At 42.5% G+C, this 55,303-nt stretch carries 67 protein-coding genes; 43 read left to right on the top strand and 24 right to left on the bottom strand.

The genetic code is table 11. The annotated features are described in order from the left end of the window. From FHS45_RS18155 to FHS45_RS18090, 14 genes are all read left to right on the top strand, one after another. Complete coding sequence (locus FHS45_RS18155) at positions 1-264, top strand: hypothetical protein (protein WP_181949514.1); 264 nt, start codon at positions 1-3, stop codon at positions 262-264. A 285-nt stretch (positions 265-549) separates the two neighbouring features. Further along, positions 550-1,404, top strand: coding sequence for a pyrroline-5-carboxylate reductase (gene proC / locus FHS45_RS18150; protein WP_062439321.1), 855 nt, complete (start codon positions 550-552; stop codon positions 1,402-1,404). A 97-nt stretch (positions 1,405-1,501) separates the two neighbouring features. After that, entirely contained in the window at positions 1,502-2,635 is a 1,134-nt protein-coding gene (gene proB / locus FHS45_RS18145) for a glutamate 5-kinase (RefSeq protein WP_243847195.1), read from the top strand. A gap of 18 nt (positions 2,636-2,653) precedes the next feature. Continuing rightward, a complete protein-coding gene (locus tag FHS45_RS18140; protein ID WP_062439315.1) occupies positions 2,654-3,916 on the top strand; it encodes a glutamate-5-semialdehyde dehydrogenase in 1,263 nt (420 codons plus the stop codon). Positions 3,917-4,075: 159 nt separating this feature from the next. Then, positions 4,076-4,675, top strand: a complete 600-nt coding sequence (locus FHS45_RS18135) for a biotin transporter BioY (RefSeq protein WP_062439312.1) — start codon at positions 4,076-4,078, stop codon at positions 4,673-4,675. Between the two features lie 14 nt (positions 4,676-4,689). Then, positions 4,690-5,682 carry a biotin synthase BioB gene (bioB, locus tag FHS45_RS18130; protein WP_062439307.1) on the top strand — a complete coding sequence of 331 codons (993 nt, stop codon included), beginning with the start codon at positions 4,690-4,692 and terminating at the stop codon, positions 5,680-5,682. A 105-nt stretch (positions 5,683-5,787) separates the two neighbouring features. Next, entirely contained in the window at positions 5,788-6,720 is a 933-nt protein-coding gene (gene glsA / locus FHS45_RS18125; protein ID WP_062439303.1) for a glutaminase A, read from the top strand. A gap of 240 nt (positions 6,721-6,960) precedes the next feature. Next, positions 6,961-7,896 carry a glucose-1-phosphate thymidylyltransferase RfbA gene (gene rfbA, locus FHS45_RS18120; protein ID WP_062439300.1) on the top strand — a complete coding sequence of 312 codons (936 nt, stop codon included), beginning with the start codon at positions 6,961-6,963 and terminating at the stop codon, positions 7,894-7,896. Further along, on the top strand, positions 7,889-8,923 hold the full coding sequence (rfbB, locus tag FHS45_RS18115) for a dTDP-glucose 4,6-dehydratase (RefSeq protein ID WP_062439298.1): 1,035 nt from the start codon (positions 7,889-7,891) through the stop codon (positions 8,921-8,923). Before rfbA ends, rfbB begins: the two co-directional genes overlap by 8 nt. Further along, the gene (locus FHS45_RS18110; RefSeq protein ID WP_062439296.1) at positions 8,902-9,852 is read left to right on the top strand and encodes a glycosyltransferase family 2 protein; all 951 of its coding nucleotides are present in this window, start codon (positions 8,902-8,904) and stop codon (positions 9,850-9,852) included. The genes rfbB and FHS45_RS18110 overlap by 22 nt, the downstream gene beginning before the upstream one ends. A 5-nt stretch (positions 9,853-9,857) precedes the next feature. Further along, positions 9,858-10,544, top strand: a complete 687-nt coding sequence (locus tag FHS45_RS18105) for a GNAT family N-acetyltransferase (RefSeq protein WP_148349967.1) — start codon at positions 9,858-9,860, stop codon at positions 10,542-10,544. A 2-nt stretch (positions 10,545-10,546) separates the two neighbouring features. Next, positions 10,547-10,912, top strand: a complete 366-nt coding sequence (locus FHS45_RS18100; RefSeq protein WP_062440589.1) for an EamA family transporter — start codon at positions 10,547-10,549, stop codon at positions 10,910-10,912. A 10-nt stretch (positions 10,913-10,922) separates the two neighbouring features. Further along, positions 10,923-12,053 (top strand): dTDP-4-amino-4,6-dideoxygalactose transaminase, encoded by a 1,131-nt coding sequence (gene rffA, locus FHS45_RS18095; RefSeq protein ID WP_062439290.1) that lies wholly within the window; start codon positions 10,923-10,925, stop codon positions 12,051-12,053. Beyond that, the gene (locus FHS45_RS18090; RefSeq protein ID WP_243847193.1) at positions 12,043-13,719 is read left to right on the top strand and encodes a DUF6044 family protein; all 1,677 of its coding nucleotides are present in this window, start codon (positions 12,043-12,045) and stop codon (positions 13,717-13,719) included. Before rffA ends, FHS45_RS18090 begins: the two co-directional genes overlap by 11 nt. Before the next feature lie 52 nt (positions 13,720-13,771). Here the strand turns inward: FHS45_RS18090 and FHS45_RS18085 are convergent, their stop codons facing one another. Beyond that, positions 13,772-14,125, bottom strand: coding sequence for a response regulator (locus FHS45_RS18085; RefSeq protein WP_062439283.1), 354 nt, complete (start codon positions 14,123-14,125; stop codon positions 13,772-13,774). 179 nt (positions 14,126-14,304) lie between these two features. Beyond that, positions 14,305-15,387, bottom strand: coding sequence for an FAD-dependent oxidoreductase (locus tag FHS45_RS18080; RefSeq protein WP_062439280.1), 1,083 nt, complete (start codon positions 15,385-15,387; stop codon positions 14,305-14,307). Positions 15,388-15,492: 105 nt separating this feature from the next. Between FHS45_RS18080 and FHS45_RS18075 the strand changes: the two genes are divergently transcribed. After that, on the top strand, positions 15,493-15,702 hold the full coding sequence (locus FHS45_RS18075; RefSeq protein WP_062439276.1) for a YozQ family protein: 210 nt from the start codon (positions 15,493-15,495) through the stop codon (positions 15,700-15,702). After that, complete coding sequence (locus tag FHS45_RS18070) at positions 15,686-15,952, top strand: alpha/beta-type small acid-soluble spore protein (protein WP_062439273.1); 267 nt, start codon at positions 15,686-15,688, stop codon at positions 15,950-15,952. The genes FHS45_RS18075 and FHS45_RS18070 overlap by 17 nt, the downstream gene beginning before the upstream one ends. 27 nt (positions 15,953-15,979) lie before the next feature. On the opposite strand, the gene FHS45_RS18065 is transcribed toward FHS45_RS18070, so the two are convergent. Continuing rightward, positions 15,980-16,996, bottom strand: a complete 1,017-nt coding sequence (locus tag FHS45_RS18065) for a S8 family peptidase (RefSeq protein WP_062439270.1) — start codon at positions 16,994-16,996, stop codon at positions 15,980-15,982. A 220-nt stretch (positions 16,997-17,216) separates the two neighbouring features. On the opposite strand from FHS45_RS18065, the gene FHS45_RS18060 reads away from it, so the two are divergent. The 3 genes from FHS45_RS18060 (at position 17,217) to FHS45_RS18050 (ending at position 18,711) form a co-directional block, all read left to right on the top strand. After that, entirely contained in the window at positions 17,217-17,933 is a 717-nt protein-coding gene (locus tag FHS45_RS18060; protein ID WP_062440586.1) for a Na-translocating system protein MpsC family protein, read from the top strand. 81 nt (positions 17,934-18,014) lie between these two features. Then, the gene (locus FHS45_RS18055) at positions 18,015-18,224 is read left to right on the top strand and encodes a hypothetical protein (RefSeq protein WP_062439266.1); all 210 of its coding nucleotides are present in this window, start codon (positions 18,015-18,017) and stop codon (positions 18,222-18,224) included. A 121-nt stretch (positions 18,225-18,345) separates the two neighbouring features. Then, complete coding sequence (locus tag FHS45_RS18050) at positions 18,346-18,711, top strand: thiol-disulfide oxidoreductase DCC family protein (protein WP_062439263.1); 366 nt, start codon at positions 18,346-18,348, stop codon at positions 18,709-18,711. A 173-nt stretch (positions 18,712-18,884) separates the two neighbouring features. Here the strand turns inward: FHS45_RS18050 and thpD are convergent, their stop codons facing one another. Then, entirely contained in the window at positions 18,885-19,784 is a 900-nt protein-coding gene (gene thpD / locus FHS45_RS18045; protein WP_062439258.1) for an ectoine hydroxylase, read from the bottom strand. Positions 19,785-20,171: 387 nt separating this feature from the next. On the opposite strand from thpD, the gene FHS45_RS18040 reads away from it, so the two are divergent. The 5 genes from FHS45_RS18040 to FHS45_RS18020 all read left to right on the top strand — a co-directional run bounded on the left by FHS45_RS18040 (position 20,172) and on the right by FHS45_RS18020 (position 23,938). Beyond that, complete coding sequence (locus tag FHS45_RS18040) at positions 20,172-20,423, top strand: hypothetical protein (protein WP_062439254.1); 252 nt, start codon at positions 20,172-20,174, stop codon at positions 20,421-20,423. Between the two features lie 184 nt (positions 20,424-20,607). After that, positions 20,608-21,387, top strand: coding sequence for an ABC transporter ATP-binding protein (locus tag FHS45_RS18035; RefSeq protein ID WP_062439251.1), 780 nt, complete (start codon positions 20,608-20,610; stop codon positions 21,385-21,387). Further along, the gene (locus tag FHS45_RS18030) at positions 21,365-22,126 is read left to right on the top strand and encodes an ABC transporter permease (protein ID WP_062439248.1); all 762 of its coding nucleotides are present in this window, start codon (positions 21,365-21,367) and stop codon (positions 22,124-22,126) included. The genes FHS45_RS18035 and FHS45_RS18030 overlap by 23 nt, the downstream gene beginning before the upstream one ends. A gap of 19 nt (positions 22,127-22,145) precedes the next feature. After that, positions 22,146-23,150, top strand: coding sequence for an aliphatic sulfonate ABC transporter substrate-binding protein (locus FHS45_RS18025; protein WP_062439245.1), 1,005 nt, complete (start codon positions 22,146-22,148; stop codon positions 23,148-23,150). A gap of 152 nt (positions 23,151-23,302) precedes the next feature. Further along, the gene (locus FHS45_RS18020) at positions 23,303-23,938 is read left to right on the top strand and encodes a DUF3298 and DUF4163 domain-containing protein (RefSeq protein WP_062439242.1); all 636 of its coding nucleotides are present in this window, start codon (positions 23,303-23,305) and stop codon (positions 23,936-23,938) included. A 345-nt stretch (positions 23,939-24,283) separates the two neighbouring features. Here the strand turns inward: FHS45_RS18020 and FHS45_RS18015 are convergent, their stop codons facing one another. Both FHS45_RS18015 and FHS45_RS18010 read right to left on the bottom strand, forming a co-directional pair. Beyond that, entirely contained in the window at positions 24,284-24,406 is a 123-nt protein-coding gene (locus FHS45_RS18015) for a YfhE family protein (protein ID WP_139823728.1), read from the bottom strand. An 82-nt stretch (positions 24,407-24,488) separates the two neighbouring features. Further along, positions 24,489-25,037 (bottom strand): GNAT family N-acetyltransferase, encoded by a 549-nt coding sequence (locus FHS45_RS18010; RefSeq protein WP_062439238.1) that lies wholly within the window; start codon positions 25,035-25,037, stop codon positions 24,489-24,491. Positions 25,038-25,095: 58 nt separating this feature from the next. On the opposite strand from FHS45_RS18010, the gene FHS45_RS18005 reads away from it, so the two are divergent. Continuing rightward, positions 25,096-25,281, top strand: coding sequence for a hypothetical protein (locus FHS45_RS18005; protein ID WP_062439235.1), 186 nt, complete (start codon positions 25,096-25,098; stop codon positions 25,279-25,281). A 124-nt stretch (positions 25,282-25,405) separates the two neighbouring features. Here the strand turns inward: FHS45_RS18005 and FHS45_RS18000 are convergent, their stop codons facing one another. Next, complete coding sequence (locus FHS45_RS18000; protein WP_062439231.1) at positions 25,406-26,530, bottom strand: amidohydrolase; 1,125 nt, start codon at positions 26,528-26,530, stop codon at positions 25,406-25,408. Positions 26,531-26,676: 146 nt separating this feature from the next. Next, positions 26,677-27,582, bottom strand: a complete 906-nt coding sequence (locus tag FHS45_RS17995; RefSeq protein ID WP_062439228.1) for a TIGR01777 family oxidoreductase — start codon at positions 27,580-27,582, stop codon at positions 26,677-26,679. A 121-nt stretch (positions 27,583-27,703) separates the two neighbouring features. On the opposite strand from FHS45_RS17995, the gene recX reads away from it, so the two are divergent. Next, positions 27,704-28,519 (top strand): recombination regulator RecX, encoded by an 816-nt coding sequence (gene recX, locus FHS45_RS17990; RefSeq protein ID WP_062439224.1) that lies wholly within the window; start codon positions 27,704-27,706, stop codon positions 28,517-28,519. A 126-nt stretch (positions 28,520-28,645) separates the two neighbouring features. On the opposite strand, the gene FHS45_RS17985 is transcribed toward recX, so the two are convergent. Next, positions 28,646-29,437, bottom strand: coding sequence for a Cof-type HAD-IIB family hydrolase (locus FHS45_RS17985; protein ID WP_062439222.1), 792 nt, complete (start codon positions 29,435-29,437; stop codon positions 28,646-28,648). Positions 29,438-29,560: 123 nt separating this feature from the next. Between FHS45_RS17985 and glcT the strand changes: the two genes are divergently transcribed. The 3 genes from glcT to FHS45_RS17970 all read left to right on the top strand — a co-directional run bounded on the left by glcT (position 29,561) and on the right by FHS45_RS17970 (position 32,993). Beyond that, positions 29,561-30,406 carry a glucose PTS transporter transcription antiterminator GlcT gene (glcT, locus tag FHS45_RS17980; RefSeq protein ID WP_062439219.1) on the top strand — a complete coding sequence of 282 codons (846 nt, stop codon included), beginning with the start codon at positions 29,561-29,563 and terminating at the stop codon, positions 30,404-30,406. Between the two features lie 251 nt (positions 30,407-30,657). Beyond that, on the top strand, positions 30,658-32,697 hold the full coding sequence (gene ptsG / locus FHS45_RS17975) for a glucose-specific PTS transporter subunit IIBC (RefSeq protein WP_062439216.1): 2,040 nt from the start codon (positions 30,658-30,660) through the stop codon (positions 32,695-32,697). Positions 32,698-32,726: 29 nt separating this feature from the next. Further along, on the top strand, positions 32,727-32,993 hold the full coding sequence (locus FHS45_RS17970; protein ID WP_062439213.1) for a phosphocarrier protein HPr: 267 nt from the start codon (positions 32,727-32,729) through the stop codon (positions 32,991-32,993). Positions 32,994-33,068: 75 nt separating this feature from the next. Here FHS45_RS17970 and FHS45_RS17965 read toward each other — a convergent pair whose 3' ends face one another. Next, positions 33,069-33,728: an SDR family oxidoreductase gene (locus FHS45_RS17965; RefSeq protein ID WP_148349963.1), complete on the bottom strand. Its 660-nt coding sequence runs from the start codon at positions 33,726-33,728 to the stop codon at positions 33,069-33,071. 87 nt (positions 33,729-33,815) lie between these two features. Between FHS45_RS17965 and FHS45_RS17960 the strand changes: the two genes are divergently transcribed. Continuing rightward, positions 33,816-34,154 (top strand): YfhH family protein, encoded by a 339-nt coding sequence (locus FHS45_RS17960; protein ID WP_062439210.1) that lies wholly within the window; start codon positions 33,816-33,818, stop codon positions 34,152-34,154. A 45-nt stretch (positions 34,155-34,199) separates the two neighbouring features. On the opposite strand, the gene FHS45_RS17955 is transcribed toward FHS45_RS17960, so the two are convergent. Beyond that, positions 34,200-34,373: a YpzG family protein gene (locus FHS45_RS17955; protein ID WP_082411891.1), complete on the bottom strand. Its 174-nt coding sequence runs from the start codon at positions 34,371-34,373 to the stop codon at positions 34,200-34,202. Next, on the bottom strand, positions 34,373-34,537 hold the full coding sequence (gene sspK, locus FHS45_RS17950) for a small, acid-soluble spore protein K (RefSeq protein ID WP_062439207.1): 165 nt from the start codon (positions 34,535-34,537) through the stop codon (positions 34,373-34,375). Before sspK ends, FHS45_RS17955 begins: the two co-directional genes overlap by 1 nt. 113 nt (positions 34,538-34,650) lie before the next feature. Here sspK and FHS45_RS17945 point away from each other — a divergent pair, with 113 nt between their 5' ends. Further along, a complete protein-coding gene (locus tag FHS45_RS17945; RefSeq protein ID WP_062440577.1) occupies positions 34,651-34,917 on the top strand; it encodes a YfhJ family protein in 267 nt (88 codons plus the stop codon). 76 nt (positions 34,918-34,993) lie between these two features. Here the strand turns inward: FHS45_RS17945 and FHS45_RS17940 are convergent, their stop codons facing one another. Further along, entirely contained in the window at positions 34,994-35,986 is a 993-nt protein-coding gene (locus FHS45_RS17940; protein WP_062439204.1) for a metal-dependent hydrolase, read from the bottom strand. 121 nt (positions 35,987-36,107) lie between these two features. Between FHS45_RS17940 and mutY the strand changes: the two genes are divergently transcribed. Next, positions 36,108-37,196 (top strand): A/G-specific adenine glycosylase, encoded by a 1,089-nt coding sequence (mutY, locus tag FHS45_RS17935; protein WP_062439201.1) that lies wholly within the window; start codon positions 36,108-36,110, stop codon positions 37,194-37,196. Positions 37,197-37,286: 90 nt separating this feature from the next. Here the strand turns inward: mutY and FHS45_RS17930 are convergent, their stop codons facing one another. Next, positions 37,287-37,529: a hypothetical protein gene (locus tag FHS45_RS17930; RefSeq protein ID WP_062439197.1), complete on the bottom strand. Its 243-nt coding sequence runs from the start codon at positions 37,527-37,529 to the stop codon at positions 37,287-37,289. Positions 37,530-37,662: 133 nt separating this feature from the next. Between FHS45_RS17930 and FHS45_RS17925 the strand changes: the two genes are divergently transcribed. The 5 genes from FHS45_RS17925 (at position 37,663) to FHS45_RS17905 (ending at position 41,759) form a co-directional block, all read left to right on the top strand. Continuing rightward, positions 37,663-37,848, top strand: coding sequence for a gamma-type small acid-soluble spore protein (locus FHS45_RS17925; protein WP_062439194.1), 186 nt, complete (start codon positions 37,663-37,665; stop codon positions 37,846-37,848). 230 nt (positions 37,849-38,078) lie between these two features. Beyond that, the gene (ntdP, locus tag FHS45_RS17920; RefSeq protein WP_062439191.1) at positions 38,079-38,606 is read left to right on the top strand and encodes a nucleoside tri-diphosphate phosphatase; all 528 of its coding nucleotides are present in this window, start codon (positions 38,079-38,081) and stop codon (positions 38,604-38,606) included. A 90-nt stretch (positions 38,607-38,696) separates the two neighbouring features. Further along, a complete protein-coding gene (locus FHS45_RS17915) occupies positions 38,697-40,466 on the top strand; it encodes an ABC transporter ATP-binding protein (protein WP_062439189.1) in 1,770 nt (589 codons plus the stop codon). Positions 40,467-40,521: 55 nt separating this feature from the next. Further along, positions 40,522-41,013 (top strand): metallophosphoesterase family protein, encoded by a 492-nt coding sequence (locus FHS45_RS17910; RefSeq protein ID WP_208416531.1) that lies wholly within the window; start codon positions 40,522-40,524, stop codon positions 41,011-41,013. A 473-nt stretch (positions 41,014-41,486) separates the two neighbouring features. Then, positions 41,487-41,759, top strand: coding sequence for a hypothetical protein (locus FHS45_RS17905; protein ID WP_062439186.1), 273 nt, complete (start codon positions 41,487-41,489; stop codon positions 41,757-41,759). Between the two features lie 47 nt (positions 41,760-41,806). On the opposite strand, the gene FHS45_RS17900 is transcribed toward FHS45_RS17905, so the two are convergent. From FHS45_RS17900 to FHS45_RS20505, 9 genes are all read right to left on the bottom strand, one after another. Continuing rightward, positions 41,807-42,025 (bottom strand): cytochrome C oxidase subunit IV family protein, encoded by a 219-nt coding sequence (locus tag FHS45_RS17900; protein ID WP_062439183.1) that lies wholly within the window; start codon positions 42,023-42,025, stop codon positions 41,807-41,809. 19 nt (positions 42,026-42,044) lie between these two features. Further along, complete coding sequence (qoxD, locus tag FHS45_RS17895) at positions 42,045-42,410, bottom strand: cytochrome aa3 quinol oxidase subunit IV (RefSeq protein WP_062439180.1); 366 nt, start codon at positions 42,408-42,410, stop codon at positions 42,045-42,047. A 1-nt stretch (position 42,411) separates the two neighbouring features. Further along, positions 42,412-43,017, bottom strand: a complete 606-nt coding sequence (gene qoxC, locus FHS45_RS17890; protein ID WP_062439177.1) for a cytochrome aa3 quinol oxidase subunit III — start codon at positions 43,015-43,017, stop codon at positions 42,412-42,414. A gap of 1 nt (position 43,018) precedes the next feature. Beyond that, on the bottom strand, positions 43,019-44,953 hold the full coding sequence (gene qoxB / locus FHS45_RS17885) for a cytochrome aa3 quinol oxidase subunit I (RefSeq protein WP_062439174.1): 1,935 nt from the start codon (positions 44,951-44,953) through the stop codon (positions 43,019-43,021). Positions 44,954-44,979: 26 nt separating this feature from the next. Then, positions 44,980-45,918 (bottom strand): cytochrome aa3 quinol oxidase subunit II, encoded by a 939-nt coding sequence (gene qoxA / locus FHS45_RS17880; RefSeq protein WP_062439172.1) that lies wholly within the window; start codon positions 45,916-45,918, stop codon positions 44,980-44,982. Positions 45,919-46,253: 335 nt separating this feature from the next. After that, a complete protein-coding gene (locus tag FHS45_RS17875) occupies positions 46,254-47,339 on the bottom strand; it encodes an FUSC family protein (protein WP_308789096.1) in 1,086 nt (361 codons plus the stop codon). Between the two features lie 389 nt (positions 47,340-47,728). Continuing rightward, positions 47,729-49,024: a glutamate-1-semialdehyde 2,1-aminomutase gene (locus tag FHS45_RS17870; RefSeq protein WP_062439170.1), complete on the bottom strand. Its 1,296-nt coding sequence runs from the start codon at positions 49,022-49,024 to the stop codon at positions 47,729-47,731. A gap of 146 nt (positions 49,025-49,170) precedes the next feature. Next, positions 49,171-49,260 carry a YjcZ family sporulation protein gene (locus FHS45_RS17865; RefSeq protein WP_082411890.1) on the bottom strand — a complete coding sequence of 30 codons (90 nt, stop codon included), beginning with the start codon at positions 49,258-49,260 and terminating at the stop codon, positions 49,171-49,173. A gap of 93 nt (positions 49,261-49,353) precedes the next feature. Then, the gene (locus FHS45_RS20505) at positions 49,354-50,007 is read right to left on the bottom strand and encodes a response regulator transcription factor (protein ID WP_062439167.1); all 654 of its coding nucleotides are present in this window, start codon (positions 50,005-50,007) and stop codon (positions 49,354-49,356) included. A gap of 224 nt (positions 50,008-50,231) precedes the next feature. On the opposite strand from FHS45_RS20505, the gene FHS45_RS17855 reads away from it, so the two are divergent. The 5 genes from FHS45_RS17855 (at position 50,232) to perR (ending at position 53,518) form a co-directional block, all read left to right on the top strand. After that, positions 50,232-50,642: a potassium channel family protein gene (locus tag FHS45_RS17855; protein WP_062439165.1), complete on the top strand. Its 411-nt coding sequence runs from the start codon at positions 50,232-50,234 to the stop codon at positions 50,640-50,642. A gap of 73 nt (positions 50,643-50,715) precedes the next feature. Further along, positions 50,716-51,186: a thioredoxin-dependent thiol peroxidase gene (gene bcp, locus FHS45_RS17850; protein ID WP_062439163.1), complete on the top strand. Its 471-nt coding sequence runs from the start codon at positions 50,716-50,718 to the stop codon at positions 51,184-51,186. Between the two features lie 258 nt (positions 51,187-51,444). Then, on the top strand, positions 51,445-52,398 hold the full coding sequence (locus tag FHS45_RS17845) for a D-2-hydroxyacid dehydrogenase (protein ID WP_062439161.1): 954 nt from the start codon (positions 51,445-51,447) through the stop codon (positions 52,396-52,398). A gap of 2 nt (positions 52,399-52,400) precedes the next feature. Next, positions 52,401-52,958: a cob(I)yrinic acid a,c-diamide adenosyltransferase gene (locus tag FHS45_RS17840; protein ID WP_062439159.1), complete on the top strand. Its 558-nt coding sequence runs from the start codon at positions 52,401-52,403 to the stop codon at positions 52,956-52,958. 122 nt (positions 52,959-53,080) lie between these two features. Next, positions 53,081-53,518, top strand: coding sequence for a peroxide-responsive transcriptional repressor PerR (perR, locus tag FHS45_RS17835; protein ID WP_176223913.1), 438 nt, complete (start codon positions 53,081-53,083; stop codon positions 53,516-53,518). A 113-nt stretch (positions 53,519-53,631) separates the two neighbouring features. Here the strand turns inward: perR and FHS45_RS17830 are convergent, their stop codons facing one another. Next, complete coding sequence (locus FHS45_RS17830) at positions 53,632-54,003, bottom strand: YgzB family protein (RefSeq protein ID WP_062439154.1); 372 nt, start codon at positions 54,001-54,003, stop codon at positions 53,632-53,634. A gap of 140 nt (positions 54,004-54,143) precedes the next feature. Here FHS45_RS17830 and FHS45_RS17825 point away from each other — a divergent pair, with 140 nt between their 5' ends. Next, the gene (locus tag FHS45_RS17825) at positions 54,144-55,013 is read left to right on the top strand and encodes a nucleotidyltransferase-like protein (protein ID WP_062439151.1); all 870 of its coding nucleotides are present in this window, start codon (positions 54,144-54,146) and stop codon (positions 55,011-55,013) included. Positions 55,014-55,303 lie beyond the last annotated feature (290 nt).

The raw sequence follows: 55,303 nt of genomic DNA, 5'->3' as shown, positions 1-55,303 counted from the left end.
ATGGATCACGAATATTATCCGTATCCTGCTCCAGAACTTGTGGCTTCTTATCCACCAATGGAGATGGATTACGATATGAGGAATTATGACGATGAAAGGAACTATCCGTTTATCGGAAGTTTTGCGACTGGCCTGGCCGGAGGATTGCTTGGCGGGCTGCTCGTTCCGGGCTTGTATGGTGGCTATTATGGTTATCCTTATGCGCCGTATGGGGGTTACTACCCATACGGTGGGTATTATCCGTACGGAGGTCCGTGGTGGTAGGGCATAGAAAAAAACGCTTGTTACCGGGTTTTTTCCGGCAACAGGCGTTTTTTTACTTTTTCACTAAATATTAGGACTATTTATAAACTCGCAAATATTCGTTTGAGCAGCTATATAGCGACTTCTCTTCGGTCAGGAATGAGATAAATAGAAATGGGAGCGTTTTCACGGACTATCTCGCGTATATACATATAAATTACAAAAAACCCCTTGAATAATCACCTCAGCGTGTTACTATGAAAAACATTGAATTCACACACACGACAACTGCGAAAAAAAGGAGAGATGTCATTGTTTAATAAAACAATCGCTTTTTTAGGAGCCGGATCGATGGCTGAAGCTATGATCAGTGGAATTGTGGAAGCCGATACGATTCCGGTCAATCAGGTGATCGTAACTAACCGGAGTAATCAGGACCGGTTGAATCATATACAAACGAAATATGGAGTACGTACGACTCCCCTGCAACAATTGAATTACAATGAAGTGGACATTTTCATTCTGGCAATGAAGCCGAAAGATATTGATCGTGTCCTTGAATCGTTAAAAGATAAACTTACTGCCGATCAAGTGCTTCTATCTGTATTGGCTGGTATTTCTACTAGTCATATGGAAGAAAACATGAACGACGGCCAGCAAGTCATCCGTGCGATGCCAAACACATCCAGCATGGTAGGTGAATCAGCTACGGCGATTTCACCAGGACAATATACAGGCATCGATAATGTTGTTGCAGCTAAAGAGCTACTAAAATGTATCGGGAATGTATTTGTCATCGACGAAAAACAGATGGATATTTTTACAGGAATCGCTGGAAGCGGACCGGCTTACTTCTATTATTTAATGGAACACATCGAGAAAGCAGGCCAGGAAGGTGGCCTTGACCGCGACACAGCCAGAGAAATCGGTGCCCAGACAATTCTTGGTGCAGCCAGAATGCTTCAGGAACAGGACGACACATCAGCAGAGTTGCGGGAAAAAGTCACTTCCCCGAATGGCACGACTGCTGCAGGACTTGATGCATTAAATGAACATGGCGGCGGAAATGCCATCGCTCAGGCAGTAAAAGGAGCGGCAGCTCGCTCCAATGAAATGAGTAAAGCGAGCCGCGCAAAAGAAAAAGAACTTGTCACAAAATAAATGTAGCATAAAAATACACAAACGTGTATAATAATTTAAAAATAATTCATTAAATTGTATAAATATAATGGTCAAACGAGAGGATAGGAGTGATAGATTGACACAACAATCACAGAAAAAACGCGTAGTCATTAAAATCGGAAGTAGTTCACTAACCAGCTTACATGGAGAAATCAGCCGCAGAAAACTAGAAAAGATCGTAGATGAAGTCGTTCGTTTGAAAGATGACGGACATGAAGTATTGCTCGTATCCTCAGGAGCAGTAGCTGCAGGCTACCGCAAGCTTGGCTGTCTTTCAAGACCAAGCACATTGCCGGAGAAGCAAGCAGCAGCATCCATCGGGCAAGGATTACTAATCGAATCTTATTCAGACCTCTTTTTATCCCACGGGTATGTTGCTTCACAAATCCTGATTACACGCAGCGATTTTTCAGACGAAAATCGTTACGAGAATGCTAGAAATACCATTAATGTCTTATTGGAGAGAGGAATCATCCCGATCATCAACGAGAATGATACGATTACCATCGACCGATTGAAGTTCGGTGATAACGATACTCTTTCTGCTAAAGTCAGTGCCCTTGTCGATGCAGATAAACTCATAATTCTTTCTGACATTGACGGGTTGTACAATGCAGACCCTCGCAAAAACAAAGATGCAAAACTACTAGAAAAAGTCCATGAAATCACACCAGAAATTGAAGCAGCTGCAGGAGATCCTGGAAGTGCGGTCGGCACCGGTGGCATGAAATCAAAGATTGATGCATTCAAAATCACGATGGCATCTGGAATTGCAGCGTTTCTAGGAAAAGCGAACGCTGCGGATATCATCTATGACGCCGTCTATCAAAAAGCACGCGGCACCTATTTTGAATCGAAGCCGGAAACGTTGAATCTTGACCATAAGAAACAATGGATTGCTTTCAATTCCGGTCCAGAAGGGGAAGTAGTCATTGATAAGGAAGGTAAGAGCTTGATTGTGGAAAGCAAAGAAGGGCTTCTTCCAGGCAACATTCATCATGTCAAAGGCCGCTTTAAAGAAGGAGCGGTTGTCCGGATCAAGGATGTCCATGGAGAGGATATCGGGCTTGGCGTTGTCAATTATTCTTCTAAACAAATCAGTCAGATTGTCAGCATGACGGAAGAAGAGATTGCCGAATACAAGCAAGCTGCTGTAGAAAAGAAACATCTTGTCTGCCATCTGGAAGTTTCCGTTCCAGTCGGCGTGTAAATAAAAAGGAGGTAAATGATGACAACCATCAAACCAACAGTGAATGTGGAAGCGCAGGCGATTGAAGCGAAGAAAGCTGCCAAAAAGATAGCGATGTTGACGACAGAGGAAAAGAATCAGACACTCAACCTTCTAGCAGATAAGCTGGAAGCAGAGTATGAAGCCATACTTGAAGCCAACGAAAAGGACTTGGAAAACGGCCGCGAGCAAGGCTTTGAAGATGCTTTTATGGATCGTCTCGCTCTTTCAAAGGAACGTATTTATGATTTTGCCAATGGACTTCGTGAAGTTGCAGAACTGGAAGATCCAACGGGGCACGTTTTGTCTGACTGGACGCTGGAAAACGGTCTTGGAGTAGAAAAAGTAACGGTTCCTCTAGGTGTTATCGGAATGATTTACGAGGCTCGTCCGAATGTGACGGTCGATTCCACCGGTCTTGCTTTGAAATCCGGAAATGCGATTGTCTTGAAAGGTGGCTCATCTGCTATCAATTCCAATCGTGCAATTGTAGAAGTTCTGCATCGTGGCCTTGAGGAGACGAAAGTACCGAAAGAAGCAGTACAATTCATTGACAGCACAGCACGTGAAGCGACACAGCAGCTGTTCACCATGAAAGAACACGTCGATGTTTTAATTCCACGCGGAGGCGGATCCTTAATCAGTGCTGTTGTAAATAATGCGACTGTACCAGTACTGGAAACAGGCGTCGGTAACTGTCACGTGTATATTGATAAGGATGCAGAAGTTGAAAAAGCATTAAACATTCTGGTCAATGCAAAAACAGACCGTCCTGCCGTTTGTAATGCTGCGGAGACACTGATCGTCCACAAAGACTGGTTGAATGAAAATCTTGATGCTTTGACGAAGGCATTGAAAGATAATGATATCAACGTCCATGGCGATGAAGAAATTGTTAACGTCATGCCGGATGCTGTTGAAGCTGGTGAGTCCGATTGGGCGAATGAATACTTGAGCAAGGATATCGCTATTAAAACGGTCAACGATGCTGCCGAAGCAATCAATCACATTGAAACTTACGGCACGAAGCACTCAGAAGCGATTGTTACTGAGAATGCAGAGACAGCAAACATGTTTAAGAGTCTGGTAGACGCTGCTGCAATCTATCATAACGCATCTACACGTTTTACCGATGGTGGAGCACTCGGTTTCGGCGCGGAAATCGGAATCTCTACTCAGAAATTGCATGCTCGTGGACCTATGGGCTTGCCTGCACTGACAACAGTTAAATATATCATGTCCGGAAACGGTCAAGTACGCTAATTGTTTGTTATACCCCGGGGCCTCCAGTAAATGGAAGCTCTGGGGTTTTTCTATGCAATAAAAAAAATCTATGAATAATTATGTCTTTTATGTTAATCTATTGTTAACCATTAAATAATGCAGGTTAACGTTAACGAAAAAGACAGGAGGATATTACATATGAAGAAGAAAAAGTTCACGGCACTTGATCTGACGATGGGGAGCTTGTTTGTTGCTTTGACAGCAGTCGGAGCTAACATTACGTCTATCGCTCCTTTCATGGTGATCGGAGGAGTTCCGATTACATTGCAGACGTTTATAGCCATTCTGGCAGGTATCGTTCTGGGAAGCCGCCTTGGTGCGTTTTCCATGTTTGTGTATATGGTTCTGGGTTTAGCGGGTGCACCGATATTTGCTCAATTCAAAGGCGGGGCAGGGGTTATGTTATCGCCGACTTTCGGATTTATCGTATCTTTTATTCTATTAGCTTATGTTGCCGGTAAAATGGTAGAAGCGAAAAGAAGCTTTCCAATGTACGTCAGCGCTGCTCTTGTCGGGATGGTCATCAATTATATCGTAGGAACCAATTGGATGTATGCGGCTTATCTATTCTGGTTTGAGGCACCAGAAGGACTAACCTATCAAATGGTATGGGCCTGGATGGCAGTTCCACTTCCAAAGGATATCATCCTATCCGTACTTGCCGGGTATGTTGGCTATCGTTTAGAAACAGGAGCACTGGCACATACGAAATTCCGTAAACAACAACAGGCAGTTTAAGAAGGGGGATTTGCATGAACTGGAATCTACTTGCTGAACAAGTACTCGCAGGGCATGAACTTTCAGATGAAGAGGGCCTTGCCATTTTAGAAAGTGATGATGATCATATTTTAGAGTTACTTCATAGTGCCTATCAAATTCGCAAACACTACTATGGAAATAAAGTAAAATTAAATATGATCGTAAACACTAAGTCAGGTTTCTGTCCGGAAAATTGTGGCTACTGTGCCCAGTCCATCGACTCGGAAGCGCCAATCCAAAAATACAGGATGATGGATAAGGATACGATTGTCCAAGGAGCTGAGCAGGCCCATCGGCTTCGTTCGGGAACCTACTGTATTGTAGCCAGTGGTCGCGGGCCGACGAACAGGGAACTGAACGAAGTGACAGCAGCTGTGCAGGAAATTAAAGCAAAATATGACATGAAAGTCTGTGCATGCCTTGGTCTTCTCCGCCCAGAGCAGGCGGACAAGCTGAAAGAAGCAGGCGTTGATCGTTATAACCATAATATAAACACTTCCAAAAACCATCATGATGCTATTACCACTACGCATACATACGATGATCGAGTGGAAACTGTCAATTATGCAAAGCAGGCTGGCATATCTCCTTGCTCTGGTGTCATCGTCGGGATGAAAGAGTCCAGGCTGGATGTGGTTCATATGGCTAAGGCCTTAAAAGAACTGGATGCAGATTCGATTCCCGTCAACTTTCTTCACGCCATCGATGGCACCGCATTAGAAGGTACCAATGAGCTGACTCCGATGTATTGTTTAAAAGTACTCGCTTTGTTCCGATTTATTAATCCCATGAAAGAGATAAGGGTTTCCGGAGGCAGGGAAGTCAATTTAAGAAGCCTGCAGCCTTTGAGTTTATATGCGGCCAACTCCATTTTTGTCGGGGATTACCTGACTACTGCCGGGCAGGAAGGTACGAAAGACCATCAGATGCTGAAAGACCTTGGTTTTGAAATTGAATACCCAGCGCCTCAGACTTTAGCTGAATAAAAAGCATGGACCCCAGGGTTCATGCTTTTTAATATGTTAGAGTTTAACATCCAGCGATAAGGTAAATGATGAATAGAAAAGTACAGGAGACGGAGGAATGGGGTTATGACAAAACTATCAAATGACTATATACAGGAAATCGTAAAGGAGTGCCGGCCATTTGCTTCTTCCGGTAGTGTTATCGATCATATTCCTGGTAAGGATCAATCGCACCTTACCAAGCTGGGAATAACGGTCATATCAAACGACGGAGAAGTTTATTCTGCAGGCGATGATGATTATGTCTTTTCCTTGCAGAGTATTTCGAAAGTAATCAACCTTTTGATTGCTCTCGAAGATTTCGGCGAAGACACGGTTTTTCAAAAAGTAGATAAAGAACCAACCGATGATTTTTTTAATTCCATTTCGAATTTGGAAGACTACGAACATCAGAAACCATATAATCCGATGTTGAACTCAGGGGCTATTGCCGTGGCGAGCCTTATCAAAGGCACAACAGTAGATGAGAGGTTTCACCGTGTATTGGAATTTGTCCGAACCATTACCGGCAATGAGAAAGTCGATATGGATGAAGGTGTTTATAAAGCCGAAGTGAAAAATGGAGCACGCAACCGCTCTTTAGCCTATTTCATGGAGAGTCTCGGAATCTTGCCTCATCAGGAACTGGAAGCTGCGCTCGACCTTTACTTCCGTGTTAATTCCATTATGGTCACAAGTCATGAGCTGGCCGAAATCGGATGTTTCCTCGCTCGCCAAGGGAAGAAGGAAGGAAAACAAATGATCGATCCTCGTCATGTTGGGACAACCCTGGCGATCATGATGACTTCAGGTATGTACAATGAATCAGGTTCTTATGCCGTAGACGTAGGGTTCCCGATGAAAAGCGGTGTATCTGGTGGTATAACTGGTGTCGTAACAGGAAGAATGGGCATTGGTCTTATCGGTCCGGCAATCAATAAAAAAGGAAACAGTATCGCTGGGGGAAAAGCATTAAGGAAACTATCACAGGATTTGAACCTGACTCTCTTCCACACCTGACGACCCGACATCCGAGGACCATTTTTATCCTTTAAGAAAGTTTAACTTTATTAAAAGATTAAAGTATAAGAAAAACCTAGGCTTTCGGCATAAGGACTTGGCGATAAGCCAAGTTTTTCTTATACCTTTGCTTCCTTGTAAGAAATTTGTAACGAAAATGTAAGTTTAAGCAAGCAGGCTAAAAGGTATAAGGAAAAGAATCTAACCTATGTGACTGTTGATTATCAGGAGGGCGATTTTATGAAGGGAATCATTTTGGCTGGAGGCAGTGGTACAAGGCTGTCCCCTAGTACGGATAGCATTAATAAACATTTGCTTCCTGTCTACGACAAGCCGATGATCTACTATCCTTTATCAATTTTGATGCTTGCTGGCATCAAAGAAATTTTGATTATCAGTACTGAAGAAGATACACCACGATTTGAAAAAATGCTTGGCGACGGCTCATCGTTGGGCATCGATATATCTTATTTAGCGCAGCAAGAGCCGAACGGTATCCCGGAAGCATTTATTGTCGGGGAAGACTTTATTGGCGATGATGATGTGACCTTGATTCTCGGTGATAACATCTTTTATGGGCAAGGTTTGACGGATATGCTCCGCAAAGCGATCAGAAATCATCAAGGAGCGACTGTGTTCGGCTATCGTGTCGGAAATCCCCAGCGTTTTGGTGTTGTCGAGTTCGATAAAAATAAAAAAGTTGTATCGATTGAAGAAAAGCCGGAGGAGCCAAAATCTGACTTTGCTGTAACCGGATTATATATTTACGACAACCGCGTAATCCAGATGTCCAAACAGCTGGATTATTCAGATCGGGGAGAACTGGAAATCACGGATATCAATAAACTGTATTTGGAAGCAGGAGACCTGGATGTCCAGTTATTAGGCAGAGGTTTCGCCTGGCTGGATGCAGGTACGCATGATTCCCTGTTTGAATCTTCCCAGTTCATCAAAAACATCGAACAGCGGCAAGGGTTCAAGGTTGCCTGTATCGAAGAGATAGCTTATTATATGGGCTACATTTCCCGTGAAGAATTATATGAAAAAGGGAAGCAGATGGAAAAGAATGATTATGGAAAATATCTTATGGATATTGCTAACCGAAAACACGTCCAGCAATATTGGGAGGACGTTGTCGATCAAAACCCTATGATAGGATCGGTGAACAATGAGTAGAGATAATAGGACGTTATTGATTACAGGGGGAGCTGGGTTCATCGGCTCCAATTTTATCACTTATTTTTTGAAGGCGCATGATGACTACGAGATTGTCAACTTAGATAAGCTTACGTATGCAGGTTCATTGGAAAATCTGCGCGAGGCAGAAACCTTTGCCAACTATCATTTCATTGAAGGTGACATTGCAGATGAAGCAGTGGTCGAGCAGGTGTTTACTGATTATGATATCGGTGGCATCATTCATTTTGCTGCCGAGTCCCATGTCGATAAATCCATCGCGGATACGAAGCCGTTCATTACAACCAATGTGGTAGGCACTGTCAACCTGCTCCAAACAGCTAAACGCGATTGGGAAGAGAAGGGTGTCCTGTCGGAACGACGCTTTCACCATATATCAACTGACGAAGTATATGGCTCATTGGAGGAAGATGGAGCGTTCACGGAGGAGACACCGTACGACCCACGGAACCCATATAGCGCATCAAAAGCAAGTGCTAATATGCTGGTCAACAGTTACCACAATACCTATGGGATGAATGTGGTCATTTCCAGCAGTTCCAACAATTACGGGCCGAGACAGCATGATGAAAAACTGATTCCTACCATTATCAGGAAAGCGCTGGCCGGAGAATCAATTCCGATCTATGGTGATGGTCAGAATATTCGGGACTGGCTCTATGTAACGGATCATTGCAAGGCGCTGGATAAGGTCTTCCACGAAGGGAAGGAAGGGGACACCTATAATATCGGCGGCAGAAATGAACGGACGAATATGGAAATGACGAATCGGATCTGCGAGCTTCTTGATGAACATCAACAAGAAAGAAAACAGGAACTTGCTCTTTCCAGTTTTAAGGATTTGATTACATTTGTAGAGGATAGACCAGGCCATGACCGAAGATATGCCGTAGATGATACGAAAATCAGCCAGACGCTAGGATGGAAGCCCGTGGTGGAATTGGAACAAGGTCTTGCTGAAACCGTAGCATGGTACATGGATAAATGGAGGAAACAAGCGCAGTGATCTCCGTTGTCGTACCCATCTACGGTTGTGAGGCATGCCTGGAAGAATTATATACGCGTATCAAAGACACGATGAGTTCGATTCCGATGAACTTTGAACTGATTCTTGTCAATGACGCCAGCCCTGATGATGCCTGGCCGACTATCCAAAAACTCCACCACCAGGACCCGAGAGTAAAAGGTATCAATTTATCGCGGAACTTCGGACAGCATCATGCAATTACGGCAGGTCTCGACCACACCAACGGGGATTGGGTAGTAGTCATGGATTGTGATTTACAGGATCAGCCGGAAGATATAGCGAAATTATATGAAAAAGCTCAGGAAGGTTATGATGTCGTCTTCGGTTCCCGGGAAGACCGGCAGGACCACGCATTGAAACGGATGTCTTCAAAACTTTTTTATAAAGTATATGATTACCTGACGGAGCGATCTTCCGACCATACGATCGCTAATTTCAGCATCAGTCATAAAAAAGTAATAACAAGTTTTCGCCAAATGCGCGAGCAGAACCGATTGTTTCCACTGTTCATTCAATGGATGGGGTATAAGTCCACGAGGATAGTCGTCAACCATAATAAACGGGAGCATGGAAAGTCTTCGTATAACCTTCGAAAACTAATCAGTTTGGCGACAGACGTTATCATTTCCCAGTCGAACAAACCGCTCCGGTTATCGATTCAGTTCGGTTTCTTCATATCACTCATCTCCTTCCTGTATGGGTTATATTTGATCTTTAAATACTTTGTCATGGAGTATCATGTGGCAGGCTGGACGAGTGTGATGGTTTCGATTTATTTTATCGGCGGTTTGGTATTCTTCAATTTCGGGGTGCTCGGGCTATATATCGGAAAAGTATTCAATGAAACAAAAGGACGACCATTATACATTATCAGTGAAACAACAGAAGACGAAGAAGGCATGAGGTGATTGCAATGACAAACTACTTACGAGAAGCGCCATGGGATCGACGGAATTTCGGGATGGATACCTATGAAGTGACGTCTCCTGAGGAAGAAGCGTTAAAAGAAACAGATGAGACTCCAGGACACTTCACATTGAAGGTCGATCCAATGGTTAACAAGGAGCCAATTTTGGAGCATGGTTTCTTTTATGCTGACACCCTGATCACACCCGTCTGTAAAAAAGACCAGCTGGTAACCTTCTCTGAAAATCAATTCGGCATTACACGTGATGGCAGTTTTGATACGATCGTCTCGTTTTCCGAGGGTGCTTTCAAAATGGGGCGTTATCATCGCGACTTCCACGTGAAGACAGAAACAGCTGAACAGCGGTACATTAACTGGCTGCGTGATCTATATGAGGCGGGCCAGGTGATGTTCCTTACGTATGAAGGGGAAATTGCTGCCTACTACGCTTATCAGGACAACTCGATTTTACTGATCGGAATGGATGAAAAATTACGTGGAAAAGGGCTTGCTAAACCATTGGTAAGTAAAGCGTGTGAAGTATTATTTTCCTATGGCCATGAAGAACTGAAGACTTCGGTCTCAGCCATCAACTTCCCTTCGATGCAAATGTTCTATTCCCTCGGTTTCAAAATGAAGCGGGCAGTGGATGTCTATCATAAGTGGAATGCGGATGTGTCTGACGGCGTATGATGATGGGCTATTTTTATATTTTTTCCACCATCCTATTTACGGTATATGGCCAGCTGATCCTGAAATGGCGGATTGAAAAGTATGGCAGTCTGCCCGAAGAGCTTAAAGATAAAATTATATTTTTGTTTCAGCTGCTGCTCGATCCATTGATTCTTTCGGGGTTTTTGTCGGCGTTCGTCGCATCGATTTTCTGGATGGCGGCGATGACCAAATTTAACATTAGCTATGCGTACCCGTTCATGAGTCTATCGTTTGTCCTGGTCTTCCTTTTATCTGTCGTGATGTTCGGGGAACCAGTCACCCCTCAGAAAGTAATAGGACTGGGCTTAATTGTGCTAGGTATTATCGTAACGAGTCAATCCATTTGAGGTGTTAGCAATGATTCCATTCAATAAACCATGTGTAACAGGAAAAGAAAATGAATATATTCAAGATGCCATCAACAACGTGAAACTATCCGGAAACGGTCCGTACGGGAAGAAATGTTGCGAATGGCTGGAGTCCTATTTGAAGGCAGAGAAGGTGCTATTGACGCCATCCTGTACCCATGCCCTGGAGATGACAGCCCTGCTTATCGACATTCAGGAAGGGGATGAAGTGATCATGCCTTCCTACACTTTCGTTTCGACAGCGAATGCGTTCGCCCTTCGCGGCGCTCATATCAAATTCGTCGACGTTGAACCAGAGACAATGAATATCGATGCTTCACGGGTAGAGGACGCAATCACCGACCGGACGACGGCAATTGTTGTGGTCCATTACGCAGGAGTAGCCTGTGATATGGATGCCATTATGGCAGTTTCTGAAAAGTATAACCTTTATGTCATCGAGGATGCTGCTCAAGGGCTGGTCAGTTCCTATAACGGAAGAGCGCTGGGTACCATAGGACATTTGGGGGCGTTCAGTTTCCATGAAACGAAAAACTATACGTGTGGCGAAGGCGGGGCGTTGATCATCAATGATCAACGTTTCATTGACCGTGCTGAAATCATTCAGGAAAAAGGGACGAACCGCTCCCAGTTTATCCAGGGCAGGGTGGATAAATACACATGGCGAGACATCGGTTCTTCCTACCTGTTAAGTGACTTGAATGCAGCGTACTTATATGCCCAGCTCCAGGAAGCAGAATCAATCAATGACGACCGGCTTGCTACGTGGCGGGCTTACCGGGAAGGTTTGAAGCCACTTGCACAGCAGAGAAAAATTGAACTTCCAACGGTTCCGGAAAACAGGGAACACAATGCCCATATGTTTTATATCAAGACGAAGGATGAGCCGGAACGAAAGCGGCTCATCGAACACTTGAAGGAACACGACGTCATGGCTGTCCCTCACTATGTTCCGCTTCATTCCTCTCATGCCGGGGAAAGGTTTGGAGAAATGAGCGGCCCGGATGTCTACACGACTAAGGATAGCGAGCGTCTGCTCCGTCTACCACTTTATTACGAAATGGCGAAAGAGGATGTCGGTCATGTTGTCGAACAAATTCGAGCTTTTTATGAAGCATAAACTATTAGTGATCGCCTCTTTGATTTTGGCAGCATACTTGCTGCCTTATTATCTTTTAGGCGAAGATTCCCACATTAGAGTACATGATAATCTGGATTCTAATATCGTCTGGTTCAAGCTGGTAGTAGAAAATAATTTGATTTTTGCTTCACCTAATGAAATGCTGCCTAGTATCATCAATGGACTTCCCAGAAGTGCGCTGCCATCAGGGCTTGATGCAATGGTCTGGATGTATGCTTTGTTTGAGCCTTTTACGGCTTATACACTCAACCAGACCATTATGCGCGTTGTAGCACTGTTTGGGATGTATTTTCTGCTGGCTTATTATTTTGAAAAACAGACAGGCACATGGACAAATTACCAGTTGCCGATTACGGGAGCTGCCTTGACGTTTGCGCTGCTTCCATTTTGGCCGTCCGGTGCTCTTTCTATGGCGGGGATGCCGCTTGCTTTGCTTGCATTCATGAAAATTCGTGATTTCGGCAGACATGCAAAGAAAAGATACTGGCTCATGCTTGCCCTTATCCCGTTCCATGCCAATTTCATTCTCGCATTTTCTTTTTTTATCTCAATCATTGGTGTCATATGGCTGTTAGATTGGATTCGCTATAAACAATTGAACTGGCCTTTTTTCCATTCGATTGTATTGATGACCAGTATTTTTCTGATTAAAAATTATATGGTCATCTATTCGATGTTTCTGGACAGTGCGTATGTACCTCACCGGGAAGAATTTGAATTGGGAGATAAAGATGCAGTTGGTGCTTTCCAGCTGGGAATTGAAAATTTTCTCTTTGCACATACCCATGATGAAACTTTCCATTATCGGTTCATCTTTCCAGCGGCAATGGCTGCGATTCTTCTTGCTGTATGGAAGAGGATGGTGCCAAAGCTGCTCATATCCCTGTTGGCAGCCAATTTAATTCTGTCTATCTGGTATGGCTACTGGTACTGGGAAGGCTGGCGTGTACCAAAAGATACGATTTCTCTGTTGAACAATTTCAACTTCAGCCGCTACCACTTTCTGCATCCATTACTTTGGTATCTTGTTTTTGGGCTTGCTATGGGAATCATCCAAAAAAGAGTGTTTTTAGGTAAATTTATTGTACTTATGCTAATCCTTAGCCAGGTTGCTATATTATTTCCCCTTGGCGAAGAATCGAAGTACAGCGAGTTTGATTCTTTTACTTATAAAGAGTTTTACTCAGAAGCGCTCTTTGATGATATTAAAGAATATATCGGAGAGGATCCTTCTGATTATCGGGTCGTGTCGATCGGGATGCATCCGACGATTGCCCAATACAATGGCTTATGGACGTTGGACACGTACAATACGACCATTCCCCTATCTTATAAGCATTCCTGGCGGGAAGTAATTGCTCCGGAATTGGAAAAGAACGGATCCCTCGAGCATTATTTCGATACATGGGGAAGCAGGCTGTACTTGTATGTCGATGAGTTGGGAAAAAACTATGATTTTACAAAAGAAAGCGACAAGCAGATTGAACAGCTCGATATTAACACGGAGCATCTCGCTAGCATGGGCGGTAAGTATATTCTATCTGCAGTTCCGATCCAAAATTATGAAGAAAATGATCTCACGTTTGAACGTGTGTTTGAAAGTCCCTCCTCACCATGGAAAATTTATTTATATAAAATTGGATAACAAAAGAGCTGTATTAGGCCATCTGGATGGTCAAAATACAGCTCTTTTGATGTTATGAATTTTCCTCGAGGACATTATAAATCGTGGGGATGAGGTTATAGTAGCGGGGCTTTAAGAGGAAATGATCCACCTTATATTCCATCGATAATTTGATTGTATCTTCATCATGCTGATGCAATAAAATGATGACGCTTGCATTTTGGGCAATACTATTTATCTTAGGCAAAATTGAGAAGCAGGATTCATCCAGTAGAATCACGTTAATGTTATGTTCATGCAGTAAGGATTTCAAATTGGAAGTGCTCTGGCCCTCACAATGGCTGAATATACCTTCCTCAGTAAAAACATTCTGAAGGTGTTCGAGGTCTGACGGATGTTTGGAAAGTAATAAAATGCGTGGTTCCATTGAAGCTCCTCCTTTCAAGGGCCCGTCCCATATAACGGTTAAAGTAGAATGACTCAGAAAAATGGAGGAAAAGCACACTTAAGAGCAATTGCAACATTTACGTTGCCATAAGATTTCCTACGACCCTTCCTCCATGCTAACAGACATAAGACCTCAATTAAACTGCCATTTCAAACCAGCTATCTGCGGGACGGATGTGTGAGTGTGCTAATCACTCTCAATAAATTGATGTTTGATCCTGTAAGCAGCTTTCGTACCGGCTTGTATTGCAAAGATTTTGTAATTAAATCCAGCTGGTCATTATTTAATGATTCCAACTTTCTTCGTAATGAGAGCGAATCATGATAATTTTTATATAGGATTTGGACATCTTCTTCATAATTGCTGATGCCGCAAAGGTCTTGTGCGGCGTATATACCGGTCAGGATCGAAGTGAACTGACCAAATCCAAGAAAAGGATCGATGGCTCCAAAACAGTTGCCCACAAAGAAAGTATTCCCTATCCGTGGGTATTTACTTTTACCGATGACGTAATTATCGAGGTCGAATTGCTGAGAAACTTTTAATTTCTGTTTTAGCGTTTGTTCCGCTTTTTTAAGTATAGCTTTCCAAAGCTTACCTTTGTCGATAGTCAGGTTTTCCTTATATTTCGGATATACCAGAACGAGGTGGCCTTCGGTATTGGAAAAAGGGAGGAAGTATCCCAATCCTTTTGGGACAAGCTCACTGTCATACCAGGTATGCACTTCATTATGCACAAATTCCCCTTTAACTATTGCTCCTGCAAACGTAGCTTTAAACGCCGTATCGAAGGATTGGAGGCTCTGCGTATCCAGTGGATCACCAGTAGCCAGAACCACATGGGTGTATTGTTTCGAGATCTCCTCGTATTGAACTTGCTTTTTCAAGTGAATTGGGCTCTTTACTTGTTCTGCCAGCTGCTTTTCATAGGAAGTTTTATCTTTACCACGCTTATTCGTATGACCTAAATGACCTTCAATAAAGGAAGTTTCATTCGGGGAATGGACGAATATTCTTTGAATATTGGTAGTGGGCTTCAAGTGAATATCATGATATTCCGATAAGTATTTAATAGCATCATCAATAGGCCTGTGTAAAAGCGGGGACATTACTTCCCCAACGACAGGACGGTCTCCAACTTTTTTTCTCTTTTCAAAAATATCAGCGGAATATCCGTGCTTTTCAAGCGTTAGGGCACACGATAATCCTGCCAGGCCAGCACCGATAATTGCAATATTCATACACCTGTCCTCCTCCCTTACATTTTTTGCGGTAAGGATTGGTTTTATACGTTAGTTATAATTGCCGGCCATGTGCAGAAACTAAGGGAGAAGGAGGTTTGTCGTATGAACAGACAATCTAAAAATAATAAATATCAAAACCAAAAAACGGAACAATTCACAGATGGTGCAGCCATAACCCATGAACAAGTATCAGATACGATGACAGAGGGTACAATCGATGGTCAAATCGATCAGGTCGACGAAAATGGAAAGCTTATCAGCCATGACGGTGAAGCATTGAAAAGAGGGAACCCCGATGGGAAGAAGAAATAAGATTCTTGTTCCGGAAGCGCGGGAAGGTCTGGATCAAATGAAAGAAAAGTTGTTGAATGAACGTTACGGCACGAATGATAAATACGAAATGGCAAAAGAACAGGGGATACCGTTATCAGAAGGATATAATGGGGAAATTAAAGCTAAAGATGCTGGAAGAATGGGTGGAGCCATCGGTGGCAGTATGGTCAGAGAACTGGTTAAAATGGCAGAACAGCAGCTGGGACAAAACAAAGAACAGCACAAGTAATTCCTGTGCTGTTCTTTCCTTTCGTCTTTAAGGCTGCATCGATTTGATTTTGGCTTCGTTTCTGGCAATGGTCGCTTGCCAATCCTGAGTATAAATACTGAGAATATCATTGATTTTATCAATCAGACCAAGGCGAATCAGCCCATTGCCTTCTGCTTGTTTAGAATATCCAAGCGGCATCGTACGCTTGATGAGTTGAGCGTAGATTTCTGACTCGGTAAGCCTTCGCTGGAATTGTGATTCTGCTAAATTGATCAACAGCGCAAGCGCTCCGGATACATGAGGAGTGGCCATAGACGTACCGCTCAGCCGAGCATATTCTCCATTGAGGTAAGTTGATAGGATATTTACTCCAGGGGCTACTAAATCAATTTCATTGTTTGTATTCGTAAAGTCGGCTATCTTCCTGTCAAAGTCGATCGCACCGACCTGTATCACTTCATTATAGGCACCAGGATAGCCGAACTCATCCGTATCTTCCCGGCCATCACCCGCATTCCCCGCTGCACAGACAACGGCAATATCCTGATTGACTGCATACTTGATAGCCTCATGAAGTTCTGGAATATCACGTGGACCGCCGAGGGACATGGACATGACTCGTACACGTTCACCATCGGGTCCTTCCCAGTTTGCTGCATATTCAATCGCGTCAATGATCCAATCCATTCTTCCGCTACCGTTTCCGGATAATACTTTTAAAATGAGAAGGTCTGCCTGGGGAGCGACTCCAACGACACCAGTTCCATTTTCTGTTGCAGCAATGGTGCCGGCTACATGTGTCCCATGCCCATTGTTATCTTCAAAGTTGTTTTCATCGCCGTCATAATCGGTCGTGAAGTTTCTTCCAGCAATTACTCTATCTTTCAGTTCAGGATGATCGGTTTGGCAACCCGTATCGATTACCGCAATGACATTTCCCTTACCTTGTTCGGTCTGTTCCCACAATAACGGCGCCTCGATCATTTCTACACCTTCCGGAACGTTAGACGATAAGGGCAGGATTTCCTCAACTTGAAAGGGAATCAGTTTAAGCTCGTCCATTTGTCATCCTCCTTTTGATTACAAGTTTAGAATATTCTAACAATTAAATTGTATCAAAGTTGAGAAAAGTTTTGTATGGGTCAAACCTCACTCGTCGTAGGTAATAACACATGTAAAAAAATAAAATTACTGCGTTTGACTTTCGTTCGAAAGAGGAAGGATTTATACTAGACTAGGAGTCGGGAATAAAATGTCCTGACTTAAAAAAGGAATGAATGAAATGGATAAGCAATCCGTACAGGCTGATATAGCCAGCTATACAGGTAAACTGTTGAGAGATAACTTCGGTAAAGGGCCTTCCTCCGTATATGTTTCCATCGAAGAGCCCTATATCACGATCTATCTTCGTGAGTTTTTAGCACCGATGGAGCGTGTGCTTGTCAAACAACAGAATGATATGAAAGTTGAAGAAACAAGGGATTTACTAATGGATGAGCTGATCCCTGATATTCGCGCAACGCTTCGAATGATGAGCGGATATGAGATTGATGATGTCTTTTATGACTGGTCTCTGACCAATCGTTCCGGAATGTTCCTTGGGGTTATAGCCAAAAAGGATGAGAATGAAGAAATCCATCTTTCTGATTACCCCGACAAGGAAAAAATTCATGAGGAAATCATCCGGGTCAGTGAGCAGGCTGAAAAAGCTCCAACAAAAGTTGATTCTTTCATGCTCAACGACCGTACTTTAATGGTCGTGCGTGATGGCATTTTAGTCCGAATTGAGAAAGAATTGATTCGTTCAGGTTTTGGCGAAACGTTAAAACTCACAAAAAGACAGTTAGAAAAAGGTCTGTTAAGCAAATCCTATTGTGAAAATATACTCGAAACAGAAGTCATCGATGTGTTTGTAGATTGGGACTTCCAGGAGGATAAAAGTTATATTGTATTTATTTTAAAACCGAAGAAGCCAGGTGGAAATGGGCCGGACAAATAGAGTCGGACATAAGCCGGAAAAGGGATAAAACCTTTTTCGGCTTTTTTAATTGATTTTAATACGGTAAAGGAAGGGGAAGATATGAGATATATTGTAATAGCAGAAGATTCAAACCAATTAAGAGTAGAATTTGCCCAACAGGAAGAAGCGGTGTTGTTTTCTACCTATGAAGAGGCTCAGGCGTTTATCGAACAAGTTCACGAAGAGAATGTGCTCCCGGATAAATATCAATTAAGAATCGAACGATATGAAAGGGAAGAAACGTTGCAGGATAAAGAAAGTCAAAGTTGAATGCTACGATGATAAAATCCCGCAGTATGGCTGCGGGATCGGGCGCCATTTCTTACATCGAACGTTCCTGCGTTTAATCTGGAAAGCATAGGGCAATAGTAGAAGTAAAGGAGATGATTCCATGAAACATACCGTCTTCTACGATGCTCAGTGTCCCCTTTGCTACAATGTAAAACGAGTACTGCGCAAGCTCGACTGGTTCCAAAAAATCGATTGGATTGCCGTACAAGAAACGGAAAATAATAGCGATTATTCCTTTTTACATGGGAAAGATATTTATGATCAAATCTATATGAGAACATCTGGCGGCAAACTGCTGGCAGGTTTTTTTACGATTAGAAAGCTGCTGATTTCCCTGCCGCTTACCTTTTATGCTGGTTTACTGTTTTATCTGCCATTTGTAAGCCGTATTGGTTCTCCATTGTATAAGTGGGTTTCGAAGAATCGCTATGACTGGTTCGGCAGATATGACCAGCCAAAAGAGTAACGACTACCTAGCTTTTGCCTCTTTTATTCTCCTCATTCTTTACTTACCGAACGCATAGCCCTGGATATTCATAAGGTATATAAGTAAAGGCTGTCCCAGGCAGAAGTCCTGGAACAGCCTTTTTTCACTAGTAAGCTGACAGCATATTTATCAGGAAAGTTCTTTAAAGTTTTTTAGTTGGTGCTGAATTTCGGTGCACCGTCACGGACGGCGATGAATTCAGGGCGTTCTTTACCGCCAGAAAATGGTTCTACTAATTGGTTTTCGACACTGTTGTAAACCATAAACAGGTTGTTGCGGCTGTAAGGAGTGATATTACCGTTAGAGCCGTGCATGGTGTTACTTTCGAATAATGTGATTGAGCCTGCCTTGCCAGTCGGAACTGAAATTCCGCCGCCTTGTTCAGCCAGCCATCTTAGGCTGTCATGGTCTGGGACCCCAAGCTTCTGTTTTTTCAATGACTCTTTGTAGTTGTCATCTGGTGTTTCACCTACACAACTGACGTAGTAGTTTTGGGACCCTGGTATCAACATCAAAGGCCCGTTGAACGTATAGTTGTCGGACAGTGCGATGGATAGGCTTACAGCACGCATTCGCGGCATACCATCTTCTACATGCCAGGTTTCAAAGTCGGAATGCCAGTCGAATTCCTTACCTGTAAACCCGGGTTTATAGTTAATTCTGGACTGGTGAATATAGACGTCGCTTCCGAGCAAGTGATTGACTATATCAAGAATACGCTGGTCATATGCTACTTTTTTGAAATATTCATCATCATGGTGGACGTGGAATATGGATCTGATTTCATCACTTTCAGGTTCGCGAATAACCTTGTCAGAAACAACATCTTTGCTGTCTGCTTGTAATTCGAAAATCCCCTTTTGCAGCTCAGATACTTCATCTTCCGAGAAGAAATTCTCAATCTGCAAGAAACCGTTTTGTTCATACGAATCAAGCTGCTCTTTAGACAGTGGAGCTTGATCATCCTTAGAACGATCCGTGTGGATGACAGGGTCCTTTCGTTTCACTATTTCAGGCTGGTTATTTTTTCTTGAAGGATAAAAGTCTTCCATTATAAAACACTCCTTATGTCGAATTTTCCAAGTAACTCGTGTTCGTGAATGTTTCTGATTTTTTTGGCTGGCTGCCAGCTTACATATAATAGAAAGAACTTTCCATCGTACGGGGATTTTACCCATCAAAAATAGTAAATAAACACCTTAAATTTAAATTTTTTGTAAAAAAAAGATAATAGAAGCTTAGACGCAATAAAGCCAGATATAACAGGGTGTTTTCGATGAGCAGCCGCTCAAAACGATACAACGTACCTCATCAAAGGTAAAAAAATTAATAAGCAGGACATTAAAAGATTATGACAAAAATTTTACAAAGATGTTTTTAAGAGAGGAGGGAACGGGTAAATAAAAAATAAGAATTAAGAGCATGATGGGGGCACAAGTATGAATTTAAAAGAGCAACTATTAGAAAAAGGATATAACAATATTGATATTATGGTCATTGATGAAGAGAACAACCAATCGACCATCCCGGATTTGTCTTTGCACAAAATCAATAATTTAGAATATAAGCTGTATTTGGATCCGAAATCAGTGGAAGTCAATTGGGAAAATGAACATCCCTATTTCACTGCCAAACAGAGAAATGAAGAGGGAAGAGATGTTAATATCAAAGGCTTTATCCTGGAATGGTAAAGCAAAGAAGACGCGGTTCCAAAAGGGGCCGTGTTTTTGTTTCAAGAATCTTAGGAAAAGTTAATTAATTCTAATGCGAAAATTTAGAATTTGGTTGACACCTTTTAAACAAACCTCGTATACTCTATATTAACGATTAATTCCGACTAAATTTATTGGAATAATTATAATGAGGTGCGCGTATATGTTTTTACAGATGAACAACGTGGCAAAAACGTTTGCTCAACATGAAGTGTTTTCTGGTATCGACCTTTCCATACAAGAGAATCAGTTTGTCTCGTTACTGGGTCCCTCCGGGTGTGGGAAATCTACGTTGCTTTCTATGGTTGCCGGTCTTGAATCAGCGACAGAAGGATCGATCAGCCTGGGAGGTAAAACTATCCTGGAACCCGGAACAGACAGGGGGATGGTGTTTCAGCAGCCGGCGTTGTTTCCGTGGTTGACAGTGAGGGACAATGTGACTTTTCCATTAAAAGATAAATTATCAAAAAAAGAACAGGATCAAATTGCTGCACACTACTTGAAAATGGTCCATCTTACAAGGTTCAAAGAAGCTTATCCTCATGAATTATCAGGAGGAATGCAGCAGCGTGTAGCGATTGCACGCGCGCTGGCTATGGATCCGAAAGTGTTATTGATGGATGAACCATTTGGGGCTCTGGATGAACAGACACGCCATATACTCCACGATGAACTGATGAAAATCTTCCAAGAAACGAAAAAGACGATATTATTCGTTACTCACAGCATCCAGGAAGCGATCAAGTTATCAGACCGAGTGATTGTGATGGGGACACGACCAGGCAGAATCATCGCAGATTTTCCAGTTGATGTGGAACGTCCCCGTCAGCGTGACAATTCGCGGGTGATCGAACTGGAGCAGGAAATCATGGAATTATTGAAAGGTGAAATCAATAAAGTTTTGAAGGAAGAGTTGGATCATGAAACTAAGCATTTTACTTAAAAGGGTAATATTTATTGGCGTTTTATTGGCTATTTGGCAAGGTGTCTATATGTCTGGATATTTTCCAGCTATTCAGTTCCCTCCGCCTACGAAGGTATTCCAGGCCATGGTTGAAGGGTTTGCTGACGGTAAGCTGGTAAGTGCGCTGCTGGCAAGTTTCAAGCACCTGTTGATTGGTCTTGGTCTTGCCATAGGCATCGGAACACTGATCGGCGTGTTACTCGGGAAATCAAGACAGGCGGATGAGACAGCGGGGATGTACTTGATTGCCATGCAGAGTATTCCAAGTATCGTATGGGTTCCACTTGCTATCATGTTGATTGGTTTGAATGAAACTGCAGTAATTTTTGTAGTCGTTCTTGGTGGCACTTTCGTGATGGCACTGAATACCAGAACAGCTATTCATAGTGTGCCTCCCGAATTCATCAAGGCAGCTAGAACGATGGGTACGAAAGGAATGCGGCTGTTTTTCAAAGTAGAGGTGCCGGCAAGTCTTCCTTATTTCATGAGTGGTATCCGGCTGGCATGGGCATTCAGCTGGAGAGCATTGATGGCTGGTGAACTGTTAAGCAACGGCCCGGGATTAGGTTACTCGCTCCGGTATGCGATGGATTTCGCACAAATGGAGGTTGTCATAGGAATTATCATTATTGTTGGTGTGATTGGATCTGTTGTCGATCAGCTTATCTTCTCCAAAATGGAGAAGAAAGTAATGAGGCGATGGGGATTATTAAAATAATACGAAGAGGTGAATAGATATGAAAAAGTGGTTGTCTTTATTATCTGTGATTGTCTTAGGGTTGATTTTAACCGCTTGTGGAACTAGTGAATCTGCATCTGGCAGTAAGGGGAAAAACGATAAAATTGTTATTGGATATTTCCCGAATATTAACCATGTGGCAGGCATGGTGGCGGAAGAGAAGGAATTGTATGAACAGACTCTTCCTGATGGGACAGAAGTCGAATATAAGTACTTCCCGGATGGTTCTGCATTTATGACTGCTATAGAAACAGGAGAAATCCAGGGTGGTCTTGTCGGTCCGGGTCCAGCGATGAACCATTATATGAGTGGAGCAGAAATTAACATTGTAGCGGCTGGTTCGACAGGTGGAACGGTTATCATGGCCAGAGACGGCTCGGGCATCGAATCACCGGAACAGCTTCAGGATTCTACATTTGTTTCTCCACGGGTAGGATGTACCCATGATGTACAATTTGAGGCATTGATGATGAGGGAATATGATCTGAAATCTGATCGATTAAATGGTGAAATGAAACATGTTACCGGGAAACCAGCGACATATTCCCAGCTATTTGCCAGCAATCGAATCGATGCAGCAGCTGTACCAGAGCCGTGGGCATCAAAAATTGAGGAAGAAGGGCATGGGAAAGTATTAGTTGAGGGAGACGACGTAGCATTTAACGATACTCTGCCGGCAGCTGTGTTTGTTACAAGTTCAGAATTAAAAGAGAATGACCCGGAATTGGTTCAAAATATGGTGGATGCCCATAAAGAAGCGACTACTTTTATTCAGGATAATCCGGAAGAAGCGAAAGAAATTGCTATCAAAAAAATCAAGGACATTACCGAACAGGAATTATCTGCAAGCGTTATCGACAGTGCGTGGGAACGTATTGATTTCACCTATGAAGTTAAACTGGAAGATCTGGAAGCATTCGCGGCAGCTTCTTTTGAATTAGAGTTCCTGAAAGAACATCCAGACTTAGAAGGCCTGGTCGATACAACGTTTATCGAAGAATAAAAAGGATAATAACAGTAAAATTTATTCTTAAAAGCTTAGGGCCCTATTGGAGGGCTCTAAGCTTTACTTATGTTAAGGATTTTATATGAAATTTCTACATATAAAATAGAATTCGGGAAAGAGGTGACACTAACGGGAAAGGAGGTCTTAGGATGAAAATTCGTGTAGTATGGAGTCTTTTGACTATTCTCATGCTTTGGGCCGGAGCGACAGGAAATGTCCAGGCAAAAGAGGGCATGCTCTATGAAATGAAAAACGTGGATGAAGTCGACAATCAATGGGAAATTCATATTCAATATCCACAATTTACTGGATTGAAGGATCCGGCATTTCAAAAGAAGTTGAATGGCTTGATTGAAAATACCGTGGACGGATATAGAGCAGAAGTTAAAGAAGCAGCAGAAAGTCAGGACTTCCCGATTCGTTTTTTTGGAGAAACGACGGTAATGCAGGATAAGAATTTCTTCTCTGTCCTTATGTACTCCAGTCTTTCCCGGGGAAATACGTTCAGCGGAGATGTTGAATCGTTCAATTTTTATAATCAGGAAAAAGCTCAACTAATATCTTTGATGGACATCATGGACTTAGGCAAAATTGATGAGGAAGTACAAGCACAGCTGAATGAGAAACCTGAGCAATATTTTGTGGAAGATTTCCGGGGAGTAAGGCCAGAAACTGCTTTTTATATACAAAATGGCGAGCTCGTATTGATTTTCAATAAATATGAAATTGCACCAGGAGTCTATGGAAATCCGGAAATCAAAGTACCAGTCGATCACACGTATTAAGACAAAAAAAGTGCCGCTATCCTAATGGGATAGCGGCCAATCTGATTGTCTAATTGATTCATTTCAGGGGAGGAATCAATACATTCAGTATTTTTAAGACAATCACTTATAAACAGTATTGTCCACATTCCTAACCTTTTATACATAAATCATCGCGTGATTTATCAACATTATTCACACCCCTTGTGGACAAAGGTGTCAACATTTTATTAACAATGGGGGAGGTCAATAAAATAGGCTTGTTAACGTTTTACCCACAAAAGGTCTTTTTGTGTGGATAAGTATTGCTAAAAGGTTAGGTATGCTGGTTTGTTAAGTATATACCCCATTTTAATAAATATAATCCTATGATTTTTTTGATCTTTGATAAATTTTATTTGCTTGTTTGAAATCCCGCCCGTAGAGCACTTCCTGTGTTTTCGAAAGGGCGCCTTTTGCCGCTTTTGTCTGTCCTTGTTTTGCCTTCATGATAAAACCTCCTTATTCACTACAGCCTCTCCAATTCTGACGAATCTATACTATATAAAAAGGCCTAAGCGGCGGTGCCGGCTTAGGCTTCGAGAACTTCTTCAGATTCTCCTCCACTGTAGTAATGGAAGAGATATTGTTCTTTAGTAATGGCAAACAGGTCATAAACGTCTTCTTTTTCATTGATACGCCTATAAATTTCTGGATAGTCCGCATTGGCATGTGTGACGTAGGGAAGTTTCAAGGCAGCTTTCATGGACCGAGGGTTGTTCCGGCGAATTTTCATGAAGATTGCTTCTATATCAAGTTGAAAAAACAATTCTTCGAAAAAAGCTTCTTTTGCGGGCCGGTTGTAGCCCTTGCCGAAATACGGCTGGCCGATCCATGTGGCCAGGAATCCTTTGTTATCAGTTATGTCGAATAAATTGATCGTTCCAATTGGCTGATTCCATTCATCAACAATTGTCCTGGATATGAGTTCACCGTTTTCTTCCGCTTCGATCGTATGCCTGGTTAAAAAGTAAAATTCATCGCTGGAGTAGGCTTTATGACGGACGTAGGGGAAGACTTCCGGATGGCTCATCAGCTCGAACAACACAGGTGCATCATGCAAATCACGCTTTTTCAACATAAAAAACCCTCCTTATCTGAAAAGGAGGGCAGTCGGGTCGTAGGGAAAGGATACTGCTATGGACACGACCACCCTCGAATTTTTATCAATTGCTCACAAAAATCCGGGGTGGGAATCGAACCCACTAGAACCAGCCATGCTGGTGGCGCACCATTTGCCTTCCCATACTCCGCTCTATGAAAAATCTTTGATTTTCTCAGATCGTTGGATTAATCATAATCGATTTCGAAAGAAAAATAAATAGGCGTTTGACTAATTTTTTTATTATTTTTCCGACAAATTTTGGCATCAAGGAATCCGTCGTGGATCCTTATATTGGCAGCGGAGTGTACACCTTTATCCAATTATTTTCTATACTTTAAAGAAAGTTAAACTTTGTAATAAATGATTTCTCCGTTTACCATCGTCCATAATGGCTTTGACATGTATTCGAACGGGTGGCCATTCCAAAGAACAAGGTCAGCGTCTTTACCTCGATCGATAGAACCGACGCGGTGGTCGACACCGAGGTTTCTGGCTGGTGTGATCGTAATTCCTTCTAGCGCTGTTTCGATATCTAATCCTTCTCTAGCAGCCAGGGCAGCACAAATATTCAAGTATTGAATAGGAGTATAGGGGTGATCGGTCGTTATAGATACTTGAAGACCGCTGTTCGCCAGCATATGATAAGTGGCCCATGTCTTATTTTTCAATTCAATTTTGGATCGTCTTGTAAAAGTCGGCCCCACGGATACTTGTAAATCACGCCCCTGCAGCTCTTCAGCAATCAAATGACCTTCCGTACAGTGTTCGATGCGTAGGTCAAGGTCGAATTCATCTGCAAAACGGATAGCACTTAGAATATCATCCGCACGATGGGCGTGGATTCGTACAGGGATTTCCCGTTCTAACGCTCGGACAATTGGTTTTACTCGTAAATCATCAGGGTTATCAGCATGTTTGGCGTGGTAAAATGTTTCTCGGAGCATCCCCATAATGCCGAGCCTTGTTATGGAATCATTTCGGGAAGTGGAATGCACCCGTTTTGGATTCTCTCCAAGTGCCAGCTTCAGTCCGGCTGTATCACGGAGCAGCATGCCAGCTATATTTTTTCCGTTATTTTTGATGACGGAGGTCATGCCTCCAATGATATTGGCACTGCCAGGCATAATGTGAGCAGTTGTAACACCGGCACGGATTGCATCACCGAACGCTGGATCAAGAGGATGGGCTCCGTCCATGGCACGTAGGTGGGGCGTCATTGCTTCAATCGTTTCATTGGCGTCACTTCCTGCCCAGCCTGTACCTTCGTCATATAACCCTAAATGGGTATGAACATCTATGAATCCGGGAAAAAGCATATTTTGCTTTCCGTCTATGAGCTGTGCATTCTCAGGAGGATTTACACGCTTTCCGAAATCCACAATTTTATTTCCTTCAATTAAAACTTGGCCGTTATCAATCCGCGGGGAAGTCACTGGGAAGAGCGTCACATTGGTTATTAGAGTTTGCATGATTTTTCTTGCCTTTCTGCCGGTTGATTTTTTCTATTACAACTCTATTATATGCGAATATCTACTGGAAGAGTATGTTAAAAAATGCCCCAGGAGCATTTATGTAAATTAATTGAAACCAAATTTAACGATCAGGAGAGTTTCTCCTAATCGTTAAAAATGTCTTGTAACGCTGATTTTAATTCAGGATATTTAAAATCATAACCATAAGCGATCGCTTTTTTAGGAATGACATGCTGGCCATCGAGGAGCAGGGTACTCATGTCTCCAAGTGCTGTCTTGATGGCAAACGAAGGGGCAGGGAGCCAATGGGGACGGTTCAGTGCGTCACCAAGCGTTTTTCCGAAATCTTTATTCCGTTTCGGGTGCGGGGCAGTTGCATTAACCGGACCGACAACCTCTTTGTTGGAAATAGCAAAGTCGATTAGCCCGACGACATCATCAATATGAATCCATGATAGCCACTGTTCTCCCGTACCAACTTTTCCTCCAGCCATCACTTTGTAAGGGATAGCCATTTTAGGTAATGCTCCCTCTTCACCAAGAATGATACCGAATCGTAAGTAAACCGTACGTACTCCCTCGTCTGCCGCCTGGGAAGCACGTTTTTCCCATTCGGTGACGACATTTGCGAGAAATCCGCTCCCTGGAGCGGTCGTTTTTTCGGTGAATGTTTCTGTCATAGAATTACCGTAAAAACCCACTGCTGAAGCATTAACAAGTACTTCCGGTTTTTTCTTCAACTTTTTAACGAGTTCTAAGATACCTTCTGTTGCTTTAATGCGGCTTTCTAAAATGCTGCGTTTTCGCTCTTCGGTCCACCTCCCGCTATTCAAAGATTCTCCAGCCAAATTAACAATGGCATCCAGCTCATCTAATTGAGACCCAGGGGTGTATTCCGGCTTTAACCAGCCAATATATTTGATATTCGTTGTATCTTTATGTTTTTCTGGGCTGCGGGTCAATACGTAAACCTCATGACCTTCTAAAACCAGGTGGTTGGTCAACTGTTTACCAACAAATCCTGTACCGCCTGTTACTGCAATTTTCATCTAAGATTCCTCCCTTTATGAGGTTTGGTTAAATTTTACTTTAATTAGCCGGAAAATGCGATTCATACAAGTGTCCGGGGGATAGTTCATCATGATAAAATAAAGCAAGAGGTGATAAGTTTTGGCAAAAATCACGCGGATAACAACACAAAAAAAGAAAAAAGATCGTTTTAATATATTTTTAGACTTCGGACAGGGAGAGTCTTATGGTTTCAGTGTGTCCGAAGATATCCTTGTTAAGGAATCCCTTCACAAGGGGATGGAACTTGATGATGGTGAAATAAAAGCCCTTGTTGAAAAGGATGACTTACAAAAATCCTATTCCCTTGCTATCCACTATTTAAGCTACCGAATGCGTTCGGAAAAAGAAATACGGGAGTATCTCGATAAAAAAGAAACCGATCCCGAACAAATTGAAGTAATTATATCCCGGCTGTATAAAGAAAAATTATTGAGTGATCAGGAATTTGCAAATTCACTGGTAAGAAGCAGAATCCACACATCAAGCAAGGGGCCGCTGATGATCAAAAAAGACCTGATTGAAAAAGGGGTTTCAGCTGCTAAAGCTGAGGAGGCACTTACGAACTATTCTTTTGAAAATCAATATGAGAAAGCAATGAAGTTTGCAGAGAAGAAACTGCGGTCAGGTGGCAAGAAATCTTTCCGGCAGCAGATACAAAACCTCCAGCAGACATTAATGCAAAAGGGATTTACCAATGATGTGGTCCAGGAGGTCATTGCCAACCTGCCAGAACAGGAGGAAGAAGATGCCGAATGGCAAGCGGTCGTTTATCAAGGAGAAAAAGTCCTGCGTAAATACGAACGAAAAGCAGAAGGGTTTGAACTGAAGCAGAAAGTGAAAGGTGCACTCTATCGTAAAGGATTCCAAATCGATGAAATCCAACGATTCATAGAAGAGTATGTAGTGGAAGAATAAGGGTGCCATGGTTTTAATTCAGCGGGAAAAAGAAGACAGGCAAGCCCCTGGCAGGGTTGCCTGTCTTCCCCGCGGAAAGCTATTGATGTAAGACCATACGGGGCACATAAGGCCAAGATTCAGCCCTTAGATAAGTTTTTTATTTTCAAGGTCATCGATTGCTTCATAAACGTGGTCGACAACATGGGCAGCCTGCTTCTGAACTTCCGGATGAGCATTACTCATGGCATAGCTATGAGTAGCCAATTGAAACATCGGAATATCGTTGAAAGAATCCCCGATAACTGCAATTTGTTCAGACTTCAAGCCTGTTTGTTCAAACAGTGCCTGGAGACCGCTGGCTTTGTTGATCCCTTTCGGTACGAGATCTACACATGTTTCGTGTGAGACGAAGCAATCAAGCTTCTGACTGTACTTTTCCTCAATCTTTTTTTGCAGGGCCATCACATCCGGCTCTTTCCCATGGACTGTGATTTTCGATGCATCTACTTCCGCCCCTAAAGCATCAGCCAATTCAGGATTGATCTGGATATCGTGAATCAATTGTTCCGAAATCATATCAATCCACTCGTTATGCTGATGGGTGAAGGTTTCCTCGGCTGTAGAGACAGTCGTCACCATCGGCTCCTTGACAATGTCGCGATAAACCTGACGCACCACTTCAGCGTCGAAGGTTTCGGCTAGGATATGAGCATTATCTGCTCCATACACGAACGCTCCGTTTTGACTGATACGGTGTCCTTTTTGTCCGATCCGTTCAAAAATATCCCGGATTTCATGATCCATCCTGCCTGAGGCGACGGCCAAATCCACTCCTCGTTTAACTAACCTATCCATTGCATGGATATCCTTTTCTTTTATAAAATGATTCATACCAAGCAATGTACCATCAAGGTCACTGACAAATAATTTAATCATTCGCTAATCTCCCTTCCATATGACACCATAGACAATAGACGTTATTCTCGATATATTGTATACATTGAAAACGCTTCAAGGCAAAGTAAAACGACCTGGGGAAATCGAATGAGGGGGAAGGGCATGGATCAGCAAGTCATTATAGAGAAAGTGTTGAATAATAATGTTGTCATCGCGGAACATCCCACCTATAAAGAGGTGGTGTTGATTGGAAAGGGAATCGGTTTCAATAGGAAAAAAGGTTCGTCTATTACATTTGATGAAGCCGATAAGACGTTTCTGCTTCGTGATGAGGAGCAGAAGGAGCAGTACGTAAACCTGCTGCCTTATGTAGAAGAAGACTTCATCGATTTCATGAATGACATTTTGCTGCACATTGAAAACAGAATGAATCAAAGCTTGAACGAGCATATCCATGTCGCGCTTACGGATCACATCGCTTTCGCTATCAACCGGGCCAAACAGGATTTGCAGTTCAACAACCCTTTTTTATTCGAAATCGAAACACTTTATCCAAAAGAATACCAGGTGGCGATGGAAGTAGTAGAAATGATCAACCGCAAAGAAGGCACCGAATTCCCTGAAGGGGAAACAGGCTTCATCGCTTTGCATATTCATAGCGCGGTGACAGACAAAACATTGAGTGATATTAATAAACATTACCAGCTTATTTCTCAAATGGTTGAAGTCATTGAAGAGTCACTGGAGGTTACTATTGATAAAAATAGTGTCGATTATCACCGGCTGGTCCAGCATTTAAGACGTGCCATCGATCGGATACATGTAGGGGAAGAAGTCGGAGAAGAAAATCGTCTCGCAGAAATGTTGAAAACAGAATATCCATTATGCTATAATTTATCTTGGAAGTTGATAAAAGTGATGCAGAAACAATTAAACAAGCCAGTAGATGAATCAGAAGCAATTTATTTGACGATTCATCTGCAGCGATTAGTCAACCATAAAACGTAATTATACGTGTTACTGATACGATCAGGCATGAGTATAAAAAGTTTTAAAGGTTTTCAATGGGGTAACTGTACCCTTTGAGGCCAAATAAAACTTTTTTGCTCATGCTTTTTTTATTACTTACAACGTCATTCCTTTTGACGTTTAATATTTCAGTTAAAATGGAAGCGGTTTATTTCATTTTTCTGAAAAATCATATCCCATGACTAACTTATGGCTTCTGTATCACACTAAAACAAAAGGAGGAACTTTCCATGTTCAAAAATGCTTTTGGTACATTGCAAAAAGTCGGTAAAGCATTGATGCTTCCGGTTGCGCTACTGCCTGCTGCTGGTATTTTGCTGGCTTTCGGTACGACGTTCCAGCAGGAATCCTTCCTCGAACGTGTACCAGCGTTCGAAGCAAACTGGATTCAGGTTTTTTCACAAGTAATGGCATCTGCCGGTGACATCGTATTTGCCAACTTACCGCTGTTATTTGCCGTTGGTGTTGCCATCGGGCTTGCAGGCGGTGACGGGGTAGCGGGTCTGGCTGCTATCATCGGTTATTTGATTATGAATGTCACGATGGGGGTATTGGGCCAAGTCGATGCTGATATGGCTGCTGATTCGCCGGCTTATGCAGATGTTCTTGGTACACCGACCCTGCAAACGGGTGTATTCGGTGGTATCATCGTCGGTATATTAGCTGCGTTTTTATACAATAGATATTATAATATCGAGCTGCCGCAATTCCTTGGTTTCTTTGCTGGTAAGCGGTTCGTACCGATTGTCACTGCATTCTCAGCAGTCTTTTTAGGAATTCTTATGCTTTTCGTATGGCCATTCGCTCAAGATGGGTTGAATGCTTTGTCCCACTTGATGCTTAATACAAATATCCATATTGCTGCACTTGTTTTCGGTATCATTGAACGGTCATTGATTCCGTTCGGGCTTCACCATATTTTCTACTCACCGTTCTGGTTTGAATTCGGTTCCTATGTGACCGAAGCTGGAAACACGGTACGTGGGGACCAGCAAATCTTCTTTGCTCAGCTTCGTGATGGAGTAGAGTTTACTGCCGGTACTTTCATGGTTGGTAAATTCCCGTTCATGATGTTTGGTCTTCCGGCTGCAGCACTAGCGATTTATCATACAGCCAGACCGGAACGTAAGAAGGTAGTCGGTGGTATTATGGCATCTGCTGCGCTGACTTCTTTCTTGACTGGTATCACGGAACCAATTGAGTTCTCATTCTTATTCGTAGCACCGTTACTGTTCGGTATCCATGCAGTTTTCGCTGGTTTATCGTTTATGACAATGTCGCTATTGAATGTCAAAATTGGTCAAACCTTCTCCGGGGGGTTAATTGACTTTATCCTGTTCGGCATCTTACCTAACCGTACCGACTGGTGGTGGGTAATTATCGTAGGGCTAATCTTCTCTGTCATTTACTACTTTGGATTCCGTTGGGCAATTCTTAAGTTCAACCTGGCAACTCCAGGTCGTGAAGATGATGAAGTAGATGCCGATGAAGATAGTGAAATAGGGGATCTTCCATATGAAATCCTCGAGGCAATGGGTGGACAAGAGAATATCGCTCATCTGGATGCCTGTATCACCCGTCTTCGAGTCTCTGTCAACGACAAAGGCGACGTTAATAAAAACCGACTGAAGAAACTTGGTGCATCCGGAGTTATGGAAGTTGGGAATAACATCCAGGCGATCTTCGGTCCAAGATCTGATAGCTTGCGGGGACAGATGCAAGATATCATCAATGGTAAAGCTCCTCGTGCTGTCGCAGAAGATCGTTCGGAAGTTGAAGAGGAAGCAAAAGATGCAGAAGTACCTGTCGGCGGGGAAGACTTCAATTTTGTAAGTCCGCTTCAAGGGGAAATCATGCCAATCACTGAAGTACCGGACCAAGTTTTCTCTGGGAAAATGATGGGTGATGGTTTCGCTATCAAACCTACCGATGGTAAGGTCGTTTCTCCTGTAAATGGTAAGATATTGAATGTATTCCCAACTAAGCACGCGATCGGTGTCCAGGCTGAAAACGGCACGGAAATTCTGATTCACATTGGAATCGATACGGTCAAGCTAAAAGGGGAAGGCTTCGAAGCGATGATTGATGAAGGCGATGAAGTCAAGCAAGGCCAAGAGTTGATGAAAGTAGATTTGGATTATGTAAAAGATAATGCAACTTCAATCATTACTCCAGTCATCTTTACAAACTTGCAGGAAGGTCAAGAAGTAAAGATTGCAAAACCAGGCGAAGTGCGTCATAATGACCCTGGTATCATTGAAATTAACTAAAAAAATTATATAAAAGAGGAGAGATTCAAATGGTAGAACAAACAATGAAAATTACAGCAGCAGACGGACTACACGCCCGCCCGGCGACAGCAATGGTTCAGGTAGCAGGTCAATATCAATCAGATGTGAACCTGGAGTATAAAGACAAGTCCGTCAACTTAAAGTCCATCATGGGTGTTATGTCACTTGGCATCCCAAATGATGCTGATATTAAATTGACTGCGGATGGCGAAGACGAAAAAGAAGCACTAGAAGCAGTAGTAAACAAAGTGAAAGAAGAAGGACTTGGAGAGTAATTTCCATGAAAAAGAAAAGCTGCTGGCCTCTTAAAATGAGGTTCAGCAGCTTTTTTTATGTTTTTACTCCATAATTTAAGAATCGACTTTAATCTCTTTACGACGATCGTCTTCAGTGAAAATTTTATCTGCGACGCCTTCAGGACCTTTCAGACGTGACGGGTCAGCAACATGGTCGCTTTCTGACCAGAATGGCGTGTTCATACCGCCCATATAAACAGCTGTCGCTGATATCGGCTGGCTTTCCCATTCTTTCTGAAGGCTTTCTGTGAAGCCGCGAACAGCGAATTTGCTGGCACAATAGACAGACTCATTCACTTTACCACGGAGCCCCGCAGTGGAAATGATGTTCAGGACTCTGCCTTCCGATTCTTTTAGTAGTGGAAGAGCTTCCTGAGTCATCAGTATCGTTCCTTTTACATTGGTATCAAGCATTTTATCTATATCTGCTTCTTTCAATGTAGATAATTCACCAAAAATTCCGATGCCGGCATTATTAATCAATACATCAATACGGTCCAATTGACGGATCGCTTCTCTAACGGATGCAGGCTCTGTGACATCACAAATATAGGATTCAGCCGCTCCGCCTTCTTTAAGTATTTCAGTTCGAACCAGGGATAAATTGCGTTCCGTTCTCCCCAGAAGGATAATTTCGTAACCTTCCTTGGTATAACGGTGCGCTAATGCTCTGCCTAACCCAGTACCGCCCCCGGTAATTACAACTTTTCCCACATGAATTCCCCTTTCCTCAATGTTCCTCATTTCCATTGTGACTAATGCTTGTTAAAATGTAAATGGATAACCATAGGAGGGAATATAATGGAACGCAGATATAGTGATATGTCCATCGAGGAATTACGCCGGGAAATTGGCGAGTTGACCGATAAAGCAAGAAAGGCTGAACAAATGGGGATGGTAAATGAGTACGCTGTTTATGAGCGAAAGATCATTATGGCAAAATCTTATATGTTGAACCCGGCTGATTTCAAGCCAGGAGAGGAATACCAGATCGACGGTGATCCAGCACATAACTTCAGGATCGTATACATGAATGGCACATTTGCCTGGGGATACCGGTTGAACGATCAAGGGGAAAAGGTTAGTGAAGAGGAAGAAGAAGCACTGCCGATTTCCATGCTTGGTAAAAAAATGAATTAACTAAAAAAGCGCGCCTGTATGTGAGGCGCGCTTTATTACTGGAGGTCAGGCACGTTTATTCATCTGTACTTCCGTGATGATTTCGGATTGTGTCTGCTGTGTTTCGCCATTTACCTGGTGAGCAGCATGTTTCGGGTTGGCACGTGGGGAATCGAATGGGTCACTATACAAATTATCAAAAAAACCTTTGTGAGGTTTCCGTCCTTTTTTTCTACCCATTAGATTTCACCTTTCCCTTCGTCCAGCCTGTGTGAAGAGCGGGCCATACGCTCTTTCGGATGAATGTTTATCGAACCATCGGCCCGTTTGGAAGCAAATTCCGCTTTAGCCCTTGGTTCTCCGTTCATTTTTTTTTCTGGAAAGCCAACAGTTTTATTACGCATTTTTTCAGCCTCCTATAGCATCAATTCATGATGCAAGTATAGTTTATGTAAATTCAAAACAGCTATGTGTTACAATGAGGAAGTAATGATTGGGAACATATGAGGTGACAAAAATGGAAGAAATTTTTCAGCGTCTTGCTGATCAGTTATATGAAAAGAACCCGTCGTTATCGATTGATGAAGCGCGCACATGGGTTGAGCTCTTATGGGAAGATTTTGAAGTGACAAGAGCGAAGGCGGGGCATGAATACCAGGGAAAGCAATTGACCGAGCAGATTGTGACACAGTGGATCAACCATTATGGAGCGAAGCTGCATGAATTTGCTGCTAACAATCCTAAATATAAAGATATGCTTACCAGGAAAAGGCCATTGAATTGAATAAAAATAAGAGGCTGGTTCCTATCGGTGTCTCCCCTGATTAAAGGGTAGGCACCACTAGGAGTCAGCCTCTTATTCATGAATCCACGGGAACAGGATCCAATTTACTTTTCAGTTTTTCTTCTGTAAATACCCATCCTGTATAGGAATTCATAATTTCCAAAGTGGAATCATCGATTTGGGCTACCGCAACAAATGGATACCTTCCGCGTGAACGGTAACGTAAATCAATGAATCGCACTTCGGTGTGCTCATTGTAATAAGTCATTTCCCAACGATATACCGGGGAGAATGACAGGAAAGCTTTGATATTATGATCTTCCATAGCTCTTTTCATAATCGGTTCATCTTTCGGGATGGTTTGCCGCGGAAATTCATCTAAAATGATGATATGCCCATTCTCTGCCTTTCCCACATAATAATGTTGATCTGTCGTAATGGCGATCCGCCAGTTATTTTGTTTCATGGTCGGTGAAGTAGCAATTTGCGCAACATTTTCAAAGTGGTCATGGACCAGTCTGACCATCTCGCGTTTGTCAAAGTAACGTTTAACATAGTAAAGCGCGATGACAAAGTAGATGATCAGCCAGGTTAATCCAGGATTAGCTCCCAGGTTCCAGGCTACGATACCGGCGATATGCATTAGAAAGATGTAAAGGTCGAAGGTATTAATAAAGCCGTATGCAACCCATCGTTTTGTAAACGGACGATAGGCTTGCGTTCCGTAGGCATTGAATACATCGACGAACACGTGCAAAATCACTGCTAAGAAAGTCCAGAGCCATAAATGAAGGAAACTGACCTCTGGAACGAAAGCATATATGACACCGGATAATGCAAGGCCCCAAAAGATAACCGCTGGTATCGAATGGGTGATTCCCCGATGGTTTCTTATATAAACGGCGTTATTTTTTAATTTTAGTATCGTATCGAAATCAGGCGCCTGGGATCCGACCATGGTACCGACAAGCACGGCATTGAACAAAGCCGGGTCATTTTGAACTACTGGATCAAGCGTAGCCAGCCCTCCTAAGGCGACTCCCATGACAACATGAGTACCGGTATCCATCCAGATACCTCCTTTATGGACTTCTTGGTGATTTCATTGGTCTATACAAAGTGGGAGTAATTCTATTTCCCTTACTGCTATAAGCTTTTTGATTTAATTGTATCATGAAAGGTGAATCACAATGAAAAATAAACAAGCACGAATTAATGGCATTTTATCCGGGTTTAACCGGAAGGAATTTCAGCACGATTTGATCAATTGGTTTAAACAGGAACAGCGTACCCTTCCATGGCGAGATAATCAGGACCCTTATCGAGTATGGGTATCTGAAATCATGCTTCAACAGACCAAAGTCGATACGGTCATCCCTTATTTTCAGCGTTTTATTGAAAAATTCCCCACACCTGAAAGACTTGCCGAAGCGGACGAACAGGAAGTGTTGAAGGCGTGGGAAGGTCTAGGTTACTATTCCCGTGCTCGCAATCTGCAAAACGCCATTCGTGAAGTCGTCAGTGATTATGGTGGGAAAGTTCCGGATGAAGCTGATGAATTAGGTTCCCTCAAAGGTGTAGGTCCATATACAAAAGGGGCCATCTTAAGTATTGCTTACGATAAACCGGAACCTGCTGTTGATGGTAATGTCATGCGTGTCATGTCGCGTATTTTATATCTGGAAGATGACATTGCGAAGCAGGGTACCAAAAAATTATTCGAGTCTCTCATCCGAGAGGTGATTTCAACGGAAGATCCATCGTCTTTCAACCAGGGATTAATGGAGCTTGGTGCGCTGGTCTGTACTCCGAAGTCTCCAAGTTGCATGTTATGTCCGGTACAAGATCATTGCCGTGCATTCCATGAGGGAGTCGAGCAAGAGCTTCCGATAAAAACAAAGACGAAAAAACAAAAACGAGTTCCCTATGCGGCCATGATTGTTATTAATGATCAAGGAGAAGTTCTAATCCAGCAGAGGCCTGCAGATGGTCTGCTTGCAAATTTATGGGAGTTTCCGATGGTTCCCCTTGCCGATATAGATCGCAGCCATCTCGTACATTGGTTTTACGGAGAATATGGGATCAACATTAAGCCAGGTGGATCCTTAGATAAGATAAAACACGTTTTTTCCCACCTTATTTGGGAATTGGAAGTGATTCCTGGCGCAATCGAAGCTGGAGAATTGGATCATCCAAGAGCCAGGTTTGTTTCTCTGGAAGAATTGGAATCTTATCCGTTTCCAGTTTCCCATCAGAAAATAGCGAAACATGTACATTAAAAGGTCCAGCCCCATTAGGGTGCTGGAGCTTTTTTCACTCTAAGAAAGTTTTCATGCAGCGAACATAAGGTAACAAACTACTTTAACGGATTACAAAGGAGCAATCGTTGTCGAATGGACGCTCCTGTGATATTCAGGAATATCTTCTATGTGATAGGCGAGCCCGCCACGATTTACAATTTCTTCGTTGATTTCCCTTAGAATCGTTGTGCCTTCTTGATTCAAATAAGGGGCAATTTGAGACAAAGAATAGTGGAAAAAGCGCAGTTCTTCATTTTTCCACTCCTGTTTGCTGCTCATGGTCAGCTCGCTCATATCCCGGCCTGTATACATGTTTTTCGCCTCCTCCTTTATTAGTGTGGAAAAAATCCTGCACCTTATTCAAAAATGGTTAAACATGGAATTTTGTTTTTTTGGATAATGACATTTCAACTTGGGCATTCTAATTCTTGCGGAGGTGATAAAGATGGCTAAAAAACAACAAAACCAACAAAACCCAAGCAAAACTAATGCTGCAGAAGTAAGACAGCAAAACCAGCAAGCTGCTCAAAAAGGTCAGCAGCAACAACAATATGGTGCTGAATTTGCTGCAGAGACTGACGCACAAGAAGTTCGTCAACAAAACCAAAAGTCTCAAGCTAAAAAGAAATAACGAAGATCCCCCGAATCTTCTAAACGAATAGCAGACAAAAGCAGCTGCTGAAAAAGGCAGACCGTGCTTCTTTTCCAATTGGAAGAAGCAACGGTCTGTTTTTTTATGGATTAGTTCGTCTGCTGACTCCTGGCTAAGACTCTAATATTTTCAATTACTGACAGTTATCGTTATAATGATTAGAGTAGATAAAATCGGTGGTTATTATGACGTTAGGGAAGGGAGATCTTATGCCTGCACCAGAACCAGGACAATCGGTCCAAATACAGAGCTATAAACATAATGGTAAGCTGCACAGGATATGGGACAGCACGACGATATTAAAAGGAACAAGAAATGTTGTCATTGGAGCGAATGATCGGACGATTGTAACAGAAAGTGATGGGCGGACATGGATGACAAGGGAGCCGGCAATCTGTTATTTCCATTCCAAACATTGGTTTAACATCATCGGTATGCTTCGCAATGATGGCGTATACTATTACTGTAATATCAGTTCTCCTTTTGTATATGATGAAGAAGGGTTGAAATACATTGACTATGATTTAGATGTCAAAGTCTACCCGGATATGACTTTTACGCTGCTGGATGAAGACGAGTATGAGCAGCATAAACGGGAAATGAATTACCCGAAGGTGCTTGATCGTATTTTGCATAACAATGTAGACACACTTGTACGCTGGGTCAGACAGCGCAAGGGTCCGTTTTCCCCTGAATTCATTGATCAATGGTACGAACGCTATTTGACATATCGCTAACTAAAATGAAACAGCCGCGCCGCTTCATGTGTGCGCGGCATTCCTTTTGAGGCAGGCAGGTGCTTTTGCATATAGAAAGAGGTGACAGCTGTGGACAGCATCAAACGATATTTAGCCTTTGTTAAACCTTATAAAGGCAAAATCATTTTAACTATTTTAATTGGTATCATTAAATTTTCTATTCCCCTTTTAATGCCATTGATTATTAAATATGTCATTGATGATATTATCGGAGGCGACATGACGCAGAGCGAACAGTTCAATCAGTTATTTTGGCTGATGGGCGGGGCCTTTTTAGTATTTTTTGTGTTGAGGCCGCCTGTTGAGTATATCCGGCAGTATCTTGCCCAGTGGATAGGCAGCAAAATCCTCTATGATGTACGTGATAAGCTTTTTGATCATATTCAAAAGCTGAGCCTGCGGTTTTATTCCCGTACGAAAACAGGGGAGATTATTTCTCGTGTCATTCATGACGTCGAACAGACGAAAACCTTCGTCATTACCGGTCTTATGAATATCTGGCTGGATATGTTCACCATCGTGATCGCAATTATCATCATGCTGAACATGGACATCTGGCTGACACTAGTAGCTATATCCTTATTCCCGCTGTATGGACTTGCGGTGAAGTTCTTTTATGTTAAATTACGGCGCCTGACACGAGAACGTTCCCAGGCGCTGGCAGAAGTACAAGGCCACCTTCACGAACGAGTACAGGGGATGCCGGTGATCCGCAGTTTTGCGCTTGAAGATCATGAGCAACAGCAATTCGATGTTCAGAACTCAAACTTTCTTGATAAAGCTCTTAAGCATACGAACTGGAATGCTTACACATATTCGGTCACTAATACCATTACTGACCTGGCTCCATTGCTTGTCATTACGTTTGCCGGTTATCAGGTAATCACGGGTAATCTAACCGTAGGTACACTTGTTGCATTCACTGGCTATATGGACCGTGTCTATAACCCGCTTCGCCGGTTAGTGAACTCCTCGACAGTTCTAACTCAGTCGATTGCATCGATGGACCGTGTCTTTGAATTCATGGATGAAAAATATGATATCAAAGATAAAAAGGATGCCAAGGAACTGACCCATGTTGATGGAGATGTTACTTTTGACAATGTTTCTTTCCGGTATGAAGATGAAGAATCACTCGTACTCAAGAATTTATCCCTTGATGTCAAACACGGAGAAACGATAGCCTTTGTCGGAATGAGTGGCGGGGGTAAGTCTACGCTGATCAGTCTGATTCCAAGGTTCTATGATGTGGAGGAAGGGAGAATTCTGATTGATGGGCAGGATATACGCGACGTCAAAGCTCGCACATTGAGAGATAAAATCGGTATGGTACTGCAGGACAATATTTTATTCAGTGAATCGATTGCCATGAATATTAAAATGGGCAACCCGGATGCTACTGATGAAGAAATGATTGAGGCCGCAAAAGCTGCTAATGCTCATGACTTTATTACAGAGCTCCCGAACGGCTACCATACGATGGTCGGAGAGAGGGGAGTCAAGCTTTCCGGTGGCCAGAAACAGCGTGTGGCTATTGCCCGGGTATTTTTAAAGAACCCGCCGCTTCTGATACTGGATGAAGCGACGTCCGCACTTGATTTGGAAAGTGAGCATTTAATTCAGGAAGCATTAGAAAAACTGGCCTCCGACCGGACGACATTCATCGTAGCACACAGACTATCGACAATTACACACGCAGACCGTATTGTGTTGATTGAAAGTGGGCAGATCAAAGAGACCGGCACCCATGAAGAGTTGATGGGGCTGCGCGGGGGATACTATGATTTATATCAAGTTCAGGAATTAGACGATAGTAAAACGGAGTATATGGGAACATAGAAGAGAGGGAGGAACCCTCTCTTTTTTAATGCACCTACCTATAAAAGGAGGATGAATGGTGAAGGTGGTAGTTACCGGAGATACACATATGCCGAAAAAAGGAAAACAGTTACCTGAGCGCCTGGTGACAGAACTTTCTTCTGCAGACCTGATTATTCATACAGGGGATTGGCAGTCGCTTGATGTCTACGATGCACTCCGTGAATACGGAGAAGTGAAAGGTGTATACGGAAATGTGGACGGAGAAGACATTAAAAGTTACTTTTCCCATAAAGAGACCCTGCAATTAAATGGGTTTAAGGTCGGTCTTGTGCATGGAGACGGAGAGGGAAAAACAACAGAAAAACGAGCGTTAGAAGCCTTTCAAAGAGAAGATCTTGATATGCTTATATTTGGTCATTCCCATATTCCTATGCTGCGCTATTTTAAGAAGCTTTTACTATTTAATCCTGGATCTCCGACAGATAAGCGAAGACTTCCGTACTACTCTTTTGGGATCCTTACAATCGATGAAGGTATCAGGGCAGAGCATGTGTTTTTTAATTAGAATCTGTTTCCATTATGCAGTCGTTCAACCAAAGGGAGAGACACTTGTAAAAACATGCTTGTAACCATTGATTGTAGAAGAAAGTCTCATCTATAACAGAAGTTCTTTTCTCCCATCCTTCGGATGGGGTGGTTGGGAAACTGCGAGAATCCCGTGGGAGAAGGATCTAGGCGAGATCCCACAGGGCGATAGCCCGAGGAAGCTCGCCAGTTCCCCCACAGGAAAGAAATGAAGCTGGAAAGCGAGTAGTTTCCCAGCCGCCACTAACACTTTTATGGTAAAGAACCGTAGTAAAATAAAAAGATCGTTTACTGCACCTATAACATAGAGGTGCCGTGGTAAACATAGTAGGGATGGATAACAATACCTATATTGTGAACTTTTTGTGTCAATTGTTCGAACAATTTGTTACAATACTAATAAGAAGAATACGCTTACATGAAAACCAGACACTAAGAGGAGTTGATCTCTAAATGGGTATTATCCTAATGTTCATGCTGCTTGCATCGGTAACCCCTTTCTTATTCTTACAATTAAAAAAGACGGTTCTGGCACTAGTTCATACAATTTTGCTTGTTGGTATGTGGCTGTATTTTTTCGAAGCTGTTTTTCAAACAGCACCAGCTGCATTTTCTATCTCATGGCTCATGTTCTATGCAAGTCTGTTTGCAGCAGAAGTGGGCTGGGTAATGTTCATCATTCGTATGGTTAAAACTTCAGGAGTGGCACAAGAAAGCTACCAATAAACTTAAAAAGCCCCCGTTCCTGGCTGCCAGGAACGGGGGCTTTTCATTTATTTTATTTGTTCCTGGACATGTAATAACTGAATAACAGCCTGGGAGAAGGCTAGTATAGTTATTAGCCCTAAAAGAATTTTAGGGGAATAATCAACGTAAAACATTCCCCACAGGGAGAAGGCCGTCAAAATAATACAAAGGATAAACCCAAAAACAGGTTTCCAGGGCATTGCGACGGGGGCTTCGTAGTTTTTCAGCTCTTTTTGGTTATTCATAACTTTTCACCACCTGTGGTTAATGTCCGCTGTGCTCTTCCTGCTGCTCTTCTTGTTGATGGCTTCCACCATCATCATGGTCATGGGTGAAGCCAAACGACATTGTAAATAGTGACCCGGCTACGATAATAGCTGCCAGCACGAAACCGTGGAACATCATATTCCATGGCACATGTCCGCCACCGCTTTCTCGTTCAGTCATATGCATGAACATAAATAACTGGATGCCTGCCTGGATAACGGCTAGCGTCATAATGCCAGCGATAATCCATTTAACAGGCAAGTCAGACCCAAGAGCAGCCCAGGCAGCAAGCAATGTCAAAACAATGGACAATACAAATCCGATAATATGGTTTATGGGAAAACGTTTCGAATGCTCTGCCATACTAAACCACCATCCCAATCAAATAAACACTAGTGAAAATGAATATCCAGATGACATCAAGGAAATGCCAGTAGAGACTGATAATAAAGACTTTCCTGCTTGTTACTGGAGTCAATCCGCGTTTAGCTAGTTGAATCAAGAGTAATACTGCCCAGCCGATACCTAATGTCACGTGGACACCATGGGTGCCTGCCAGTGTGTAGAAGGCTGACCAGAATGCGCTGGATTGCAGCGTGGCACCTTCATGGGAGTAATGAACAAACTCATATATTTCAAATCCTAGAAAACCAAGTCCAAGTATCAGGGTAATAATCAGCCATGTCATCAGACCTTTAACAGATCCTCTGCGCATATGATGAATAGCTATCCCGCAAGTGAAACTACTTGTAAGCAAAAGGAAAGTCATAACAAGTACGATACCTGGTTCAAACAACTCACCTGGTACTGGTGCATCTGCTGTCCGTCCGAATAACACCGCATAGGTAGCGAATAGCGTGGAGAACAGGACAACTTCTGCCGCAAGGAAGATCCAAAAGCCGAGAATGCTCATTTGACCTTCCTGTGTACGATATTCTAATGGGCCCGATTTCAATTCATGTGCACTCATGTTATAACCCCCTTGCATCGCGTTCGATACGCTTAATTTCATCTACTTCAACATGATAACCCTCGTCATAATCAAACGAGCGTATTCCCATCATGATCAGGACACCGACGAGCCCGATCACTGCCAGGGTAATCCATTCAAATATCAGAGCGAAACTGGCAAAAGCAGCGATTGCCATCATAATGATCGGCTGCCCTGTATTGCTTGGCATATGAATTGGCTCGAGTTTTTCTTCCTCAAATGTTGTTTCGCCTTTTTCCTTCATGTCTAAGAAAGCATCGTACTTATCTGCATGAGGTACAGTAGCGAAATTATAGAACGGTACAGGTGTCGGTGTCGCCCATTCAAGAGTACGTCCATCCCAGGAATCGCCTGTTTTTTCCCGTTTGCTGTTCCGATAGCTGTAGTAAATATTGAATACGAAAATAGCGAACCCAACACCCATTCCAAAAGCACCGACTGTTGAGATGACATTCAATGGCATCCACTCTGGAATGATATAGAAAACACGGCGCGGCATTCCGTCTAAACCAACGAAATATTGCGGGAAGAAGGTAACATGGAAACCGATGACGAAGAACCAGAATGCCAGTTTCCCGATTCGCTCATTTAGCTTGTGCCCAAACATTTTCGGATACCAGTATTCCAGTCCTGCAAAACAAGCGAAGACGGTTCCGGCAATCAATACGTAATGGAAGTGGGCAATTAGGAAATACGAGTTGTGAAATTGATAGTCAGCTGCCGCCATACCGAGCATGACCCCGGTGACACCGCCGAGAACAAAACTCGGAATGAATGCGAGCGACCACATCATCGGTGTAGTGAACTCGATTTTTGATTTATATAGCGTGGCCAGCCAGTTAAATATCTTCACTCCAGTAGGTACAGCAATCAACATTGTTGATACTGAGAATACAGAGTTAACGAATGCTCCAGCACCCATGGTGAAGAAATGGTGTACCCAGACAAGGAAACTTAATCCGGCAATCAAAATCATCGACCAGACCATGGCGTGATACCCGAACAATCGCTTACGTGCAAAGGTCGCGATTACTTCAGAAAAGATACCAAATGCCGGCAAAATGACGATGTAAACTTCCGGGTGGCCCCACATCCAGAATAAGTTCGCCCACATCATCGGCATCCCTTCACCCGTTACTGTAAAGAACTGGGCACCGAAAATACGGTCAATTGTTAGCAGAGCTAAAGCGACTGTCAAAATCGGAAAGGCAAAAATGATAATGAAACAGGTGACCAGGGTAGACCAGGTGAAAATTGGCATTTTGAAAAGTTTCATTCCTGGTGCACGCATTTTTAAAATTGTCACCATCAAATTGATTCCTGTCGCCAACGTACCAATCCCCGAAAGCTGTAGGCCCATCAAATAAAAGTTCTGGCCAGGGCCTGGGCTCATAGCAGCTCCTGATAATGGCGTGTAGCTTGTCCATCCAGCGTCAGGAGAACCGCCAATGACGAAGGAAATATTGAATAACATGGCTCCAAAAAAGAACGACCAGAAGCTCAAGGCGTTGACATAAGGAAACGCGAAATCACGAGCCCCGATTTGCAGCGGAACGATGATGTTCATCAGGCCGATCAAGAAAGGCATCGCCATAAAGATAATCATGATGGTTCCGTGAGTCGTAAAGATTTCATCATAGTGCTGGGCGTTTAGGAAGTTCATATTTGGAAACGCCAGTTGTATTCGCATCATAAGGGCATCCATGCCCCCACGGAATAACATTGCTAACGCACTTAAAATGTACATAATACCGATTTTTTTATGATCAACGGTTGTCAGCCACTCACGCCATAGCCATCCCCACCTTTTAAAATAGGTGAGTAGAAAAATGACGGCGCTAGTAACCAATACAATGGAAACCATTCCACCGTATACGAGTGGTTCACCGGTTACGAAAAATTCATCTAGCTTCATAGCTGTTCACCTGCTTTCTCTGATAACTATTCATGCTTGTCATCACCTTTAATTTCGTTTTCCAGATGTAATAGTTCCTGGTAGGCATCTCGATGCCGCTTAATTGCATAGTCGCGGCCATCATTTGTGCCATGGTCTACCCACCCCAGGTGCGTATTGGAAAATGTCATCTGCTCGTCCATGACACTAGGTGCAAGCAGTTCGTCATATTCTTCCTGGGTCAGTTCAGGTGCTTCGTCCTGTGTTTCTTGTACCCAGTCATTAAACTCTTCTTCCTCTTGGGCGTGAACCTTAAATGTCTGTTCCGTAAAGCCTTCTCCATTGAAGTTCCCATTACGGCCATCGTATGTGCCAGGCTCATCTGCTTGCAGGTACAGGGTATTTTCCATCCCGGCCATATTGTATTTCTGGCCACCGAGTTGCGGAATCCATAACGCTGCCATGGAATCTGCTGATGATAGACGGAACTCAATCGCCCGGTCCGTTGGAATATGGAGATAATTTACTGTTTCAATATCCTGTTCCGGATAACTGAAGAACCATTTCCAGTCTGCTGATGTAGCATAAATGACCAGCGGCTCTTTATCCGATGATGATTCCGGCGGTTTTTCTAAATCGAATAATGTTGTAACTGTCGGTACAGATAAGATGATAACGATAATGAGAGGTATTACTGTCCAGACTATTTCAATTGCTGTATTACCATGCAGGTCAGGATCATAATCTTTATCGTTTCGGCCAGGTCGATTACGGTACTTGATAACCATAAATGCGAACAGAGCAAAGACGACAACTACTATCCCGAGCATAAACCAAAGGGAAAATACGATCAGATCTTTTTGGCTTTGTCCGACAGGCCCTTTAGGGTCAAGGACTGTCAATTCACTGCAGCCGCTCAATAAAAAGACTAAACTTAGCGGAAGCAATGCCAGCCATTTTTGCAAATGGGGTCTCTTATGTCTCATGAAGCCAAACACTCCTATCAATCTATTATTTCTACTGTGTAAATAGTGAAAACTAATAATACGTGAAGTGAATTATAGCACCCTAATACCCTTTTTCGTACGGATTAACTAATTTGTAATTGAATGTTCAATTTTTTGTGGAATTTTCGACACAAAATGTTCAAACCTTAAGGGAATATTAGAAAAAGTGGAATAAAAAGGAAAGGTCTATAAAGAATTAGAGGAACCTGAATTATCACTAAGCACAAGACGAAAGCATTCTTTTTTCTTTAAACAGTTACACGTTCATAAAGAAAAAGGCTGCCGAGATGTTCTCGACAACCTGTTCATACTTATTATCGTGCTTGTTTTTGTTCGAACATACTTCGGTGACTTTCATAATGAAATCGTTGATAGCTTTTAATAATGCGTTTTAAGTGTTCCAGATGGTAATGGTACTCCATTAGCTGAGCAGCCAATGGAAGAAAAATTAGTTTATCATGGTCATGATCATCTTCGTAGATATGGATCAGCTGTTCCACCAGCTTAGGAATATCAGGAGTTTTTGACTCTCTTAGAGATTCTTTATGAGTTTTACGGATACGCCCCATCAGGCTAAGCATCAGTTTTTCATGGGCGTGAATAACCTTATCCAGTTCGGATACCAGCACTTCCTGAAAGTCTTTAGGGATATGATCGATATCACCTTCAAGACGATGGAATGCTTTTAAAACATCGTATGATTTCTTCGTTGTTGCAATCAGCTGCCGGAATAGTACCATTTTCCGTGCTTTTGTAAATCTTTTTTTTCTTAAGTAGGTACGTTCTTCTTTGTACAGCAGATAGGTTTGGTCGATGTAGCGCATTTCATCCTGCAGCCTGTTCATTTCTGTCTTTAAGGCTGGCTCGTCTGATAAATGGTGGGTAGTTACCCGCAGCCATTGTAAAATATCGCTCGTGTTGCGATCGATTTGCCGGAACAGATTGGTTTCATATTTAGGAGGTACAAATGCCAGGTTCACAACAAATGCAGATAATATACCGATCATCAAGGAAACAATGCGTGCACCCGCATAAGGCAGGAAGGCCATATCGGTCGGCTCCATTAACACCACCACGGCCACTAACGCAAAGATAATCGTATTCTCATTCATTTTCAATTTCATATTAAGAGCGATTACCACGATAATGGAAAAACCAACGATAAAGGGGCTGTCTCCTAAGGTATATACAGTAATTATTGCAACAGCAGCCGCAATGATATTCGCTTGTATTTGTTCAATAACAGTTTGAAACGAACGATAAATAGAGGGCTGGATTGAAAAAAGGGCAGCAATTGCTGCGATCACCTCATTAGTCAGTTCAAATAACGAAGCGACATAAATCGCTACTGCCACAGCAAGCCCAGTCTTCATCATTCTGGCACCCAGCTTCATCGGCATCACCTTTCTAAATTACTGCTGTTCTTTATTACCACCTTAAGCTATTTAATGAAGAAAGTGAAACAAAAAAGGTGAGCGTAAGGGAGACAAGGTGAGTATAAAAAAGAAAGACTTTTGCATAGGATGCAAAAGTCAGAAGTGCTTCAGCACGGAGCTGAAACAATATGAAAAGGGAAGGAAATGAACAATTCTCGCATAAATCGTGAGAATTTTCAGAAATGTAATATTATATTATCATAATCATACTTTATTAGCAATCACTCTTGTTTTGGTAGGGGCTGATGTCTTTTAGTAGAGAAAAATTTTTAATTTGACCTAAGCTGGCTTATAACTGGCAGGAGATATAAGAGAGCCCTCCGCTTTTTTGTTATACAGAGGGCTTAAAAAGATTAATCGTTTGCCATCGTTTTAAAAGTTTCTTCTACCGCTGTTAATGTTTTAGCAATATCTTCATCTGTGTGAGCTGTGGTCAGGAACCATGCTTCATATTTGGAAGGTGCAAGGTTAATACCTTGATTAAGCATCAATTTAAAAAAGCGTGCGAACATTTCGCCGTCTGTGTTTTCTGCCTGTTCATAGTTTTCCACTTGTTCGCTTGTGAAGTAAACAGTCAGTGCACCTTTGAGACGATTGATAGTCACAGGGATATTGTACTTTAATGCACTGTTTTCTATCCCTTCTTCCAGCTTGGCACCTAAGCGGTCCAGTTCTTCATACACACCTTCTTGCTGCAATACTTCCAGACAGGCAATCCCTGCCGACATAGAAGCCGGGTTTCCTGCCATAGTACCAGCCTGATAGGCAGGACCGAGAGGAGCGACCTGCTCCATGATATCCGCGCGGCCGCCATAAGCTCCAATTGGGAGTCCACCGCCGATGATTTTACCCATAGCGGTCATATCAGGCTCAACTTCTACCAGCTGCTGTGCGCTTCCATAAGCAAAACGGAAAGCAGTGATTACCTCATCATAAATTACTAATGCTCCTGCTTGATGTGACAGTTCGTTCACTTGTTGCAGAAAGCCAGGCTTCGGTTCGACGATCCCAAAATTTCCGACAATCGGTTCAACTAAAACACCAGCGATTTCATCTCCCCAACGTTCCAGTGCTTGCTTGAATGGTTCAATATCATTGAAAGGAACGGTAATCACATCTGCTGCGATAGAAGCGGGAACCCCGGCTGAATCAGGAGTCCCTAACGTGGAAGGACCTGAACCTGCAGCTACCAATACCAAGTCGGAATGGCCATGATAACAGCCAGCGAATTTAATAATTTTATTCCGGCCGGTGTAAGCCCTTGCTACACGAATGGTCGTCATTACTGCTTCGGTACCCGAGTTCACAAACCTGACCTTATCCATGGAAGGAATCGCTTCTTTTAATTTACTTGCGAATTGATTCTCTAAAGAGGTTGGTGTGCCGTAAAGAACGCCATTTTGAGCGGCTGTGGTGATCGCTTTCGTAATATGGGGGTGTGCGTGCCCGGTGATGATGGGGCCATAAGCGCCAAGGTAATCGATATACTTATTGCCATCCACATCCCAGAAATAAGCGCCTTCTGCACGCTCCATGTAAATCGGTGTACCGCCGCCCACACCTTTGAAAGAACGAGAAGGAGAATTTACTCCTCCGACAATATGCTGTAGTGCTTCTTCATGTAACTGTTCTGATTTTGAAAAGTTCATCATAAACCTCCCTGAAATAATTCGATTATAATTGTAGCATGGGTAGGCTAATGTTCGACACTAGTAACCTTGCGTATGTAAAAAGACTACCCGGGATAATGGAGCAAGCGGGTAGTCTTTTGGGAATTGAGTGAGCTTATTTAATCTTAGTATACATATGCTGCGCCAACGATGATCAATAGGATGAACAACACTACAATCAACGCAAAGCCTTTGTTGTAACCTCCGTAACCCATTCATTCCACCCCCCTTTGCGCGTTTACAATATATTATGAAAAGGGGGAGAAATTGGGATGTGTGTTCATCCTAGGTATGTCAAGAAGGGCGGGTTATTTCGAGAAGAATTTATACCCTTTGCCACGGACGGTTTGTATTGCGTTTTCTAATCCAATCTGGGATAACTTCCTTCGGAGCCTCGTAATGTTAACGGATAATGTATTATCATCCAATTCTCCAATGTTGTTTGTCAGCAGCTGTAAAAGATACTGACGTGTTAATAGTTGAGAGGGACGTTCCATAAATGCTTTCATGAGAAAATATTCTTTTCTGGTCAGGGACTGTTTTTCTCCCCGATACTCAATCTCCATGGGGCGCAGTTTCAGGGCGCTCCCTTTGTCACCTGCATAAACCCTCTTTAAGGTACGTTCTATTTTAGTCTGCAAAGGAATTGCCTTCAATGGTTTACTGAAATAACCATCTGCTCCATTTTCCAATGCTATTACTTGTGACATCTTATAAGAAGAATCCGGCATCAATAAAATCGGGCAATTGCCTATGGCTCTTATTTCTCTGGACCAATACAGGCCATCAAATGCAGGTGTCCCAACCGCTATTAAAACAAGGTGAGGTTCATATGCGGTGAACTCCGCCAGAATTTTATCATAATCGTTGGCAAGAAAAGGCTGATAGCCACTCTCTTTTAAAGTTTCAACAAGAAAAGAAGCGACTTGCTTATCATACTCTATAACATATATACGTTTCACGTTCCGTCACCTCTTGTACCTGTTTAATTTCAGTATAATCCAGACTGGTAATAAATAGCTATTTACGTGATTGTAATTGCCTATACCTTTTATCGGTCCTGAAACTTCAATATTTAGAAAAAAATGTAAAACGTTTCATGACATTCTTAACTATGTATAGGGGAGCGGGGGAACAGCATAGAGTGTAAAAGGCAGGTATTCCAAAGGGTGAGGAGTAACTATATATGGTTGAAATAGTTATATTGCTGTTCATCGTATTACTCATCATACTCAGTTTGACATCGTTTTTTCGTGAACTTATTTCAGACAACCATCATTTTTCATTGACTGTTTTCACCGGCCTGCTGGTTTTATATCTCATCGTCATGACTGGTTTCGGAATCATCTATTTCCTTCTATCCATGAACGGAATCCCGTTGCTGGCGGGAGGCGGCCTGCAGCAGGAAGCTTTACTTGATCGCATTGGACAGGCGATCTATTTCAGCGGCGTAACGCTGTTGACTGTAGGTTATGGAGATATTATTCCAATAGGCTGGGGCAGACCGATCGCTTTACTGGAAGCATTGATTGGTTACACCATACCTGCTGCCATGTTTGTCCGAGTGTTTTATGATTCACAGCATAAAGTCGATTGAGATTGGAAATTAAGGATCCTTTCCTGTAACCTTAATGATAGAAAATGAATCATTTATAGGAGGGATTAGTTTTATGAGTGTGGAAGTTGGAAAAAAAGCACCTGATTTTGAATTAGAAGCAAGCAATGGTGAAAAGGTCAAGCTTTCGGATTACCACGGTAAAAATGTCGTCTTATATTTTTACCCGAAAGATATGACGCCAGGGTGTACCACAGAAGCGTGTGACTTCCGGGATCATCATGAAAGCTTTGGCGACCTGGATGCGGTCATCTTAGGGGTCAGCCCGGATCCGGTAGAGCGCCATGAAAAATTCATCGACAAACATGATTTGCCTTTCCTGCTTCTTGCAGACGAAGACAAGCAGGCAGCAGAAGCGTATGACGTGTGGCAGCTTAAGAAAAATTTCGGTAAAGAATATTACGGAATTGTACGCTCCACTTTCATTATTGACAAAGAAGGAAATCTCGTTAAAGAATTTCGGAAAGTGCGAGTGAAGGGGCATGTAGAGGCAGCACTCGAATATATCCGGGAAAACTTATCCTAGTGTAAACGCTCTATTTTTTAGAGCGTTTTTTCATCGTTATGGGTATATGCGCTATACAAATAAATTGGGAGGACATAAAGTAAAGTATCAACCGAAAACCTCCCCTTTACTGGAGGCATCACTACAAGTGGTGTCTCCTTTTTTTATTTTATAGTAACCGACTTATTTCACTTTCTTTACAGGAAAGTGATTTATTTTTGTAAATTGTGATAATTCAGCTAAAATAGAATCAGGATCAGTGGAGGAGGATGTACATATATGCTAGTGCTCTCAGCTATAAAGAATGTAAAAGAAGATATCCGCAACAGGCTTGAAGCTGATTTTCCAGAATTGGACTTTTCTTTCTGTCATGGAATTGAAGAAGCAAAAGCGGAATTGCCGGAAGCAGAAATATTCATTACTTATGGGGAAGATTTAAGCGACGAACTGATCAAGCAGGCCAAAAACCTGAAATGGATCATGGTATTGTCGGCAGGAATGGAAAAAATGCCATTCAGCCAGATTGATAAGCAAGGAATATTGGTGACGAATGCGCGAGGAATTCATGCGATCCCAATGGCAGAATATACATTTACTATGCTGCTTCAAGCAGCACGTCAAGGGAAAAAGGTTATCGCCCACGAACAAGCCCATATTTGGGACCGTAAAGTCGTAATGAATGAGATTACAGGCAAGACACTGGTGGTACTCGGGACAGGAGCCATCGGCCAGGAAACAGCCAGACTGGCACAAGCGTTTCGGATGAGGACAATCGGGGTATCAAAAACAGGAAAACTTAAACCTTACTTCGATGAAACCCACCCTTCTGATAATTGGAAACATGTGTTAAGTAAAGCGGACTTCGTAGTAGCCGTTATGCCAAGCACACCAGAAACGATCGAATTCGTTAAACCAGAACACTTTGAGAAGATGCCTGCCCATTCAATTTTCCTGAATATGGGGAGAGGGGACCTGGTTAAAACGGAGACAGTATTAGAGGCGGTTCGCAATGGAGAAATCGCTCATGCAGTACTTGACGTATTCGAGGAGGAACCACTTCCGGAAGACCATGTGCTGTGGGAGGAAGAAAATATTACAGTGACACCCCACGTGTCTGGGGTTTCGCCACAATATCAATATCGAGGTTTTGATATTTTTAGTGATAACTTGGAACGCTATCTACAAGGGCAAGAGGAATTTATTAATAAAATTGATCCAAAACGGGGGTATTAAGGGTGAGGATATATACACGTTCAGGAGATAAAGGAACCACATCATTGATTTATGGCGATCGCGTACCTAAAAATGACTTACGTGTTGAAGCTTACGGGACATGTGATGAAGTCAATTCCATGATTGGACTCGCATTGAGTCATTTGAGGCGGGAAGAGTGGGACAGCAGTGATAAGTTCAAAGCGTTTATGAAAAAAGTCCAGACTATTCTTTTCCATGTTGGCGCGGAACTGGCTACTCCAAAAGGAAAAGATGTAATGTGGCAGTTGAAGGAAGAACATATTAAAGAGCTGGAAACCTATATTGATGAGTGGGAAGAAGTGTTGACACCGCTGAAAAACTTCATTCTTCCATCCGGACACGAAGCTTCCTCCGCTTTTCATGCTGCACGCACGGTAGCACGGCGTGCGGAAAGGACAGCAGTGGCCTTGGGCGATGAAGTGAACAATCCGTTGGTTGTCTCCTATCTTAATCGATTATCTGACTTGTTATTTGTTGCAGCGCGTTATGTCAATCATCAATTGGGTGGAGAGGAGACTCCGCTACAAGCAGACGTATAGTAACGTAAATCTACAATATACGTATATTGACAATATTAGTCACGACGAGGTACACTATTTATAAAGATTATTATTTAATAATATTCTAAAATTAAAGTCAACGGAAAGCGAGGTGCATGACGGTGTCTGATAAAAGACTGCAAGAAGCAATCGTAACATTGAAAGACTCTGGTGTGCGAATCACGCCTCAACGTCATGCGGTGCTTGAATATTTGCTTAACTCAATGACTCACCCGACAGCTGATGAAATCTATAAAGCGCTGGAAGGAAAATTCCCTAACATGAGTGTTGCCACTGTATATAACAACCTGCGGGTATTTAAAGATATCGGCCTGGTCAGGGAGTTAACGTATGGAGATGCTTCCAGCAGATTCGATTGCAATACCACAGAGCATTATCACGTTATTTGCGAATCCTGTGGTAAAATCGTCGACTTCCATTATCCAAGCTTAGATGAGGTGGAGTCTTTAGCTGAACAGGTGACAGGATTTGATGTAAATAATCATCGCATGGAAGTGTATGGAATTTGCAGCGACTGCCAGTCGAAAAACGCACATTAATCTTAACATAAAAAATAAGCCTCATTCCTTTTGTCGGGGATGGGGCTTATTTTGTTATTCTATTTCTATACAATATGATGTGTCTCTCACACCTTCATTCAACATAAGATGGGCTAGTTCTGTTCTTCTTGTTTCTGAAATCGTTTGGAGTTGTATTTTTCGTCAAATTCTTTTCCTTCAAGGGATTTATCCAATGTCAAAGGCTGCTTGCAATGCATACATGCATCAACCCTCCCGAGCATTTTTGTCGGCTTGTCGCAATTCGGGCAGATGATTTGGATGGTTTTCGTCGATAACATACCAATCCAAAAGTAAACAACGGTACTGAGGCCGATTGATGCCATTCCAAGAATCATGAATATGATCATCAGCCATTCCGTCTGTTTGAATAATAAACCTATATACATGATACCAAATCCGGCAAATACCAGCGCAAGTGCGAACGTGCGGATTTTATTTATCTTACTGCTATATTGTAACCCCACTGGTGACCCTCCTTCATGCTTTCAAAAGGTAGTATAGCATAATTTTAGCAGGGAATTACATGAAGAAAAGAGGATTTTCAACAAATTTATCGAATAATTGTTTGTGACCTACTATAAAAAAACCGCTGGGGGAAAGTACAATGGAAGATTTATTACGACCCATCTATCAAGAACGCGCAAGTCTGCCTAATACACTCGGCGTCTTGATCATGGAGAAGAAAAAACCGATCAGTCCGGTTACGGACAATTTTGATGTCATCCTCTTAATTATAGTAAGAGGTGCTGATGATCCCTGGTATGTGAAACATTATGAATTTGAAAATAAAACAGCGGCCATGCATATTGTAGATGAAGAACTATTGAAGGAATGGGTGGAGACAAGCGGATATCGAAGAGCAGTAGAATGGGTTATCAATGGTAAGGTAATTTTTGACCGCAATGAATATATGGAAGAACTGAAGGCTAAGCTCGATGACTTCCCACAGGAAACCCGTGATTTAAAAAAGGCGATTGAATTCGCTAAGTTGATCAGAAGCTACAGTGAATCCAAAGATTTATATGAATCCGGGCAGTATCTGGATGCATTCAGCCGTATGGTTCATTCCCTTCATTATTTGGCCAGGCTTGCTATTATTGAAAAAGGGTTTCATCCTGAAGTAACAGTGTGGAACCAGGTACGGAGAATCGATGCCGAAGTGTATAAATTATATGAAGAATTAATTCAAAGCGGTGAACCGACCGACAAACGTGTGCAGTTAATGCTGCTTGCGGTAGAACATTCAGTTAGCATTCGTGCAAAGAACAGCGCAAAACATTTATTAGAGCTTATGCAAGAGAAAAAAGGGGCATGGACTTTTGGTGAGCTGAAGGTCCATCCGGAGATTCAATTATATGCCCTTGATTTATCGGCGATGATCGAGTACTTAACAGAGAAAGAATTATTGGAAGTAGAACTCCACGATACGAAAGGACCGGAGATTTACCATCGTAAATATAAGGTGAAAAACTAAACTTCATTGCTCTGCAATCCGCTTTCTTTGCGCAATATAAAGAAAGCGGAATTTTTATTTGAAAAGCTATTGACGATAAAAAAATGCCATGGTATATTATTAAACGTCGCGTTAAGAGAGCGACACACCACAAGAAAGAAACAAACAAATCATGAAAAAAGTTGTTGACATTAAAACAACCACATGATATATTAATTAAGTCGCCAATTTGAGCGGCAAAACAATTTTGATCTTTGAAAACTGAACGAACCAACCAGTACGTCAATATAATTTCTTCATTATATGAGGAA

The organism is Thalassobacillus devorans, assembly GCF_011761345.1.
Taxonomy (GTDB): domain Bacteria; phylum Bacillota; class Bacilli; order Bacillales; family Halobacillaceae; genus Thalassobacillus; species Thalassobacillus devorans.
The sequence above is the reverse complement of the archived record's forward strand: the minus strand, read 5'-3'. Positions and strand labels throughout refer to the sequence as shown.

What these genes read in the sequence shown, in the direction of transcription:
- FHS45_RS18000 (WP_062439231.1), bottom strand. Translation starts at nt 26,530, where the DNA reads ATGCAAACTCTAATAACCAATGTGACGCTCTTCCCAGTGACTTCCCCG.
- sspK (WP_062439207.1), bottom strand. Translation starts at nt 34,537, where the DNA reads ATGCGTAATAAAACTGTTGGCTTTCCAGAAAAAAAAATGAACGGAGAA.
- FHS45_RS18050 (WP_062439263.1), top strand. Translation starts at nt 18,346, where the DNA reads ATGAAACATACCGTCTTCTACGATGCTCAGTGTCCCCTTTGCTACAAT.
- glsA (WP_062439303.1), top strand. Translation starts at nt 5,788, where the DNA reads ATGACAAAACTATCAAATGACTATATACAGGAAATCGTAAAGGAGTGC.
- FHS45_RS17825 (WP_062439151.1), top strand. Translation starts at nt 54,144, where the DNA reads ATGGAAGATTTATTACGACCCATCTATCAAGAACGCGCAAGTCTGCCT.
- FHS45_RS18070 (WP_062439273.1), top strand. Translation starts at nt 15,686, where the DNA reads ATGGGAAGAAGAAATAAGATTCTTGTTCCGGAAGCGCGGGAAGGTCTG.
- qoxB (WP_062439174.1), bottom strand. Translation starts at nt 44,953, where the DNA reads ATGAAGCTAGATGAATTTTTCGTAACCGGTGAACCACTCGTATACGGT.
- FHS45_RS17985 (WP_062439222.1), bottom strand. Translation starts at nt 29,437, where the DNA reads ATGATTAAATTATTTGTCAGTGACCTTGATGGTACATTGCTTGGTATG.
- FHS45_RS18140 (WP_062439315.1), top strand. Translation starts at nt 2,654, where the DNA reads ATGACAACCATCAAACCAACAGTGAATGTGGAAGCGCAGGCGATTGAA.
- glcT (WP_062439219.1), top strand. Translation starts at nt 29,561, where the DNA reads ATGGATCAGCAAGTCATTATAGAGAAAGTGTTGAATAATAATGTTGTC.
- FHS45_RS17845 (WP_062439161.1), top strand. Translation starts at nt 51,445, where the DNA reads ATGCTAGTGCTCTCAGCTATAAAGAATGTAAAAGAAGATATCCGCAAC.
- FHS45_RS18135 (WP_062439312.1), top strand. Translation starts at nt 4,076, where the DNA reads ATGAAGAAGAAAAAGTTCACGGCACTTGATCTGACGATGGGGAGCTTG.
- mutY (WP_062439201.1), top strand. Translation starts at nt 36,108, where the DNA reads ATGAAAAATAAACAAGCACGAATTAATGGCATTTTATCCGGGTTTAAC.
- FHS45_RS17875 (WP_308789096.1), bottom strand. Translation starts at nt 47,339, where the DNA reads ATGCCGATGAAGCTGGGTGCCAGAATGATGAAGACTGGGCTTGCTGTG.
- FHS45_RS17940 (WP_062439204.1), bottom strand. Translation starts at nt 35,986, where the DNA reads ATGGATACCGGTACTCATGTTGTCATGGGAGTCGCCTTAGGAGGGCTG.
- ntdP (WP_062439191.1), top strand. Translation starts at nt 38,079, where the DNA reads ATGCCTGCACCAGAACCAGGACAATCGGTCCAAATACAGAGCTATAAA.
- FHS45_RS18005 (WP_062439235.1), top strand. Translation starts at nt 25,096, where the DNA reads ATGGACACGACCACCCTCGAATTTTTATCAATTGCTCACAAAAATCCG.
- FHS45_RS18035 (WP_062439251.1), top strand. Translation starts at nt 20,608, where the DNA reads ATGTTTTTACAGATGAACAACGTGGCAAAAACGTTTGCTCAACATGAA.
- FHS45_RS17900 (WP_062439183.1), bottom strand. Translation starts at nt 42,025, where the DNA reads ATGAATAACCAAAAAGAGCTGAAAAACTACGAAGCCCCCGTCGCAATG.
- FHS45_RS17960 (WP_062439210.1), top strand. Translation starts at nt 33,816, where the DNA reads ATGGAACGCAGATATAGTGATATGTCCATCGAGGAATTACGCCGGGAA.
- FHS45_RS18080 (WP_062439280.1), bottom strand. Translation starts at nt 15,387, where the DNA reads ATGAATATTGCAATTATCGGTGCTGGCCTGGCAGGATTATCGTGTGCC.
- FHS45_RS17925 (WP_062439194.1), top strand. Translation starts at nt 37,663, where the DNA reads ATGGCTAAAAAACAACAAAACCAACAAAACCCAAGCAAAACTAATGCT.
- proC (WP_062439321.1), top strand. Translation starts at nt 550, where the DNA reads ATGTCATTGTTTAATAAAACAATCGCTTTTTTAGGAGCCGGATCGATG.
- FHS45_RS18055 (WP_062439266.1), top strand. Translation starts at nt 18,015, where the DNA reads ATGAGATATATTGTAATAGCAGAAGATTCAAACCAATTAAGAGTAGAA.
- FHS45_RS17930 (WP_062439197.1), bottom strand. Translation starts at nt 37,529, where the DNA reads ATGTATACAGGCCGGGATATGAGCGAGCTGACCATGAGCAGCAAACAG.
- FHS45_RS18015 (WP_139823728.1), bottom strand. Translation starts at nt 24,406, where the DNA reads ATGAAGGCAAAACAAGGACAGACAAAAGCGGCAAAAGGCGCCCTTTCG.
- FHS45_RS17995 (WP_062439228.1), bottom strand. Translation starts at nt 27,582, where the DNA reads ATGAAAATTGCAGTAACAGGCGGTACAGGATTTGTTGGTAAACAGTTG.
- FHS45_RS18040 (WP_062439254.1), top strand. Translation starts at nt 20,172, where the DNA reads ATGAATTTAAAAGAGCAACTATTAGAAAAAGGATATAACAATATTGAT.
- FHS45_RS18110 (WP_062439296.1), top strand. Translation starts at nt 8,902, where the DNA reads ATGGAGGAAACAAGCGCAGTGATCTCCGTTGTCGTACCCATCTACGGT.
- qoxD (WP_062439180.1), bottom strand. Translation starts at nt 42,410, where the DNA reads ATGGCAGAGCATTCGAAACGTTTTCCCATAAACCATATTATCGGATTT.
- FHS45_RS18090 (WP_243847193.1), top strand. Translation starts at nt 12,043, where the DNA reads ATGAAGCATAAACTATTAGTGATCGCCTCTTTGATTTTGGCAGCATAC.
- FHS45_RS18100 (WP_062440589.1), top strand. Translation starts at nt 10,547, where the DNA reads ATGGGCTATTTTTATATTTTTTCCACCATCCTATTTACGGTATATGGC.
- qoxA (WP_062439172.1), bottom strand. Translation starts at nt 45,918, where the DNA reads ATGAGACATAAGAGACCCCATTTGCAAAAATGGCTGGCATTGCTTCCG.
- bcp (WP_062439163.1), top strand. Translation starts at nt 50,716, where the DNA reads ATGAGTGTGGAAGTTGGAAAAAAAGCACCTGATTTTGAATTAGAAGCA.
- FHS45_RS18030 (WP_062439248.1), top strand. Translation starts at nt 21,365, where the DNA reads ATGAAACTAAGCATTTTACTTAAAAGGGTAATATTTATTGGCGTTTTA.
- rffA (WP_062439290.1), top strand. Translation starts at nt 10,923, where the DNA reads ATGATTCCATTCAATAAACCATGTGTAACAGGAAAAGAAAATGAATAT.
- FHS45_RS18025 (WP_062439245.1), top strand. Translation starts at nt 22,146, where the DNA reads ATGAAAAAGTGGTTGTCTTTATTATCTGTGATTGTCTTAGGGTTGATT.
- FHS45_RS17955 (WP_082411891.1), bottom strand. Translation starts at nt 34,373, where the DNA reads ATGGGTAGAAAAAAAGGACGGAAACCTCACAAAGGTTTTTTTGATAAT.
- FHS45_RS18105 (WP_148349967.1), top strand. Translation starts at nt 9,858, where the DNA reads ATGACAAACTACTTACGAGAAGCGCCATGGGATCGACGGAATTTCGGG.
- FHS45_RS17905 (WP_062439186.1), top strand. Translation starts at nt 41,487, where the DNA reads ATGGGTATTATCCTAATGTTCATGCTGCTTGCATCGGTAACCCCTTTC.
- FHS45_RS17910 (WP_208416531.1), top strand. Translation starts at nt 40,522, where the DNA reads ATGGTGAAGGTGGTAGTTACCGGAGATACACATATGCCGAAAAAAGGA.
- FHS45_RS18065 (WP_062439270.1), bottom strand. Translation starts at nt 16,996, where the DNA reads ATGGACGAGCTTAAACTGATTCCCTTTCAAGTTGAGGAAATCCTGCCC.
- rfbB (WP_062439298.1), top strand. Translation starts at nt 7,889, where the DNA reads ATGAGTAGAGATAATAGGACGTTATTGATTACAGGGGGAGCTGGGTTC.
- FHS45_RS17945 (WP_062440577.1), top strand. Translation starts at nt 34,651, where the DNA reads ATGGAAGAAATTTTTCAGCGTCTTGCTGATCAGTTATATGAAAAGAAC.
- FHS45_RS18020 (WP_062439242.1), top strand. Translation starts at nt 23,303, where the DNA reads ATGAAAATTCGTGTAGTATGGAGTCTTTTGACTATTCTCATGCTTTGG.
- FHS45_RS17870 (WP_062439170.1), bottom strand. Translation starts at nt 49,024, where the DNA reads ATGAACTTTTCAAAATCAGAACAGTTACATGAAGAAGCACTACAGCAT.
- ptsG (WP_062439216.1), top strand. Translation starts at nt 30,658, where the DNA reads ATGTTCAAAAATGCTTTTGGTACATTGCAAAAAGTCGGTAAAGCATTG.
- bioB (WP_062439307.1), top strand. Translation starts at nt 4,690, where the DNA reads ATGAACTGGAATCTACTTGCTGAACAAGTACTCGCAGGGCATGAACTT.
- FHS45_RS18010 (WP_062439238.1), bottom strand. Translation starts at nt 25,037, where the DNA reads ATGTTGAAAAAGCGTGATTTGCATGATGCACCTGTGTTGTTCGAGCTG.
- FHS45_RS18060 (WP_062440586.1), top strand. Translation starts at nt 17,217, where the DNA reads ATGGATAAGCAATCCGTACAGGCTGATATAGCCAGCTATACAGGTAAA.
- FHS45_RS18155 (WP_181949514.1), top strand. Translation starts at nt 1, where the DNA reads ATGGATCACGAATATTATCCGTATCCTGCTCCAGAACTTGTGGCTTCT.
- thpD (WP_062439258.1), bottom strand. Translation starts at nt 19,784, where the DNA reads ATGGAAGACTTTTATCCTTCAAGAAAAAATAACCAGCCTGAAATAGTG.
- FHS45_RS17855 (WP_062439165.1), top strand. Translation starts at nt 50,232, where the DNA reads ATGGTTGAAATAGTTATATTGCTGTTCATCGTATTACTCATCATACTC.
- qoxC (WP_062439177.1), bottom strand. Translation starts at nt 43,017, where the DNA reads ATGAGTGCACATGAATTGAAATCGGGCCCATTAGAATATCGTACACAG.
- rfbA (WP_062439300.1), top strand. Translation starts at nt 6,961, where the DNA reads ATGAAGGGAATCATTTTGGCTGGAGGCAGTGGTACAAGGCTGTCCCCT.
- FHS45_RS17970 (WP_062439213.1), top strand. Translation starts at nt 32,727, where the DNA reads ATGGTAGAACAAACAATGAAAATTACAGCAGCAGACGGACTACACGCC.
- FHS45_RS18075 (WP_062439276.1), top strand. Translation starts at nt 15,493, where the DNA reads ATGAACAGACAATCTAAAAATAATAAATATCAAAACCAAAAAACGGAA.
- FHS45_RS17865 (WP_082411890.1), bottom strand. Translation starts at nt 49,260, where the DNA reads ATGGGTTACGGAGGTTACAACAAAGGCTTTGCGTTGATTGTAGTGTTG.
- FHS45_RS18085 (WP_062439283.1), bottom strand. Translation starts at nt 14,125, where the DNA reads ATGGAACCACGCATTTTATTACTTTCCAAACATCCGTCAGACCTCGAA.